Origin of the sequence: Streptomyces sp. ISL-12 (genome assembly GCF_018614415.1) — a bacterium.
GTDB lineage: Bacteria > Actinomycetota > Actinomycetes > Streptomycetales > Streptomycetaceae > Streptomyces.
In genome coordinates this window covers 1-55,223 of record NZ_JAGGOO010000047.1, presented here as the reverse complement: position 1 = coordinate 55,223, position 55,223 = coordinate 1, and the positions used below count along the sequence as shown (strand labels likewise).

Annotated in this window: 57 protein-coding genes and 1 pseudogene; 20 read left to right on the top strand and 38 right to left on the bottom strand. The window is 72.0% G+C overall.

The genetic code is table 11. From position 1 onward, the window contains the following. The first annotated feature begins 14 nt into the window (after window positions 1-14). Window positions 15-452: a MerR family transcriptional regulator gene (locus J7I94_RS13945; RefSeq protein WP_215167391.1), complete on the top strand. Its 438-nt coding sequence runs from the start codon at window positions 15-17 to the stop codon at window positions 450-452. Window positions 453-499: 47 nt separating this feature from the next. Here the strand turns inward: J7I94_RS13945 and J7I94_RS13940 are convergent, their stop codons facing one another. Both J7I94_RS13940 and J7I94_RS13935 read right to left on the bottom strand, forming a co-directional pair. Beyond that, window positions 500-1,567, bottom strand: a complete 1,068-nt coding sequence (locus J7I94_RS13940; RefSeq protein ID WP_215167390.1) for a cell wall metabolism sensor histidine kinase WalK — start codon at window positions 1,565-1,567, stop codon at window positions 500-502. Continuing rightward, entirely contained in the window at window positions 1,564-2,220 is a 657-nt protein-coding gene (locus J7I94_RS13935) for a response regulator transcription factor (RefSeq protein ID WP_215167389.1), read from the bottom strand. The genes J7I94_RS13940 and J7I94_RS13935 overlap by 4 nt, the downstream gene beginning before the upstream one ends. A 118-nt stretch (window positions 2,221-2,338) precedes the next feature. On the opposite strand from J7I94_RS13935, the gene J7I94_RS13930 reads away from it, so the two are divergent. Together J7I94_RS13930 and J7I94_RS39235 are read left to right on the top strand one after the other, a co-directional pair. Beyond that, the gene (locus J7I94_RS13930) at window positions 2,339-3,592 is read left to right on the top strand and encodes a serine hydrolase (protein ID WP_215167388.1); all 1,254 of its coding nucleotides are present in this window, start codon (window positions 2,339-2,341) and stop codon (window positions 3,590-3,592) included. Window positions 3,593-3,863: 271 nt separating this feature from the next. Then, window positions 3,864-4,382, top strand: a complete 519-nt coding sequence (locus tag J7I94_RS39235; protein WP_306522086.1) for a VanZ family protein — start codon at window positions 3,864-3,866, stop codon at window positions 4,380-4,382. On the opposite strand, the gene J7I94_RS13920 is transcribed toward J7I94_RS39235, so the two are convergent. From J7I94_RS13920 to J7I94_RS13910, 3 genes are all read right to left on the bottom strand, one after another. Then, window positions 4,285-5,052, bottom strand: a complete 768-nt coding sequence (locus J7I94_RS13920; protein WP_215167387.1) for an HD domain-containing protein — start codon at window positions 5,050-5,052, stop codon at window positions 4,285-4,287. The genes J7I94_RS39235 and J7I94_RS13920 overlap by 98 nt on opposite strands. 125 nt (window positions 5,053-5,177) lie before the next feature. Next, window positions 5,178-5,378: a ferredoxin gene (locus J7I94_RS13915; RefSeq protein WP_215167398.1), complete on the bottom strand. Its 201-nt coding sequence runs from the start codon at window positions 5,376-5,378 to the stop codon at window positions 5,178-5,180. 49 nt (window positions 5,379-5,427) lie between these two features. Next, window positions 5,428-6,666, bottom strand: coding sequence for a cytochrome P450 (locus tag J7I94_RS13910; RefSeq protein ID WP_215167386.1), 1,239 nt, complete (start codon window positions 6,664-6,666; stop codon window positions 5,428-5,430). Between the two features lie 233 nt (window positions 6,667-6,899). Between J7I94_RS13910 and J7I94_RS13905 the strand changes: the two genes are divergently transcribed. After that, window positions 6,900-7,358 carry a MarR family winged helix-turn-helix transcriptional regulator gene (locus J7I94_RS13905; protein WP_215167385.1) on the top strand — a complete coding sequence of 153 codons (459 nt, stop codon included), beginning with the start codon at window positions 6,900-6,902 and terminating at the stop codon, window positions 7,356-7,358. 27 nt (window positions 7,359-7,385) lie between these two features. On the opposite strand, the gene J7I94_RS38320 is transcribed toward J7I94_RS13905, so the two are convergent. The 7 genes from J7I94_RS38320 to J7I94_RS13875 form a co-directional block, all read right to left on the bottom strand. Continuing rightward, on the bottom strand, window positions 7,386-7,799 hold the full coding sequence (locus J7I94_RS38320; RefSeq protein WP_251075118.1) for an SDR family oxidoreductase: 414 nt from the start codon (window positions 7,797-7,799) through the stop codon (window positions 7,386-7,388). Beyond that, complete coding sequence (locus tag J7I94_RS38315; protein WP_251075117.1) at window positions 7,744-8,331, bottom strand: SDR family NAD(P)-dependent oxidoreductase; 588 nt, start codon at window positions 8,329-8,331, stop codon at window positions 7,744-7,746. Before J7I94_RS38315 ends, J7I94_RS38320 begins: the two co-directional genes overlap by 56 nt. A gap of 111 nt (window positions 8,332-8,442) precedes the next feature. After that, window positions 8,443-9,288 (bottom strand): class I SAM-dependent methyltransferase, encoded by an 846-nt coding sequence (locus J7I94_RS13895; protein WP_215167397.1) that lies wholly within the window; start codon window positions 9,286-9,288, stop codon window positions 8,443-8,445. Window positions 9,289-9,389: 101 nt separating this feature from the next. Further along, window positions 9,390-10,808, bottom strand: a complete 1,419-nt coding sequence (locus J7I94_RS13890; RefSeq protein ID WP_215167384.1) for a HAMP domain-containing sensor histidine kinase — start codon at window positions 10,806-10,808, stop codon at window positions 9,390-9,392. 3 nt (window positions 10,809-10,811) lie between these two features. Beyond that, window positions 10,812-11,510 (bottom strand): response regulator transcription factor, encoded by a 699-nt coding sequence (locus J7I94_RS13885; protein ID WP_215167396.1) that lies wholly within the window; start codon window positions 11,508-11,510, stop codon window positions 10,812-10,814. A gap of 136 nt (window positions 11,511-11,646) precedes the next feature. After that, window positions 11,647-12,252 (bottom strand): CE1759 family FMN reductase, encoded by a 606-nt coding sequence (locus J7I94_RS13880; protein WP_215167383.1) that lies wholly within the window; start codon window positions 12,250-12,252, stop codon window positions 11,647-11,649. Continuing rightward, on the bottom strand, window positions 12,249-13,337 hold the full coding sequence (locus J7I94_RS13875; RefSeq protein WP_215167382.1) for an LLM class flavin-dependent oxidoreductase: 1,089 nt from the start codon (window positions 13,335-13,337) through the stop codon (window positions 12,249-12,251). The genes J7I94_RS13880 and J7I94_RS13875 overlap by 4 nt, the downstream gene beginning before the upstream one ends. Before the next feature lie 96 nt (window positions 13,338-13,433). Between J7I94_RS13875 and J7I94_RS13870 the strand changes: the two genes are divergently transcribed. Together J7I94_RS13870 and J7I94_RS13865 are read left to right on the top strand one after the other, a co-directional pair. Further along, the gene (locus J7I94_RS13870; RefSeq protein ID WP_215167381.1) at window positions 13,434-13,766 is read left to right on the top strand and encodes a YnfA family protein; all 333 of its coding nucleotides are present in this window, start codon (window positions 13,434-13,436) and stop codon (window positions 13,764-13,766) included. Window positions 13,767-13,888: 122 nt separating this feature from the next. Beyond that, entirely contained in the window at window positions 13,889-14,671 is a 783-nt protein-coding gene (locus J7I94_RS13865; protein ID WP_215167380.1) for an SDR family NAD(P)-dependent oxidoreductase, read from the top strand. A gap of 31 nt (window positions 14,672-14,702) precedes the next feature. Here J7I94_RS13865 and J7I94_RS13860 read toward each other — a convergent pair whose 3' ends face one another. Next, window positions 14,703-15,896 carry an RtcB family protein gene (locus J7I94_RS13860; RefSeq protein ID WP_215167379.1) on the bottom strand — a complete coding sequence of 398 codons (1,194 nt, stop codon included), beginning with the start codon at window positions 15,894-15,896 and terminating at the stop codon, window positions 14,703-14,705. 205 nt (window positions 15,897-16,101) lie between these two features. Here J7I94_RS13860 and J7I94_RS13855 point away from each other — a divergent pair, with 205 nt between their 5' ends. From J7I94_RS13855 to J7I94_RS13845, 3 genes are all read left to right on the top strand, one after another. After that, on the top strand, window positions 16,102-16,947 hold the full coding sequence (locus J7I94_RS13855) for a DUF3558 domain-containing protein (protein WP_215167378.1): 846 nt from the start codon (window positions 16,102-16,104) through the stop codon (window positions 16,945-16,947). Between the two features lie 151 nt (window positions 16,948-17,098). Then, window positions 17,099-18,013 (top strand): DUF3558 family protein, encoded by a 915-nt coding sequence (locus tag J7I94_RS13850; protein ID WP_215167377.1) that lies wholly within the window; start codon window positions 17,099-17,101, stop codon window positions 18,011-18,013. Window positions 18,014-18,112: 99 nt separating this feature from the next. After that, window positions 18,113-19,420, top strand: a complete 1,308-nt coding sequence (locus tag J7I94_RS13845; RefSeq protein WP_374198384.1) for a DUF2637 domain-containing protein — start codon at window positions 18,113-18,115, stop codon at window positions 19,418-19,420. 5 nt (window positions 19,421-19,425) lie between these two features. Here the strand turns inward: J7I94_RS13845 and J7I94_RS13840 are convergent, their stop codons facing one another. Together J7I94_RS13840 and lysS are read right to left on the bottom strand one after the other, a co-directional pair. Beyond that, window positions 19,426-20,331, bottom strand: coding sequence for a type II CAAX endopeptidase family protein (locus tag J7I94_RS13840; protein ID WP_308114566.1), 906 nt, complete (start codon window positions 20,329-20,331; stop codon window positions 19,426-19,428). Between the two features lie 224 nt (window positions 20,332-20,555). Further along, window positions 20,556-22,298: a lysine--tRNA ligase gene (gene lysS, locus J7I94_RS13835; RefSeq protein ID WP_215167375.1), complete on the bottom strand. Its 1,743-nt coding sequence runs from the start codon at window positions 22,296-22,298 to the stop codon at window positions 20,556-20,558. Window positions 22,299-22,438: 140 nt separating this feature from the next. On the opposite strand from lysS, the gene argS reads away from it, so the two are divergent. After that, window positions 22,439-24,202, top strand: a complete 1,764-nt coding sequence (argS, locus tag J7I94_RS13830) for an arginine--tRNA ligase (RefSeq protein WP_215167374.1) — start codon at window positions 22,439-22,441, stop codon at window positions 24,200-24,202. A gap of 81 nt (window positions 24,203-24,283) precedes the next feature. Here the strand turns inward: argS and J7I94_RS13825 are convergent, their stop codons facing one another. Further along, window positions 24,284-24,733 (bottom strand): peptidoglycan-binding protein, encoded by a 450-nt coding sequence (locus J7I94_RS13825; protein WP_215167373.1) that lies wholly within the window; start codon window positions 24,731-24,733, stop codon window positions 24,284-24,286. A gap of 310 nt (window positions 24,734-25,043) precedes the next feature. On the opposite strand from J7I94_RS13825, the gene J7I94_RS13820 reads away from it, so the two are divergent. Next, entirely contained in the window at window positions 25,044-25,850 is an 807-nt protein-coding gene (locus J7I94_RS13820) for a peptidoglycan-binding protein (protein WP_215167372.1), read from the top strand. Then, window positions 25,847-26,707, top strand: coding sequence for a DUF2690 domain-containing protein (locus tag J7I94_RS13815; protein ID WP_215167371.1), 861 nt, complete (start codon window positions 25,847-25,849; stop codon window positions 26,705-26,707). The genes J7I94_RS13820 and J7I94_RS13815 overlap by 4 nt, the downstream gene beginning before the upstream one ends. Here the strand turns inward: J7I94_RS13815 and J7I94_RS13810 are convergent. Then, entirely contained in the window at window positions 26,696-27,922 is a 1,227-nt protein-coding gene (locus tag J7I94_RS13810; RefSeq protein WP_215167370.1) for a PLP-dependent aminotransferase family protein, read from the bottom strand. The genes J7I94_RS13815 and J7I94_RS13810 overlap by 12 nt on opposite strands. A gap of 80 nt (window positions 27,923-28,002) precedes the next feature. After that, the gene (locus tag J7I94_RS13805; protein WP_215167369.1) at window positions 28,003-29,457 is read right to left on the bottom strand and encodes a helix-turn-helix transcriptional regulator; all 1,455 of its coding nucleotides are present in this window, start codon (window positions 29,455-29,457) and stop codon (window positions 28,003-28,005) included. A 211-nt stretch (window positions 29,458-29,668) separates the two neighbouring features. Between J7I94_RS13805 and J7I94_RS13800 the strand changes: the two genes are divergently transcribed. Then, on the top strand, window positions 29,669-30,364 hold the full coding sequence (locus tag J7I94_RS13800) for a DUF4232 domain-containing protein (protein ID WP_215167368.1): 696 nt from the start codon (window positions 29,669-29,671) through the stop codon (window positions 30,362-30,364). Here the strand turns inward: J7I94_RS13800 and J7I94_RS13795 are convergent. Further along, complete coding sequence (locus J7I94_RS13795) at window positions 30,358-31,245, bottom strand: LysR family transcriptional regulator (RefSeq protein ID WP_308114565.1); 888 nt, start codon at window positions 31,243-31,245, stop codon at window positions 30,358-30,360. The two genes, J7I94_RS13800 and J7I94_RS13795, sit on opposite strands and share 7 nt — an antisense overlap. Before the next feature lie 123 nt (window positions 31,246-31,368). Between J7I94_RS13795 and J7I94_RS13790 the strand changes: the two genes are divergently transcribed. Then, the gene (locus J7I94_RS13790) at window positions 31,369-32,241 is read left to right on the top strand and encodes an SDR family NAD(P)-dependent oxidoreductase (protein WP_215167367.1); all 873 of its coding nucleotides are present in this window, start codon (window positions 31,369-31,371) and stop codon (window positions 32,239-32,241) included. Here the strand turns inward: J7I94_RS13790 and hemB are convergent. The 5 genes and pseudogenes from hemB to J7I94_RS38305 all read right to left on the bottom strand — a co-directional run bounded on the left by hemB (window position 32,238) and on the right by J7I94_RS38305 (window position 35,705). Then, the gene (gene hemB / locus J7I94_RS13785; RefSeq protein ID WP_215167366.1) at window positions 32,238-33,230 is read right to left on the bottom strand and encodes a porphobilinogen synthase; all 993 of its coding nucleotides are present in this window, start codon (window positions 33,228-33,230) and stop codon (window positions 32,238-32,240) included. The two genes, J7I94_RS13790 and hemB, sit on opposite strands and share 4 nt — an antisense overlap. 56 nt (window positions 33,231-33,286) lie before the next feature. After that, a complete protein-coding gene (locus J7I94_RS13780; protein WP_215167365.1) occupies window positions 33,287-33,697 on the bottom strand; it encodes a VOC family protein in 411 nt (136 codons plus the stop codon). A 56-nt stretch (window positions 33,698-33,753) separates the two neighbouring features. Then, entirely contained in the window at window positions 33,754-34,146 is a 393-nt protein-coding gene (locus tag J7I94_RS13775; protein ID WP_215167364.1) for a helix-turn-helix domain-containing protein, read from the bottom strand. Next, window positions 34,143-34,595 carry a hypothetical protein gene (locus J7I94_RS38310; RefSeq protein ID WP_251075116.1) on the bottom strand — a complete coding sequence of 151 codons (453 nt, stop codon included), beginning with the start codon at window positions 34,593-34,595 and terminating at the stop codon, window positions 34,143-34,145. Before J7I94_RS38310 ends, J7I94_RS13775 begins: the two co-directional genes overlap by 4 nt. 709 nt (window positions 34,596-35,304) lie before the next feature. Further along, a pseudogene (locus tag J7I94_RS38305) lies at window positions 35,305-35,705 on the bottom strand (ATP-binding protein). 116 nt (window positions 35,706-35,821) lie between these two features. Between J7I94_RS38305 and J7I94_RS13765 the strand changes: the two are divergent. Beyond that, window positions 35,822-36,655 carry a helix-turn-helix transcriptional regulator gene (locus J7I94_RS13765; protein ID WP_215167362.1) on the top strand — a complete coding sequence of 278 codons (834 nt, stop codon included), beginning with the start codon at window positions 35,822-35,824 and terminating at the stop codon, window positions 36,653-36,655. Further along, on the top strand, window positions 36,652-36,858 hold the full coding sequence (locus tag J7I94_RS13760) for a DUF397 domain-containing protein (protein WP_215167361.1): 207 nt from the start codon (window positions 36,652-36,654) through the stop codon (window positions 36,856-36,858). Before J7I94_RS13765 ends, J7I94_RS13760 begins: the two co-directional genes overlap by 4 nt. Window positions 36,859-36,914: 56 nt before the next feature. On the opposite strand, the gene J7I94_RS13755 is transcribed toward J7I94_RS13760, so the two are convergent. Next, entirely contained in the window at window positions 36,915-37,139 is a 225-nt protein-coding gene (locus tag J7I94_RS13755) for a hypothetical protein (RefSeq protein ID WP_215167401.1), read from the bottom strand. Window positions 37,140-37,360: 221 nt separating this feature from the next. Between J7I94_RS13755 and J7I94_RS13750 the strand changes: the two genes are divergently transcribed. Then, entirely contained in the window at window positions 37,361-38,233 is an 873-nt protein-coding gene (locus tag J7I94_RS13750) for a hypothetical protein (RefSeq protein ID WP_215167360.1), read from the top strand. Between the two features lie 82 nt (window positions 38,234-38,315). Here J7I94_RS13750 and J7I94_RS13745 read toward each other — a convergent pair whose 3' ends face one another. The 5 genes from J7I94_RS13745 to J7I94_RS13725 all read right to left on the bottom strand — a co-directional run bounded on the left by J7I94_RS13745 (window position 38,316) and on the right by J7I94_RS13725 (window position 44,101). Further along, complete coding sequence (locus tag J7I94_RS13745) at window positions 38,316-40,028, bottom strand: bifunctional uroporphyrinogen-III C-methyltransferase/uroporphyrinogen-III synthase (protein ID WP_215167359.1); 1,713 nt, start codon at window positions 40,026-40,028, stop codon at window positions 38,316-38,318. After that, window positions 40,025-40,984 carry a hydroxymethylbilane synthase gene (gene hemC / locus J7I94_RS13740; protein WP_215167358.1) on the bottom strand — a complete coding sequence of 320 codons (960 nt, stop codon included), beginning with the start codon at window positions 40,982-40,984 and terminating at the stop codon, window positions 40,025-40,027. Before hemC ends, J7I94_RS13745 begins: the two co-directional genes overlap by 4 nt. Next, the gene (locus tag J7I94_RS13735) at window positions 40,981-42,687 is read right to left on the bottom strand and encodes a glutamyl-tRNA reductase (RefSeq protein ID WP_215167357.1); all 1,707 of its coding nucleotides are present in this window, start codon (window positions 42,685-42,687) and stop codon (window positions 40,981-40,983) included. Before J7I94_RS13735 ends, hemC begins: the two co-directional genes overlap by 4 nt. Further along, window positions 42,684-43,502, bottom strand: a complete 819-nt coding sequence (locus tag J7I94_RS13730; RefSeq protein WP_215167356.1) for a redox-sensing transcriptional repressor Rex — start codon at window positions 43,500-43,502, stop codon at window positions 42,684-42,686. The genes J7I94_RS13735 and J7I94_RS13730 overlap by 4 nt, the downstream gene beginning before the upstream one ends. Window positions 43,503-43,804: 302 nt before the next feature. Continuing rightward, window positions 43,805-44,101 carry a glutaredoxin family protein gene (locus J7I94_RS13725; RefSeq protein ID WP_215167355.1) on the bottom strand — a complete coding sequence of 99 codons (297 nt, stop codon included), beginning with the start codon at window positions 44,099-44,101 and terminating at the stop codon, window positions 43,805-43,807. Window positions 44,102-44,263: 162 nt separating this feature from the next. Between J7I94_RS13725 and J7I94_RS13720 the strand changes: the two genes are divergently transcribed. From J7I94_RS13720 to J7I94_RS13710, 3 genes are all read left to right on the top strand, one after another. Further along, on the top strand, window positions 44,264-45,187 hold the full coding sequence (locus J7I94_RS13720; RefSeq protein WP_215167354.1) for an HAD family phosphatase: 924 nt from the start codon (window positions 44,264-44,266) through the stop codon (window positions 45,185-45,187). A 313-nt stretch (window positions 45,188-45,500) separates the two neighbouring features. Next, window positions 45,501-46,301 carry an ECF subfamily RNA polymerase sigma factor, BldN family gene (locus J7I94_RS13715; protein ID WP_215167353.1) on the top strand — a complete coding sequence of 267 codons (801 nt, stop codon included), beginning with the start codon at window positions 45,501-45,503 and terminating at the stop codon, window positions 46,299-46,301. Window positions 46,302-46,519: 218 nt separating this feature from the next. Continuing rightward, the gene (locus tag J7I94_RS13710) at window positions 46,520-47,755 is read left to right on the top strand and encodes a DUF5667 domain-containing protein (RefSeq protein ID WP_215167352.1); all 1,236 of its coding nucleotides are present in this window, start codon (window positions 46,520-46,522) and stop codon (window positions 47,753-47,755) included. Window positions 47,756-47,824: 69 nt separating this feature from the next. On the opposite strand, the gene J7I94_RS13705 is transcribed toward J7I94_RS13710, so the two are convergent. The 8 genes from J7I94_RS13705 to J7I94_RS13670 all read right to left on the bottom strand — a co-directional run bounded on the left by J7I94_RS13705 (window position 47,825) and on the right by J7I94_RS13670 (window position 55,139). Continuing rightward, a complete protein-coding gene (locus tag J7I94_RS13705; RefSeq protein ID WP_215167351.1) occupies window positions 47,825-48,892 on the bottom strand; it encodes a lysophospholipid acyltransferase family protein in 1,068 nt (355 codons plus the stop codon). A gap of 14 nt (window positions 48,893-48,906) precedes the next feature. Beyond that, a complete protein-coding gene (locus J7I94_RS13700) occupies window positions 48,907-49,968 on the bottom strand; it encodes an NAD-dependent epimerase/dehydratase family protein (protein ID WP_215167350.1) in 1,062 nt (353 codons plus the stop codon). A 221-nt stretch (window positions 49,969-50,189) separates the two neighbouring features. Continuing rightward, the gene (locus tag J7I94_RS13695) at window positions 50,190-50,288 is read right to left on the bottom strand and encodes a 30S ribosomal protein bS22 (protein WP_003948845.1); all 99 of its coding nucleotides are present in this window, start codon (window positions 50,286-50,288) and stop codon (window positions 50,190-50,192) included. Window positions 50,289-50,453: 165 nt separating this feature from the next. Beyond that, the gene (locus J7I94_RS13690; protein WP_215167349.1) at window positions 50,454-50,663 is read right to left on the bottom strand and encodes a helix-turn-helix domain-containing protein; all 210 of its coding nucleotides are present in this window, start codon (window positions 50,661-50,663) and stop codon (window positions 50,454-50,456) included. A 129-nt stretch (window positions 50,664-50,792) separates the two neighbouring features. Continuing rightward, complete coding sequence (locus tag J7I94_RS13685) at window positions 50,793-51,608, bottom strand: phosphatase (RefSeq protein ID WP_215167348.1); 816 nt, start codon at window positions 51,606-51,608, stop codon at window positions 50,793-50,795. A gap of 205 nt (window positions 51,609-51,813) precedes the next feature. After that, a complete protein-coding gene (locus J7I94_RS13680; RefSeq protein WP_215167347.1) occupies window positions 51,814-52,989 on the bottom strand; it encodes an acetoin utilization protein AcuC in 1,176 nt (391 codons plus the stop codon). Next, entirely contained in the window at window positions 52,940-54,145 is a 1,206-nt protein-coding gene (locus J7I94_RS13675) for an MFS transporter (RefSeq protein WP_215167346.1), read from the bottom strand. The genes J7I94_RS13680 and J7I94_RS13675 overlap by 50 nt, the downstream gene beginning before the upstream one ends. Before the next feature lie 349 nt (window positions 54,146-54,494). Next, window positions 54,495-55,139, bottom strand: coding sequence for an HAD family phosphatase (locus J7I94_RS13670; RefSeq protein WP_215167345.1), 645 nt, complete (start codon window positions 55,137-55,139; stop codon window positions 54,495-54,497). Between the last annotated feature and the right edge of the window lie 84 nt (window positions 55,140-55,223).

Genomic DNA, 55,223 nt, shown 5'->3' with positions numbered 1-55,223 from the left:
GCCGGGAGGCAGCCATGCGGATCGGGGAACTCGCGGCACGTGCCGGAGTGAGCGTGCGGTCGTTGCGGTACTACGAGCAGCAGGGCCTGCTCACCAGCACCCGCACGCCGAGCGGGCAGCGGCAGTACACGGAGTACGACGTGGACCGCGTCCGCTTCATCCAGGACCTGTACGCGGCCAACCTCTCCAGCGGCACCATCGCCGAACTCATGCCGTGCCGCGACGCCCCGAGCATCCACAACTCCGACGCCACGCTGGAGCGGATGGCCCGCGAACGGGAGCGGATCACGGCACAGATCGACGACCTGCTGCGGGCCCGGAACACCCTCGACAGGCTGGTGTCCCTGGCCCGTGCCCACCGCGCGACCCTGCCGGAGCCGGACGCCGGCCCGGACGAACCGGCGGTGCCGGAGGGTTCCGCGCCGCTGTCGCCGGTGACCGCTTCCGCGTGAGCCGACGCGGCGGCGGGGCCTGCTCCCCGGCCGCCCTCGGCCGACCGTCACCCCGGCGCAGCGGCTCGCGGCAGGTGTACGGCGATGTTCATGCCGCCGGCCGGGCGGGCGGTGCTGGTGATGGCTCCGTCGTGTGCGGTGACGACCGCGCGGACGATGGACAGGCCGAGTCCGGCCCCGCGGGTGCCGTCGGCGGCGCCCCGGACGAACGGTTCGAAGAGTCGCCGTTCCCCCTCCGGCGTGACCGGCGGGCCGGTGTTGACCACCCGCAGGAACGCGTGCCCGTGCGCGGTGCCGGTGGTGACCGTGACGTGGCCACCGGCGTGGTTGTAGCGCAGCGCGTTGTCCAGCAGGTTGGCGGCCATCCGTTCCAGCAGCACCGGCTCGCCGCTGGTCGGGGCCGGCCGCAGGTCGGCCCGCAGGGTGACGGTCCCGCCGGCCGCCGCGCGGTCGCCGGCGTCGGCGACGGTCGCGGCGGCGATCTCGGCCAGGTCCACGGGCATCCGGTGGTGCGGGCCGGCCTGGCTGCGGGCCAGGACCAACAGCCCGTCCAGGGTGCGCCGGCTGGTTTCGACGGCGGTGGCGATGTCGCCGGCCATCGCGAGGAGTTCGGCCCGGTCGGGTTCGCCGTCGAGGGTGACGTCGATGGCGGTGCGCATGGTGGTGAGCGGGGTGCGCAGTTCGTGCGCGGCGTTGGCGACGAACAGGCGCTGGCTGTCCAGGACCCGGTCGCGTTCGGCGATGCCGTGCTGGATGCGGTCCAGCATGCCGTTGACGGTGGCGGCCAGCGTGGCGAGTTCGTCGGCGGGCTGGGCGACGGGTACCCGTTCGGAGAGGTTCTCCGCGGACAGCCGGTTCGCGGTGTCGGAGATGGCGCGGACGGGGCGCAGTATCCGTCCGGCCACCAGCCAGCCGGTCAGCCCGGCCAGCGCGGTCACCACCAGCAGCGCCGGGGCGGCCTGGGTCAGCAGCTTGGACATCGCGGCGTCGACACGCAGGCGCAGATCGCGGAAGAGCAGCAGGTACGTCAGTGCCGTGAGCAGCGACCCGGCGGCCAGCACCAGGCCGGTGTACACGAGGGTGAGACGGCTGCGGGCGGTCAGTCGCCGCATCATGGGGCGATCCGGTATCCCACGCCGGTCACGGTGTCGATCAGGGGCGGATCGCCGAGCTTGCGGCGCAGGGTGCCGATGGTGATCCGCACGGCGTTGGTGAAGGGGTCGGCGTGCTCGTCCCACACCTTGTCCAGCAGCGTCTCCGCGCTCACCACGGCGCCGTCGGCGGCGAGCAGCCGTTCCAGCACCCCGAACTCCTTCGGGGTCAGCGACAGCAGCCGGCCGTCCCGTTCGGCGGTGCGCCGGGACGGATCGAGTACGACACCCCGCGCGCGCAGGACCGGAGGGCGGGCCGGGGTGCTGCGCCGGGCCAGCGCACGCACCCGGGCGACCAGCTCGGAGAACGCGAACGGCTTGCCCAGGTAGTCGTCCGCGCCCAGCTCCAGCCCGTCGACCCGGTCGGACACGGCACCGGACGCGGTGAGCATCAGCACCCGGTCGGCACCGCGCTGCGCCAGCACCCGGCACACGGTGTCGCCGTGCACCACCGGAAGGTCTCGGTCCAGGACCACCACGTCGTACGGGGTGATGTCGCACTTGTCCAGCGCCTGCCGCCCGTCGTGCGCCACGTCCACGGCGCAGCCGTGCTTGTGCAGTCCGGCCGCGATGTACGTGGCCAGCGGTTGTTCGTCCTCGACCAGCAGCACCCGCATCCGGCCAGTATTCCCGGCACCGCATATCGCCGGCGTATGGTCCGGCGACCGGTTGCCCGGGGGGCGGTCGCCGGTAGACCTGGAACGGTCCGTTCGTCGATCGGAAAGGGCCGGGATCATGGACTCGGATGCGGTACGTGGTGTCGAGCGACGGCAGTTGGTCGGTTGGGGCGGGTTGGCGGCCGCCGGCGCGGTGGCGGCCGGTACGGCGCTGGTGGGCGCCCGGCCCGGTCATGCCGCCCCGGCTCCGTCCGGCCCCGGCATCCCGCCGGACACCCGGCCCGGCGGGGCGTACGACCGGTACGTGGCGGAGCTGGCCGCAGAGGACAAGTTCTCCGGCGTGGTGCTGCTGTCGCACCGGGGCCGCACGGTGCTGTCCCGCAGCTACGGCATGGCCGACAGGGAGAAGGGGATCCGCAACCACGAGGACGTCGCGGTCAACCTCGCCTCGGGGATCCAGCCGTTCCTCTCGGTGGCCGTCCTGCGGCTGGCGCAACAAGGGAAGGTGAGCCTGTCGGACACGGTGGGCGCCCACCTGACGGGCTTCGCCGACGACATCGCCGGACAGGTGACCCTCCACCACCTGCTCACCGGGACCTCCGGGCTGAGCGCCCCGGCGCCGGACCCGCGACGCGTCTTCCGCAGCAGGGAGGAGGTGAGTGAGTTCCACCGGCAGTGGACCCGGCAGGCGAAGCTGGAGGCCGCCCCCGGCACCGGCTCCCAGGCCCACACCGACGGCGCCGGCGCCGGCCTCGCCATCGCCGCGCAGATCGTGGAGGCCGTGACCGGGACGACGTACTGGGACTACGTCCACGAGCACGTGTTCGGCCGCGCCGGCATGCACGGCTCGGCGTTCTACACCAGGCCGCAGTGGCTCACCGACGAGCACATCGCGCACTCGTACATGCGGCAGGCCGACGGCAGCCGGGTGGACGCCGTCCGCAACCTGGACAAGGGCAGTACGAGCCCGGACATCCCCGGCAAGAACCCGGGCCGCGCCTTCATCGGGTACGCCGGCGGAGACGGCTTCGCCACCGCCCCGGACCTGGTCCGGTTCGCGCACGCGCTGCGCGACGGCACGGTGCTGGACCGACCCTTCGCCGACCTGCTGACCGGGGCCAAGCTGCCCCAGGCGGCGCGCGGCGACGGCGCCGCGCCCGCGCACCCGTCGTTCATGGCGTACGCGATGCCGGTCAAGATCATCAACGGCCAGTGGGTGATCGGGCGCGGCGGCGCCACCGGCGGCAGCGCCGCCAACTGGAACATCTACCCGGACACCGGCTGGGTCGGCGTCGTCCTCAGCAACTACGACGACGTGCCGCTGCAGGAGATCCTCGACCGGGAGACGCAAGCCGTGACCGGCTCGCGCTGACGCCCGGCCACCACCGGACATCGCTCCGCCCTGCGGGAGGTCCCGCGGGGGGACGGAATGGGGAGACAGTGTGATCATCGAGGGGTGGCACGGCTGGGCCGGCACGTTCACCGGCGTGGCGTGCGTGACGGTGGCCGTCCTGCCGTTGGCCGCGTCGGCGGTGTGGGCACTGGCACGCCGTCGCGGTGCCACCGGCACCCCGCCCGGATGGGCGTGGCGCGCGTCGCCGGCCGACGTCGGCATCGGCTACGGGACAGCGCCGTGGGTATGGATGACCATGCTGCCGGGCGATGGTGCCGGCACCGCCCCCGCCCGGGTGAGCCTGATACCGCTGCGGGACCTGCTCACGATGTCGACGGGCCAGGTCGTCGGCAATCTGCTGGTGTTCGCGGCGCTGGGGTTCCTCGCCCCGCTGCGGTTCGCGGCACTGGCGTCGGTCCCGCGGCTCCTGGCGCTCGCGGCGAGCTGCTCGGCCCTGGTGGAGACCGCGCAATACGTCCTGCGCCCGGACCGGGTGTCCTCCGTGGACGACGTACTGCTCAACACCGCCGGCGCCGGGCTGGCCGCGCTGGCGTCGCGCCCCTGGTGGCGCGCCGCGGCCACGGCGCCGTCGCCCCGTTCTCGAACGGCCCCGGCACCGAGACGCCGAACCGTCCGTCCGCGACACGCCGCCCGCGCCTCGGCCCCGTCTCCTACTCCTCGAAAGGCGCGGCGAGCAGCAGGTCCTCGACGGTCGGGACCGGGAAGTCGGGGATGTGGCGGCGGCCCACCTCGGCGAAGGGGTGCATGAGTACCGACATGGGTTTGGTGCGGCACAGCGAGAGGATGGTGTCGATCGCCTCCTGGGAGAATCCTTCCCGGGGGAAAGCGGTGAGGATGTCCGCGAGGTCGTCGGCCGGAATCTCGTCCAGGCCGTTTCCGGTGAAATCGAGTCCGGAGCCCAGGGAGATCATGGCGATCTCCGGTCTTTTCCTGGCCGCGATGCCGGCGTTGGTGTGCAGGGCGATCGCGTCCCAGACGACCGCCACGCGTCCGGCCGGCATGTCCTGCTCGCGCAGGAACCGCTGGGCGGCGTCGGCGCCGTCCACTTCGAAGCGCTCCGCCGGGCTCCGGTACGCCTCGACCAGGCCCAGGTCGTGCAGGGCCGCCGCGACGAACGCGAGTTCACGGTCGTAGCGGACGCCGCGGCGGTCGAGGAGCAGGGAGCCGAACAGGTAGGTGCGCATGACGTGGTTGAAGAGGGACGGCGTGGAGACGCTCCGCACGAACTCCGTGGTCCTGTGGGCCAGTTCGGTGTCCGGGAAGCGGACTCCGGCGACCGTCGACGGCGCCGCTGCCGCGGGGGGACTGGAAAGGGTCGTGGCGAGGGTGGCCGCCGCGCTGATCGCGGCGACGCCGGCGGCGCGTTGCAGCGCCGTACGCCGGGTGACGCCCTTCACTTCATTGGTTTCGTCGGGCATGGGAACTGCCTTTTTTTCTCGGCGGTTTTCGATGCCTGGAGAATATGAAGTGATTCCCTCGCGCCGACAGGGGCGAAAATGCCAAGGAGGGTTTGATTATTGCCTGGTGGCGTCGTCCGGGGCGTTCAGCCGGACTCGGTCACCTGGATGGCCGCGGTGGGGCAGACGGCCGCCGCCTCCCGTACGGCGTCGTGCCGGTCGGGCGCGGGCTCGGGGTCCAGGAGGGTGACGACGCCGTCCTCGTCGCGCTGGTCGAAGACCTCCGGCGCGGCCAGGACGCAGGCACCGGCGCCGCAGCACCTCTCCTGGTCGACGGTGAGTTTCATGGGGTGTTCCACCTCTCGTTCTCCTTCCGGGCCGCCGGCCGGCCCGGTCTCACCAGCTGACGGGGACCTCGCGCAGTCCGCCGACGAGGAGTCCCTCGGTCTTGCGCAGTGCGGTGGCGGGCACGGCGAGGCGGAGGGTGGGGACGCGGGTGAGCAGGGTTTCGAGGACGACCTGGAGTTCGGTGCGGGCCAGGGACTGGCCCAGGCAGGAGTGCGGCCCCACGCCGAAGGTCAGGTGGGGGTTGGGGGTGCGGGCGAGGTCCATGTCGGCGGCGCCGGCGAAGGTCCGCTCGTCGCGGTTGGCGGCCGGCATGCTGCACACGACGGTGCTGCCCCCGGGCACGAGGTGTCCGCCGATCTCGACGTCCTCGCCGATGTAACGGCGCAGGCCGAAGCCGAGGTTGGTGTCGAAGCGCAGGGACTCCTCCACGGCGGTGCGCACCAGCGCGGGGTTCTCCAGCAGCGTCTCCCAGCGGGTGCGGTCGCCGAGCAGCATGGAGACCATCTTGCCGATCATGTTGGCGGTGGTCTCGTGGCCGGCGACGAGCAGGCCGACGCCGGTGGCCACGAGTTCGTCGTCGCTCAGGCCGCCGTCTCCGTCGCCCTCGCCCTCACTGATGAGGGTGCTGAGGAGGTCGTCGGCCGGTTCGGCGCGCTTGGCGGTGATGTGCCCGGCCATGTAGTCGACGAACTCCCGCTGCGCGGCGCGGATCTCGTCGGCGGTGTAGCGGGTGACGCTCAGGAAGCTGTCGGACCAGTGGGAGAAGCGGTCCCGGTCGTCGGCGGGAACGCCGAGGAGGTCGCAGATGACGTAGACGGGGAACGGGAAGCCCAGGCTCGCCCGCAGGTCGGCGGGGGCGCCCTCGGCGAGCATGGTGTCGACGAGGTCCTCGGCGAGCCGGACCATGCCGGGGCGCAGGGCGGTCATCCGCTTGGCGGTGAAGTACTTGCCGACCCGGCGCCGCCAGCGCTGGTGCGGCTCGCCCCGGTCGGGGATCGCGAAGGTGCTGCTGCCGGTGACGGCGGCCCCGCCGGTGCCCTCGGGGGCCAGCCGGGCGGCGTTGTCCCGTTCGGTGGGGCGGGTGAAGCGGGGGTCGGACAGCAGGGCCCGGACGTCGTCGTAGCGGGTCAGGTAGAGCGCCGTGTCGCCGCTGGGCAGCGTGGCGTGGGCGACGGGGCACCGGGCGCGCAGCTCCTCCCACTCGGTGGGGGGATCGAGCGGGGCGTCGGTGGCCAGGGGGAGGGTCACGGGGAGGTCGGTGGGCTGGTCTACGGCCTGGTCGGTCATCTGCGTCTCCTCGGAGAGGTGGAGGCGGTGGGGGAAGCGCGCGGACGGAACGCGCGCGCCGTGACTGCTGAAGGACCGGTGAAATGCACGGTACAACAAAAGTGCATCATGTACTTCCCGTGCATGATGCTTTAGTCATGAAACACGTATGACGGAATTCGGCCGAAAACAGGGGGCCGCGCACGTGGACATAGGGTAGGCGGCCACAGCTTTCGCACCCCGAGGAGGACGGCGTGGACGCACGGCAGGCAGGTGGCTGCATCGAGCGTGAGCTGCTGATCCTCACCCGGCACATGGAGATGGCCTCCCCGCGCCGCGTCCGCAGCGGCGGCGCCCTCGACCGCAGCGCCTATGTGCTGCTCAGCCGCCTGGAGGCGCAGGGGCCGATGTCCGTGCCGGACCTCGTCGAGGCCTTCGGGCTGGCGCCGTCCACCTTCACCCGTCAGACCACGGCGCTGCTGCGGGAAGGCCTGGTGGAGCGGACGCTGGACCCCAACGGCAGCATCGCCCGCAAGTTCCGCATCACCGACGAGGGCCGCGCGCGCCTGCACGCCGACCGCGACGCCATCGTCGCCGGACTCGCCGACGTCCTCGGCGACTGGCCGGCGGACCGGCTGCGGCGGTTCATCGCCGACCTCGAACAGTTCAACACCGACATCGAACAGCGCACGGGGCGGCCCTGGCCCCGCTGAGGCCCCGCCGCACGGCTGAAGATCCAGCTAGCGCGTGTCCGTCAGGCCGCCCGTCACCGCGACGATCTCGCCGACCGTGAAACTGGAGTCCGCGTCCGAGGCCAGGTAGACGTAGGCGGGCGCCACCTCCTCGGGCTGGGCGACGCGGCCCATCGGGGAGGAACTGCCCAGGTTCGTCAGGCAGTCGTCGGGGAAGCGCTGCCCCGACACGTCGAGCACGGTCCAGGTCGGCCCCGGGGAGACGACGTCGGCGCGGACGCCGCGCTGGGCGAGGTGGGAGGAGACGGACTTGGTGGAGGCGACCACGGCGGCCCTGGACGCCGCGTAGTCCATCATCATCGCGCTGCCCTTGAGCGCCTCCTCGGAGGCGGTGGCGATCACCGCGTCACCGTGGGAGAGGTGCGGCAGGGACGCCATGACCAGGTGGAAGCAGGCGTACATGTTCGTCTTGAAGACGCGGTCGAAGTCCTCGGCGGTCGTCCGCCGGCTCGTTCCGGCTGTTGAGGTACGCCGCGTTGTGCACCAGGACGTTGAGCCCGCCCAGCTCCGCCACGGTCCGCTCGACCGCCTCCGCGCAGAACGCCGGGTCGCACAGGTCCCCGGGGAGCAGCAGGCAGGAGCCGCCCTCCTTCTCCACCGCCGCCCGCGTCTCGTCGGCGTCCCGCTGCTCCTCGGGGAGGTAGCCGATGGCCACGTCGGCCCCCTCACGGGCGTACGGGACGGCCACCGAGCGGCCGATGCCCGAGTCGCCGCCCGTGATCAGCGCGACCTTGCCGGTGAGCTTGCCGGAACCGCGGTAGTGCGGGGCGAGGTAGCGGGGACGCAGCTCCATGTCCGCCTCGATGCCGGGGCGCCGCTGGCGCCGGAAGCGGTACGGCGGCGACAGCGCCGCCTCCTCCTGCGGCATCGCCGGGCGCTCGTGCGGCGCGCGGCCCGTGGCGTTCCCGTTCCCGTTTCCGGTCCCCTCCGGCATGGCTGCCCCCTTCTCCGTACGGCGGCTCCTCCTCCGCGTGTCCGCGCGGCGCCGGGGCGAACCGGCCCCGCCCCGAGGCCGGCGGGGCCGGCGAGGCGGCGGTGCCGTGCCTCAGGACCGGGCGGGCGGGTGCCAGACGGAGACCTCCGTGCTCGGGCCGCGCTCGGAGAACAGCCCCGGCGCGGAGTGCTCCGCCAGCAGCCGGCGCAGCTCCGCCTCGAAGTCGTCACGGCGCGGGCCGAACAGGTGCGGGGCGGAGAAGGACATCGAGAAGACCTCGGCCACGACGTCATCGGACGTACGCTCCAACGCCTGTCCGCCGGGGACGACAAGACGGTCCGGGCCGCTGAAGCCCGCCCGCGCGAACACCTCCGCCTCGCCGCCGGGCGTCCCCCGCGGCAGCGTCCCCCGGCCGGCCCGCCGGACCGGCCCGAGGTAGCGCGTGACCAGGGCCTGGATCTCCGGGCGGGGCACGGCGGGGTGCGGGAGGCCCTCGACGGTACGGGACTCCGTCTTCAGGTCGGAGACGTGCAGCAGCACTCCGCCGGGCCGGAGCATGTCCCGTACGGTCGCCGCCACCCGGGCCTGGTCCATCCAGTGGAAGGACTGGGCGAAGACCACGGCGGTGAACGTCCCGAGCCCCGCGGGCAGTTCCTCGGCCCGCGCCCGCACCCACCGCGCCTTCCCGCCCACCCCCGGCTCGGCGGCCCCGCGCCCGGCCTCCTCGATCATCCCCGGGTCCGGGTCCACGCCGACGACCTCGCCGAACAGCGGCGCCAGCGGCAGCGCGAGCGTACCCGGCCCGCAGCCCACGTCGAGCAGGCGTCCGCGTCCGTCGAGGCCGAGGACCTCGGCGAGTACGGCCGTCAGCCCGGGGGCGTACGGGAGCCTGCCGCGCCGGTAGTGGGGGGCGGCCCCCGCGAACAGCGTCTCGTCCCACTCCCATCCGTCCAGCACCCTGCCCACGCTCCCTTCTCCCTGCCGATTCCCTCGGCCTGTTCTCTCCACCGGTCGCCGCCCGGCCCGGCACCTGGCGCACGCGCCGCACGAGAAGACGGTCAGTTCCCCACAGTGAACCCGATCACCGTCCCGCCCCCCTCCCGCCGGTACGCGAACGGCGCCCCGCCGTGCGCCAGGGCCACCTCCCGCACGATCGACAGGCCGAGGCCGGAGCCGGGGCGGGAGCGGGCGTCGGGGGCGCGGTAGAAGCGGTCGAAGACGCGGGTCAGGTCGTCGTCGGCGATGCCGGGCCCCCGGTCCAGGACCTCGACTCGGATGGTGCCGGGCCGCGCCGGCCCCGCGACGGCGACCTCGATGGGGGCGACGCCGTCCGGGTCGAACTTGGCGGCGTTCTCGACCAGGTTGGACAGCGCCCGCGTCAGCATGGCCGGCCGCCCCTCCGTACGGGTGTCCCCGCAGGTCCGCACGGTGATCTCGCGCCCGAAGCGGCGCCGGGCCAGCGCCGCGGCGTCGTAGGCGATCTCGGCGACGTCGACCCGTTGCGGCGGCTCGGTGTCGGACTGCCCGGCGGCCAGGTCGACCAGCTCGTTGACCAGGTCGGTCAGCTCCCGGGCCTCCTGCCCCAGGTCCGCGACCAGGTCGTCGCGCGCGCCGGGCGGCAGCTCGTCGATCCGCCGCAGCAGCGAGATGTTGGTCCGCAGGGAGGTCAGCGGCGTACGCAGTTCATGGCCCGCGTCCTGCACCAGCCGCCGCTGGTCCTCCTCCGACTGGGCGAGCCGCCCCAGCATCCGGTCGAAGGCGCGGCCCAGGCGCCCCACCTCGTCCAGCCCGCCGACCGGCACCACCTGGGCGCCGAGCCGCCGGGTGCGGGCGACGTCCTCTGCGGCGGAGGTCAGCGCCACCAGCCGCCAGGTGATGCGCCGGGCCAGCCACCAGCCGAACAGTCCCGCCGCGGTCACCACCACCGCCATCAGGATCAGCGACTGCCGTTGCAGCACCCGCAGCAGGTCCTCGGTGTCGCTGAACTCCTGCGCCACCTGCACCGCGCCCCGGCCCCCGCCCAGCGCCACCGTCGCGATCCGGTACACGTCGTCGCCGACGTCGATGTCCTCGTGCTGCACCATCCGCCCGGCCGCCCGCGCCCCCGCCGTCTCCCGGTCCGTGCCGGTCACCGGCAGCCGGGGCCGGGACGCGTCGGTGACCGCGCCGTCCGGCCCCAGCACCTGCACGTCCGTGCGGGCCGGGCGGACGATGTCGTGACCGGGCGCGGAGGAGGAGAAGTCCTCCGGCGTCATCCGCTGCTGCCGGACCTCGTCCCGCAGGTCCTGCACGATCTGCTCGAAGACGGTCTCCTGGTCGACCCGGACCAGCCGGGCGGCGGCGCTGTACGACACCACCCCGACCAGCACCGTGACCACGGCCGTGACCGTCGCGAACGACACCGCGAACGTGGTCCGCAGCGACGTCAGCCGGGGCCGCCGGCCGGACGCCGGCCACGGTCGGTCGTCCTGGGCCACGGGTCAGCCCTCCCGCAGCACGTAACCCACGCCCCGCACCGTCTGGATCAGCTGCGGCGCGTCCGGCTCGTCCAGCTTGCGGCGCAGGTAACCGACGTAGACGGCGAGGTTCTTCGAGCCGGGGCCGAAGTCGTAGCCCCAGATGCGGTCGTAGATGGTGGCGTGGTCGAGGACGACGCCGGCGTTGCGGACCAGCAGTTCGAGCAGCTCGAACTCGGTCCGGGTCAGCTCCAGCTCCCGCTCCCCGCGCCAGGCGCGCCGGGCCTGCGGGTCCATCCGCAGTCCTACGGCCTCCAGGGCGTCGGAAGCGGGCTTCGGCACGTCGCCCACCCCGGCACCGGGGGTGGCACCCGTGCGCCGCAGCAGGGCGCGCAGCCGGGCGAAGACCTCCTCGACGTCGAACGGCTTGACCACGTAGTCGTCGGCCCCCGCGTCGAGTCCCGCGATCCGGTCGGCGGTCTCCACCAGCGCCGTCAGCATCAGGATCGGCGTCGGATCGCCCTCGGCGCGCAGCGTCCGGCAGACCTGGAGGCCGTCGACGCCGGGCATCATCACGTCCAGGACCAGCACGTCGGGCCGCTCGCGGCGGGCCTCGGCCAGCGCCTCGGCGCCGTCGGCGACCGCGACGACCCGGTAGCCCTCCAGGGTGAGGGCGCGCTCCAGGGCGTTGCGGATGGCACGGTCGTCCTCGGCGAGCAGCAGCGTCGGGGCCGCCTGGCTTGGCTGGGTTCTCTGGGACACGCACCCAGTCTGCCAAGCCGACGGGCGGCGCACCGGGGCACGGGCCCCGGTGACCTCGCTTCTCACCGGCCTCTCACCGGCGGCTCACCGGCCGCTCCTACGGGGTCCGCAGCGCGGCGAGGCGTTCCGCGAAGGGGGTGACCTCCTCGAAGGAGTCCCGCCGGGGCTGCGGCACCGCGCGGGACAGTCCGGTCATCAGCTCCGCCAGTTCCCGCCCGGCCCGCGCGATCCGTCCGTCCAGGCCCTCGGCGCCCCAGTCCTCGGAGGCGGCGTAGACGCCGGTGGGGACGACGACCGCCTTCAGGTAGGCGAAGAGCGGGCGCAGGGCGTGGTCGAGGACGAGGGAGTGCCGGGCGGTGCCGCCGGTCGCGGCGGTCAGGACCGGTGTGCCGGTGAGGGCGTCGGGTTCGCTGACGCTCAGCGCGTCGAAGAAGGACTTGAACAGTCCGCTGTACGAGGCGGAGAACACCGGCGTGACCACGATCAGCCCGTCCGCGGCGGCGACCGCCTCGAACGCCCGGGCCAGCTCGCCCTCCGGGAACCCGCTGGTGAAGGTGTGCGCGATCGGGACGGCGAGGTCACGCAGCTCGACCACCTCCACCTCGGCCGGGGCGTGCCCGGCGACGGCGGCGGCCAGCCGGTCCCCCAGCAGCCGGGTGGAGGAGGGGACGCTCAGCCCCGCGGAGACGACGACGAGCTTCATGACGAGGTCACCCTCTCCTCGGTGGCGAGCAGCGAGCTGTGCGTCGGCGCGTCCGGAACGCCGGCGGGCCGGTCCTTGGCGAACTCCTCGCGCAGCACCGGCACGACTTCCTCGCCGAGCAGGTCGAGCTGTTCCAGGACCGTCTTCAGGGGCAGCCCGGCGTGGTCCATCAGGAACAGCTGGCGCTGGTAGTCGCCGGCGTACTCGCGGAAGGCGAGGGTCTTCTCGATGACCTGCTGCGGGGAGCCGACGGTCAGCGGGGTCTGCTCGGTGAACTCCTCCAGCGAGGGCCCGTGCCCGTACACCGGGGCGACGTCGAAGTAGGGGCGGAACTCGCGTACCGCGTCCTGGCTGTTCTTCCGCATGAACACCTGCCCGCCGAGGCCGACGACGGCCTGCTCGGGGGTGCCGTGCCCGTAGTGGGCGTAGCGGGTGCGGTACAGCTCGATCATCCGCCTGGTGTGGTCGGCCGGCCAGAAGATGTTGTTGTGGAAGAAGCCGTCGCCGTAGTACGCGGCCTGCTCGGCGATCTCCGGGGAGCGGATCGAGCCGTGCCAGACGAACGGCGGCACCCCGTCCAGCGGGCGCGGCGTGGACGTGAACTGCTGCAGCGGCGTGCGGAACTTGCCCTGCCAGGTGACGACGTCCTCGCGCCACAGGCGGTGCAGCAGCGCGTAGTTCTCGACGGCGAGGTTGATGCCCTCGCGGATGTCCTTGCCGAACCACGGATACACCGGGCCGGTGTTCCCGCGCCCCATCATCAGGTCCACGCGCCCGTCGGCCAGGTGCTGGAGCATCGCGAAGTCCTCGGCGATCTTCACCGGGTCGTTGGTGGTGATCAGCGTGGTGGACGTGGACAGGACCAGCCGCTCGGTGCGGGCCGCGATGTAGCCGAGCATCGTGGTCGGGGACGAGGGCACGAAGGGCGGGTTGTGGTGCTCACCGGTCGCGAAGACGTCGAGGCCGACCTCTTCGGCCTTCAGCGCGATGGCGACCATGGCCTTGATGCGCTCCCGCTCGGTCGGCGTACGGCCCGTGGTCGGGTCCGGCGTGACGTCGCCGACGGTGAAGATGCCGAACTGCATGGTCGATCGACCTCCAGGTTGTTGACCGTTCAACTATACCTCCGCAACGAGGGGCCGAGTGCCGTTATTCCAGTGCGGTGATGCGAGGCTTCCCCCATGCTGATCGCCCGCTCCGCCGCCCTCTTCGTCGTCGCCGCGCTGTTCGAGATCGGCGGCGCCTGGCTGGTCTGGCAAGGGGTACGGGAACACCGGGGCTGGCTGTGGATGACGGGCGGCGTCCTGGCGCTGGGCGCCTACGGCTTCGTCGCCACGTTCCAGCCCGACGCCCACTTCGGCCGCATCCTCGCCGCGTACGGCGGGATCTTCGTCGCCGGTTCGATCCTGTGGGGCGCGGTGGCGGACGGCTACCGCCCGGACCGCTGGGACATCGCGGGCGCCCTGGTCTGCCTGGCGGGCATGGCGTTGATCATGTACGCGCCGAGGGACTGAGGGGGCACCCCCCGGGGGCGCGGGGAACTGCGCGACCAGCCACAACGCACCCGCAGCCGGCGCACCCGCCCGCACCACCCCGCCTATCCTTGCAACTCCCCGTCGCCGCTAAGGAGCCCCGCATGCCCACCGCCCCCTCCGCAGCCTCCGCAGCCTCCCGGATCGCCGTCGTCACGGGAGCCAGCTCCGGCATCGGCGCCGCCACGGCGCGGCAGCTCGCGGCGGCCGGTCACCGCGTCGTCCTCACCGCCCGCCGCAAGGACCGCATCGAGGCCCTGGCCGAGGAGATCAACGCGGCCGGCCACTCGGCGACCGCCTACCCCCTCGACGTCACCGACCGCGCGGCCGTCGACGAGTTCGCGTCGGCGTTCAGGACCATCGGCGTCCTGGTGAACAACGCGGGCGGCGCGCTCGGCGCCGACCCGGTCGCCACCGGGGACCCGGAGGACTGGCGCCGGATGTACGAGACCAACGTCATCGGCACCCTCCACCTCACCCAGGCCCTCCTGCCCAAGCTGGAGGCGAGCGGTGACGGCACGGTCGTGGTCGTCTCCTCCACCGCCGGCCACGGCACCTACGAGGGCGGCGCGGGCTACGTCGCGGCCAAGCACGGCGCGCACGTCCTCGCCGAGACGCTCCGCCTGGAGATCGTCGGGCGCCCGGTCCGCGTCATCGAGATCGCGCCCGGCATGGTCAAGACCGACGAGTTCGCCCTGACCCGCTTCTCCGGCGACGCCGAGAAGGCCGCCAAGGTCTACGAGGGCGTGGCCGAACCCCTGACCGCCGACGACGTCGCCGACACCATCACCTGGGCGGTCACCCGCCCCTCCCACGTCAACATCGACCTCCTGATCGTCCGCCCCCGCGCCCAGGCGTCGAACACGAAGGTGCACCGGGAACGGTGACGGCCGGCCCCGTGGGCCAGCCCGTCAGCCGTCAGCCCTTCACACACACGACCTGCTTCAGCTTCGCCACGACCTCCACGAGGTCCCGCTGCTGGTCGATGACCTGCTCGATCGGCTTGTAGGCACCCGGGATCTCGTCCACGACACCGGAGTCCTTGCGGCACTCCACGCCCCGCGTCTGCTCCTCCAGGTCCTGGGTCGAGAACCGGCGCTTGGCCGCGTTGCGGCTCATGCGCCGGCCGGCGCCGTGGGAGGCGGAGTTGAAGGACTTCTCGTTCCCGAGGCCCTTGACGATGTACGAGCCCGTCCCCATGGAGCCGGGGATGATCCCGTACTCGCCGGAACCGGCCCTGATCGCGCCCTTGCGGGTGACGAGCAGGTCCATCCCGTCGTAGCGCTCCTCGGCCACGTAGTTGTGATGCGCGCTGATCTCCGGCTCGAAGACCGGCTTCGCCTTCTTGAACTCCTTGCGGACGACGTCCTTCAGGAGCGCCATCATGATCGAGCGGTTGTACTTCGCGTACTCCTGCGCCCAGAACAGATCGTTGCGGTACGCCGCCATCTGCGGTGTGTCCGCCACGAAGACCGCCAGGTCGCGGTCGACCAGGCCCTGGTTGTGCGGCAGCTTCTGGGCCACGCCGATGTGGTGCTCGGCCAGTTCCTTGCCGATGTTCCGGGAACCGGAGTGCAGCATCAGCCAGACGGAACCGGTCGTATCTATGCAGATCTCGACAAAGTGATTCCCCCCGCCGAGCGTCCCCATCTGCTTTCCGGCCCGTTCGTGACGGAATCTGACCGCCTCCGCGACCCCGCCGAACCGCCCCCAGAAGTCGTCCCACCCGGCCGTCGCGAACCCGTGCAGCCGCCCCGGGTCCACGGGATCGTCGTGCATCCCCCGCCCCACCGGGATCACCTGCTCGACCTTCGACCGCAGCCGGGACAGGTCCCCCGGCAGGTCGTTGGCCGTCAGGGACGTCTTCACCGCCGACATCCCGCAGCCGATGTCCACGCCCACCGCCGCCGGACACACCGCGCCCCGCATGGCGATCACCGACCCGACGGTCGCGCCCTTGCCGTAGTGCACGTCCGGCATCACGGCCAGACCCTTGATCCAGGGCAGCGTCGCGACGTTCTGGAGCTGCCGCATCGCGCCGCCCTCGACCGTCGCCGGGTCGGCCCACATCCGGATCGGCACCTTCGCGCCCGGCACTTCCACGTACGACATGACGTCCTCGTTCCCCCAGAACCACAACATAAAGAAGAAAGCGCAAAAACCGTCACCAGTACTGACGAAAGGGATCTCGGACCGGCGTCCGCGGCAGCGCGTGCGATAGACATTGTCCCCAGGACCCACCCCCGTGCGGCAAGCGATTAACCAGCGGGGACACTGAAGGACCCGCCACCGGACCCACCGTCGAGAGGAGCCGACCGTGCAGCGGAAGGCGTACGTATCCGGCGCCGTCGCCCTCCTCGCGGCGCTGCTGGCCGGCTGCACCGGCGGCTCGGACGGCGGCACGACCGACGACTCCAACCCGGGCGGCTCCGGCGCCACCTCGGCCGCCGCCCAGCCCGGCCGGTACCGCACCCTCCCGGAACCGTGCTCGGCGGTCGGCGAGGACTCCCTCGACTCACTGCTGCCCGGCATCCGGCAGATCAGCGACGAGGACCAGCGCGCGAAGGCGTACGAGGGCGAGGCGACGCTCACCTACGACAACGACCGCAAGGTCGGCTGCCGCTGGAAGGTCGACTCGACGGACGCCACGGACCATCTGCTCGTCGACTTCGAGCGCGTGGTGTCCTACGACAACGCGGTCAGCGACGACAGCCAGGCCGAGGAGCTGTTCGCGGCCGAGGAGGAGGACGCGGATCTGCCCGAACCGACCGTGTCCGAGACCCAGTCGGCACCGGAGTCGGAGGAGGCGTCCCCCTCTTCCTCCGCGACACCCACCGCCTCCGCTTCCGCTTCCGCCACCGCCTCGGCCACCTCCGAGTCCGGCTCCCCCTCCAGCGCGTCGGCCGAGGCCACCCCCACCGATCTGCAGCCGCGGCTGCTGGACGGACTGGGGGACGAGGCGTTCCTCGACGACGAGCTGAGCGACTCGGGTTCGACCTCGCAGCGGCGCACGGTGACTGTGGCGTTCCGCACGTCGAACGTCATCGTCACCATCGAGTACACCGAGCAGCCGGCCGTGGTCGGCGTCGTCCCCGACAGCGAGGAAATGCAGGACAAGACCCGGAAACTGGCCTCCCGGCTGGCCGATTCCCTCAGCGGCTGACGCCCGTTCGGCGCCGGCCGCGCGCGTTCGTGAAGCTTCCGAACCGGGACCGCGCGGTTTCCTCACCGCGTACGGTGGCCCACCAGAACCGTTCCGAACGCCTGAACGTCCGAACGCCAAGAACACGAGTGTCATGAGTGTCATGAGTGCCATGAGTGAAGGAACCATGCAGCGACGAGTGCAGCGAGACCAGCACGACCGACAGGTGAAGCGTCTGAGCCGCGTCCTTGTCGGCGCAGCCGCCGTCCCCGTGATGCTGGTCGCCGCCGGCTGCTCCTCCGACTCCGGCTCCGACGAGGGCAAGTCCGCGAGCGGGAAGAGCGCGTCGGCCTCCGCGTCGGCGACCGCGAGCCCGTCCCCGACGGTGCGGGCGGCGGCGTACGGGAAGCTGCCGGAGCCGTGCGACGTGCTGACGAAGAAGACGCTGAAGGACCTCGTGCCGAAGGCGAAGTCCGGCAAGGAGGGCTCGTCCTCCGACACCGCCACGCGCGCCAGTTGCTCCTGGGACAGCCTGGACGACAACGGCGTCAAGGGCTCGCAGTTCCGCTGGCTGAACGTCTCGTTGCTGCGTTTCGAGTCCGACGTCACGCGCGGCGCGGGCGACGACCTGGCGCACGAGTACTACGAGAAGCAGATCAAGGACGCCCAGAACACCGACGGCGCGAAGAGCGTGCGGGGCGACCTGTTCGCCGGGGCGGGCGACGAGGCCTCGATCGTCCAGTACGTGCTGAAGAAGAAGGAAGGCACCTTCAAGCAGCAGACCGCCGTCGCACGCGTCGAGAACGTCGTCGTCACCGTCGACTACAACGGCGCCGGCCTGGCCGGTGACGAGTCCCCGGACGCCAAGGGGATGGTGACGGACGCGAAGCGGGCGGCCAAGGAGGCGGTGGCCGCGGTGTCGGCCGCCAACGGCGCCTCGGCGAGCGCCTCGGCCTCGGCCTCGAAGACGACCGGTACGTCGGGCGGCACGTCGGACGACGACAGCTCCTCGTCGTCGAAGTCGTCGAAGTCGTCGAAGACGTCGAAGACGTCGTTGAAGTCGAAGACGTCGTCGAAGAAGAGCTGACAACCCGACAAACGCCACTTCCCCCACCGGCCACCCGCCCTCCCGCACACATGTGCCACCCTGTAGCGCGCAACAACAGGCACTGGGAGGGGAGTACGGGTGGCCGGGCCACTTCAGCTGACACGGATGCACCGCGTTCTCATCGGGGTCGTCGTCTTCGGTGCCGTCATCATCGCGGGGATCGGTTTCGCCGGCTCGTACGCGGCCGTTCTCGACCTGGCCATGCAGAAGGGCTTCGGGAAGTTCAGCTACGTCTTCCCGATCGGCATCGACGCCGGCATCTGCGTCCTGCTCGCCCTGGACCTGCTGCTGACCTGGATCCGCATCCCGTTCCCGCTGCTGCGCCAGACGGCGTGGCTGCTGACGGCGGCGACGATCGCGTTCAACGGCGCGGCGGCCTGGCCCGACCCGCTGGGCGTCGGCATGCACGCGGTGATCCCGGTGCTGTTCGTGGTGTCCGTCGAGGCCGCCCGGCACGCCATCGGCCGGATCGCGGACATCACCGCCGACAAGCACATGGAGGGCGTCCGCCTCACCCGCTGGCTGCTCTCCCCCCTGCCGACCTTCCTCCTGTGGCGCCGGATGAAGCTGTGGGAGCTGCGCTCCTACGAGCAGGTCATCAAGCTGGAGCAGGAGCGCCTGGTCTACCAGGCCCGGCTCCGCTCCCGCTTCGGCCGCGCCTGGCGCCGCAAGGCCCCGGTCGAGTCGCTGATGCCGCTGCGCCTGGCCCGCTACGGCGTCCCGCTGGCGGAGACGGCCCCCTCGGGCCTGGCGGCGGCCGGCATCGAACCGGCCCTGCTGCCCCCGGCGCCCCCGCAGCAGACCCCGCAGCCCCAGCCCCAGTCCCCGTCCCCGTCCCAGGTACAGACACCGGCGCAGGCACAGCCGCAGGTGGCCCCCGCCCCGGAGCAGCGCCGCGAGCTGGCCTCGGGGCCCGGCCCGGAGCAGCCGCCGGTGGTGGACGAGAGCAGCCCGTGGTTCAAGGCCCCGCGCCAGACCGAGTACCGGGGCGGCTACGACCCGACGTACGACCCGGCCGAGCAGTACGCCCAGTGGTACGAGGAGCAGCAGCAGGCGGAGGAGTACCGGGACCAGTACGAGGAGGAGCCGCCGCCGATCGAGCCCTCCCCCGAGGAGACCGGCAGCTTCCCCATACCGGTGTCGCCCGGCCGGACCCGCGAGCTGGGCGAGGGCGGCGGCACCCCGGTCGAGGAGCCGACGGAGGAGGACTACTACCAGGTCTTCAAGAAGTCGATCCCCGGCGGCGGCTACCCGACCGCGCGTGAGTTCGGCGAGAACGTGGAGGCCGAGTTCGGCACGGCGCTCCCCCCGGAGGAGGCCAAGCGCATGGTCAACCGCTTCACAAACCGCTACAACGCGGAACTGGAAGAGGACCACATCGCCTGACCCCGTCAGCCGGCGGCCGGGACGGGCGCACCGGGCCGGCGCAGCCCCAGCCGCCCCCGGGTCGCCACCAGGATCACCAGCGCCGCCGCCAACGACGCGAGCAGGAACGCGTAGGTCGTGGCCCCGGACTCCGCCGACGGGAACATGTCCGACCACGCCACGGAGAAGAAGTTGTTCACGCTGGTGTGCAGCAGCATCACCAGCGGCATGCTCTCGCGGGAACGGTTGAACACCCAGGTCATCACCACGCTGAAGGCCAGCGTCGTCCCCATGAAGGCGAGTACGTGAGCGGGGTCGGCGTCCGGGCCGCCGCCCCACTCGGTGAGGAACAGCGGCAGGTGCCAGGCGCCCCACAGCACCCCCACGACCAGGGTGGCGACCAGCGGGCCGAAGCGGCTCTGCATGCGCGGCATCGCGAACTCGCGCCACCCCGGCTCCTCGGCCAGCCCCGTGGTGATCAACTGCATGATCAGGCCGGGGACGTACGCGGCGAGCACGGCGGCCGACGGCAGCACCGGGTTCTGCTCGGTCAGCGCGACGGTGGCGATCGTCAGCGCGAGGGGCACCGAGAGCGCCACGACCAGGAACCAGAACCAGCTCACCCTGAGCCTCGTCATCCGGCCCCGCCACACCCGCAGTCCGGCGCGTCCCTCCGTGACGGCGGTGACCAGCAGCGCCGAGCCGATCGGGCCGAGGTAGGCACCGGGCAGGACGCCGAGCAGCTGACTGCCGAGCGCGCCGCCGGGGAAGGTCCAGTGCCACAGGCCGACACCGTTGCCGGAGAGGATGTACGGCGTCCAGGCCAGCCAGCTCAGTCCCATGGCCAGCGTGAAGAACCAGGTGAGCGGCCGGCGGTGGAGGGCGGAGCGGCGTGGTGCCGGGGTCTGCCGGGGGAGGCTGGTGATCGTCACCGGGGTGTCCCTTCGAGGAGGCCGAGCAGCGGCACAGCGGCTGACGGCGGCGGCTGAGCGGCCTTCGAGCACCGCCCTCACGATGCCTCCAGCACACCAGCGCCGGCCTCCCCGATCACTGCCGCGCACGCCCCGATCCCGGGTACAGCAGGCTGTACCGGCCCGGCACAGCGGTGAGGGGGCGCCCGGCACACGCCGGACGCCCCCTCACCGCGCGTACAGCGCTACGCCCCGAGCAGCACCCGCACCCTCTCCTGCCCCACCGCCAGCAGCAGCGTCGGCAGCCGGGGACCGGTGTCGCGGCCGACGAGGAGGCGGTAGAGGAGGGCGAAGAAGGTCCGCTGGGCGGTCTTGATCTCCGGCGGGAGGTCCTTCGGCGTGGCGTCGGCGGGGAAGCCGGCCTGGACCTTGGGCACGCCGTAGACGAGGTGGGTCAGCCCGTCCAGGGACCAGTGGTCGGCGAGCCCGTCGAGCAGCAGCCGCACCGAGCGCGCCGACGCCTCGTCGAGGGAGGCAAGGAGCTCGGTGTCGGGCTTCTCCCTCACGATGGTGCGCTGGTCGGCGGGGACGTGGGTGTTGATCCACGCCTCGGCCTTGTCGTAGCGCGGGCGGGCCTCGTCCAGGGAGCCCAGCGGGTCGGCCGGGTCCAGCTCGCTCAGGATGCGCAGCGCCTGGTCCTCGTGCCCGGCGGTGATGTCCGCGACCGAGGCGAGCGTGCGGTACGGCAGCGGCCTCGGTGTCCTCGGCAGGTCGCCGGCGGCCGTGCGCACGGCACGGGAGTGCGCGGCGATGTCGGCGGGCAGGGCGGAGCCGTCGGCGACCTTGGCGTCCAGCCGGTCCCACTCGTCGTAGAGCCGCTGGATCTCCTGGTCGAAGGCGATCTTGAAGGACTGGTTGGGCTTGCGGCGGGCGTACAGCCAGCGCAGCAGCTGCGGCTCCATGATCTTCAGCGCGTCGGCCGGGGTGGGCACCCCGCCCTTGGACGAGGACATCTTGGCCATGCCGCTGATGCCGACGAAGGCGTACATCGGGCCGATCGGCTGCTTGCCGCCGAAGATCCCGACGATCTGCCCGCCGACCTGGAACGAGGAGCCGGGGGACGAGTGGTCGACGCCGCTGGGCTCGAAGACGACGCCCTCGTACGCCCAGCGCATGGGCCAGTCGACCTTCCAGACCAGCTTGCCGCGGTTGAACTCGCTCAGCCGGACCGTCTCCGAGAAACCGCACGCCGTGCAGGCGTAGGTCAGCTCGGTCGAGTCGTCGTCGTACGCGGTGACCGTCGTCAGGTCCTTCTCGCAGTTGCCGCAGTACGGCTTGTACGGGAAGTACCCGGCGGAGCCGGAGCTGCCGTCGTCCTCGGCGGCGGCCCCGGAGCCCTCCTCGGCCTCCAGCTCGGCCGCGTCCACGGCCTTCTGCTGGGGCTTCTTGGTCTTCGGCTTGGTGCGGTACCGGTCGAGGATCGCGTCGATGTCCGCGCGGTGCCGCATGGCGTGCAGGATCTGGTCGCGGTAGACACCGGAGGTGTACTGCGCGGTCTGGCTGATGCCGTCGAACTCCACGCCCAGCTCGCCGAGCGCCCCGATCATCGCGGCCTTGAAGTGCTCGGCCCAGTTCGGGTACGCCGAGCCCTTCGGGGCGGGGACGGAGGTCAGCGGCTTGCCGATGTGCTCGGCCCAGGAGTCGTCGACGCCGGGGACACCGGCCGGGACCTTGCGGTAGCGGTCGTAGTCGTCCCAGGAGATCAGGTGCCGGACCTCGTGGCCGCGGCGGCGGATCTCGTCGGCGACCAGGTGCGGGGTCATGACCTCGCGGAGGTTGCCCAGGTGGATGGGGCCCGACGGGGAGAGTCCGGACGCGACGACGACCGTTTTGGCGCCCGGGGCACGGCGCTCCGATTCGGCGATGACCTCGTCCGCGAAACGGGAGACCCAGTCGGAGGTCTCTGTGCTCTGAGCCACGATCGGCACGTCCTTCTTTCTGTACAGGGTGTCGGTCCATTCTCACAGACCGGGTCGCGCTCGGGAAAACGGCTTTGCCGCCCGGGACAGACCCCATGAGAGACTGGGCGGGTCTATCGATCCCCACGAGGAGAACGGCACCCCTTCCTATGGCCTCGGTCACGTCCCTCAGCGACTCCGTCCACCAGCACCTCGCGTCCGCCCTGTCGGCCACCCGGCCCCAGGACGCCGGCGCGGACCCGCTGCTGCGACGAAGCGACCGGGCGGACTACCAGGCCAACGGCATCCTGGCGCTGGCCAAGAAGGCGAAGGCCAACCCGCGCGAGCTGGCCGCCGAGGTCGTCTCCCACGTCACCACCGGCGCCCTGATCCAGGACGTCGAGGTCTCCGGCCCCGGCTTCCTGAACATCACCATCGGCGACCGGGCGATCACCGAGAACCTCGCGGCGCGGTACGCGGACGACACCGGCCGCCTCGGCGTGCCGCACGCCGCCGAGCCGGGCACCACGGTCATCGACTACGCCCAGCCGAACGTGGCGAAGGAGATGCACGTCGGCCACCTGCGCTCGGCGGTGATCGGCGACGCGGTCCGGCAGCTCCTGGAGTTCACCGGCGAGACGGTGGTCCGGCGCCACCACATCGGCGACTGGGGCACCCAGTTCGGCATGCTCATCCAGTACCTGGACGAGCACCCGCACGAGCTGGACCACTCCGGTGGCGAGGTCTCCGGCGAGGAGGCGATGTCGAACCTCGACCGCCTCTACAAGGCCGCGCGCAAGCTGTTCGACTCCGACGAGGAGTTCAAGACCCGGGCCCGGCGCCGGGTGGTCGACCTCCAGGCCGGGGACGAGCACACGCTCGCCATGTGGCAGAAGTTCGTGGACGAGTCGAAGATCTACTTCTTCTCCGTCTTCGAGAAGCTGGACATGGAGATCCGCGACCCGGACATCGTCGGCGAGTCCGGGTACAACGACATGCTGGCCGAGACCTGCCGCCTCCTGGAGGAGTCGGGCGTCGCCGTCCGCTCCGAAGGAGCCCTCTGCGTCTTCTTCGACGACATCAAGGGCCCGGACGGCAAGCCGGTCCCGCTGATCGTGCAGAAGTCCGACGGCGGCTACGGCTACGCGGCCACCGACCTCTCCGCGATCCGCAACCGCGTCTTCGACCTGAAGGCCGACACGCTGCTCTACGTGGTCGACGCCCGCCAGTCCCTGCACTTCAAAATGGTCTTCGAGACCGCCCGCAAGGCCGGCTGGCTCGGCGAGGACGTCAAGGCCGTCCAGCTCGCCTTCGGCACGGTCCTGGGCAAGGACGGCAAGCCGTTCAAGACCCGTGCGGGCGAGACGGTCCGCCTCGTCGACCTCCTCGACGAGGCCATCGACCGCGCCTCGGCGGTCGTACGGGAGAAGGCGCAGGACCTGTCCGAGGACGAGATCACCGAGCGCGGCACCCAGGTGGGCATCGGCGCGGTGAAGTACGCGGACCTGTCGACGTCGGCCAACCGGGACTACAAGTTCGACCTGGACCAGATGGTCTCGCTCAACGGCGACACCTCCGTCTACCTCCAGTACGCCTACGCCCGCATCCGCTCCATCCTGCGCAAGGCCGGCGACACCGCCCCGGCGCCCCGCCCGGAGCTGGAGCTGCACGCCGCCGAGCGCGCCCTCGGCCTGCACCTGGACGCGTTCGCGGAGACGGTGGCCGAGGCGGCGGCGGAGTACGCCCCGCACAAGCTGACGGCGTACCTGTACCAGCTCGCCTCGCTCTACACGTCCTTCTACGACAAGTGCCCGGTGCTGAAGGCCGATTCGCCGGAGCAGGTCGAGAACCGCCTGTTCCTGTGCGACATCACGGCCCGCACGCTGCACCGGGGGATGGCGCTGCTGGGGATCAGGACGCCCGAGCGGCTCTGACCCCCCGCCATGACACGGCACGCGGCCCGTCCTCTTCCGGGAAGAGGACGGGCCGCGGCAGGTGTGCGGCCGGGCGGGCGCTCAGCAGCGGTGGGTACCGGCGAAGTCCCAGAACTCGGCCTTGGTCGCCGGCCCGGCGATGCCGTCCACGGCGAGGCTGGCACCGTGGAGGTTCAGGTACCTCTGCAGCCCCTTGATCGTGTTGGGGCCGACGATCCCGTCGATGGCGTCGTCGTAGTAGCCCAGGCTGTCGAAGAACCTCTGCGCCGCCTTCCAGCTGTTGGTGCCCAGCTGCCCGTCGATGGTGCCCGGGGAGTAACCGCGGTCGCGCAGCAGGCACTGCCAGCTCTTCGCGTGGGCGGTGTCCAGCCCCAGGTTGACCACCGCGAGCACGCCGGCCTCGCCGCTCACCGCCTGCTCCTGGACCACCGACGCGGGCGCCGCCATCGCCGTGCCGGCGGTCACCATGCCGCCGGCCGCGATCCCGACGGCGGTGGTGACGCCGACGAGTGCCTTCGTGATACCTCGCATGCTGTTCCCCTCCATGTGACGTGCGGTGAGCGGACCCGGCCGCGCCGGCCGGCTCCACGACGAGACTGCGGGGACGGCACGCCGCACCGCCACAGTTGGCGCAGAAGTGACGTCGTCCCGGGACGTCCCAGGCCCTGAGCTGCTGGGACGCCGTCCGGTCCGGGCGCGTCGGCGGGACGGCTCCGTACGGATTCGGCCGATTACCCGCCGGGTCCGGGCCTTCGCCCCGAAGTCGCCGGGGCCGCTGATGCAGAATGAGACCGGGACACACGGGACCGGACCCGCGGTCCCGGACGCGAGCGGGGGACACATGTCGCGTTGGAAAGAGCTGCCCGGAGAACTCCCACCACACGTCCGTCAGTTGATCGTGCGCCTGCGCACGCTGAAGGACCGCGGGGAACTGAGCACACGTCAACTGGCCGTCAAGACCGGCTACAGCGCGAGATCGTGGCAACGATATCTGAACGGCAGATCGCTGCCGCCCCGGGCCGCCGTGGAGGCGATGGCCCGCGTCGGGGGCGACGATCCGGCCCGGCTGCTGGCGCTGCACGAGATCGCCGCCGAGCGCTGGGCGGAGGGACACCCGGCCCCCGTGGGCGCCCGCGAGGGGACGGCCGACGCCGACGCGTCACCCGGGCCCGCGGAGCGACGGCCGTACGGCCGTCACCCCTGTCCCCGCGCGCTGGTCACGGCGGGAGCGGTCGCGCTGGTGCTGTCCGTCTCCGTGACGCTGCTGCTGGCCGTGCGGCTCGCCGAGACCCGCGAGCGGCTCGCCCGGGTCCGCGCCGACACCGTCGTCGCCGCCCCGGCCACCGTGTCGGAGTCCCTGGTGCCGGTCACCTACACCTGCCGCCCGGAGCAGCGCGACGGCCGCTGGTACGCGGGGCTGAGCCGGACCTCGGACACCATCCTGGCGTACACGCACGTGGGGCCCGAAGTGGCCGAGGCGCAGTGCCTGTTGCGGCGGGCCGGGATCTCGCCGGGGGACATCGACGGCGTCTTCGGCCCGCGGACCCAGCGCGCCGTGCAGCGCGTCCAGAAGCGGCACGACCTGGTCGTGGACGGGGTCATCGGCCCGCACACCTGGCAGGCCCTGCGGGAGGTGGCGCCCCGGTGAGCACCGCACACACCCGGCTGACCGAGGCCCTGCGGGAGCTGAGGGCCCGTACGGGGCTGAGCCTGGCGGCGCTGGCGGAGCGGACGGCGTACAGCAAGTCCTCCTGGGAGCGCTATCTCAACGGCAAGATCCTGCCCCCGCGCCAGGCCGTGCAGGAGCTGTGCCGGATCGCGAACGAACCGCCCAGGCGGCTGCTGGCCCTGTGGGAGATCACCGAGTCGGACCGGAGCGGACGCGGCGCGGTCCTCGCCCCGGCCGCCCCTCCCCCAGGAGAACCACGGCACGGGACAGAGCAGCCACAGCCCGCCGGCGACCGCCCCCGCAGCCCCGGCCGCATCCGTCTCCTGGTGGCGCTGGCGTCGGTGTACACCCTGCTCGCCGGCGGCACGGCCCTGCTGCTGCTCCTCCCGCCGGCCCGGGACCGGGCGGCGGACGCGGCGGGCGAACCGCTGCCGGTCTCCGTCCCGTACTCCCTCTCCCCCCGGTGTCACGGAGCCGCCTGCGAGGGCCGGGACCCGCTGCGCCTGATCTGCGGCATCGACCCCGACACCCTCACCACGTCCCGCACCGCCACCGGCGCCTACGTGGAACTGCGCTACAGCGAGACCTGCGGCGCGAGCTGGGCCCGGACCTGGGGAACGGCGGTCGGCGACCGGCTGGACGTCACGGTGTCCGGACCGACCCACGCCGTGCGGGTCAGGGACGAGGCCGACGCGGACACCTACGTCTACACCGGCATGGCCGCGGCCGGCCCCGGCAGCACGGTCCGCGCCTGTTTCCGGCCCGTGTCGGCCGACGACGCCCCCGAGTGCGTCACCGCCCGGGTCGGCCCGGCCCGGTCGCCGTCACCCGGCTAGCGCGGCTTCCCGCAGCCCCTCCCCGAGCCTCCGCAGCCCCTCCCCGATCGCGTCCGGCGTCTGCGTCACGAAGCACAGCCGCAGCGTCGACCGGTCGGGCTCACCGGCGTAGAAGGGCGCCCCGGGCACGTACGCCACGTCGTGCCGGACCACCCGCGGGAGCAGGGCCGTCGTGTCGTACCCCGCGGGCAGCGTCGCCCACAGGAACATGCCGCCCTCCGGCCGCGTCCACCGCGACCCGGCCGGCAGCGCGTCCGCCAGCCCCGCCAGCATGGCGTCCCGGCGTTCGCCGTACGCCCGCGCGACCCGGCGGACGTGGGCGTCCAGGTCCCGGTCGGCCAGGTACCGGGCGGCGGCGAGCTGGTTGACGGTCGGGGTGTGCAGGTCGGCGGCCTGCTTGGCCACCGCGCAGGCCCGGCGCGGCCCGGCGGGCGCCCGCAGCCAGCCCAGCCGCAGCCCCGGCGCCATCACCTTGGAGAAGGAGCCGAGCAGCACGGTCCGGTCCCGGGCCTCCTCGTACGCGGCGATCCACGGCACCCGCTCGCCCTCGAACCGCAGCTCCCCGTACGGGTCGTCCTCGACGATCCACAGCCCGTACCGCGCGGCGACCGAGGCCACGGCGGCCCGCCGGCCGGCGGACATGGTGCGGCCGGTCGGGTTCTGAAAGGTCGGCACGGTGTAGAACAGCTTGGGCCGCTCCCGCACCACCAGCTCCGCCAGCGCCTCGGGATCCGGCCCCTCGGCGTCCCCGGGCACGGCGATCACACGGGCGCCCGCGAAGCCGAAGGCCTGGAGCGCGGCGAGGTAGCAGGGGTCCTCCACCAGCACCGTGTCGCCCGGTTCGAGCAGGGCGGTGGCCAGCAGGGACAGCGCCTGCTGCGAACCGGTCGTGACGAGGAGGTCGTCGGCGTCCGTGTCCAGGCCGCGCGCCGTGGTGCGCGCGGCGAGCGCGGCCCGCAGCGCCGGCTCGCCCTCGGTCGTGGAGTACTGGAGCGCCCGCCCCGGCGTCTCGGCGAGCACCGCCTGATACGCGGCGGCGATCCCCTCGGTGTCGAACAGCTCCGGCGCCGGCAGCCCGCCCGCGAAGTTGACGACCTCGGGGCGGGCGGTGACGGCGAGGATGTCCCGTACCGGCGAACCACCGATCGACCGGGCCCGCGCGGCGAGCGGCGGGACGGGGGCGAAGGACGCGGAGGGAGGCTGGGTCGCGGTCATGGCCGCAGCCTAGGCATATACATGCCGTCTACAAGCAGGTTTCCGTGATGCGGACACCGGCTCAGGAGCGAGCCGGCCCTTCACTCCTTCGCGTACTGCTCCCACTTGTCGCCGCCGAGCGGATAACCGTAGTAGCTGTCGGTGTCCGAGGCACTCGTGCGGAACGGCTTCCCGTTGTCGTCGATCTTCAGCGTGCCCCGGCGCGACCCGCTGGACCAGTCCAGTTCCAGCTGCCAGCGCACGTCGTGCCCGCTCGTGTGGGCGTTGACGTAGAAGGCCTCGGGGTCGGACTCGGTCACCTTGTACGGGAAGTCCCGCTGCCCGTTGACCGGCGTGGCCAGCGGGTTGCCGAGGTCCAGCGAGACGTCGAACGCCTTGGTGCCGACCCCGCCCCCGCAGCCGACGCCCATGGCGTACTCGTTCCAGGTCAGCGGCGCGTCGCTGCTGAGGACGCGGACGTGCAGGGCGTTCAGGACGACCGTCTCCTCGCCCGTGCCCTGCACGGTGAAGGAGACCTGCTGCCGGCCCGCGGCGACAGCGCCGTAGGAGGCGATCCAGCCGGCCGAGTCCTGCTGGGGAGGCGGCTCCAGCACGTTCTCGGGGCTGCGGTCGACCAAAAAGTTCTGGTCGCACGGCCCGCCCCAGTAGTGCGGGGTGGTCTGCACGGACACCGGAACGGGGCCGTCGGCCTTCGGGGCCCCGGCGGACGCGGTCGCGTTCTCGCCCTTGCTCGCGGCGGCCCGCGGACCGGCACCGGCACTCGCCGTGGCGCCGGCGCTCGCGCTTGCGGACGCGCTCGGGGACGCCGACCGGTCGGCGCTCGGCGACGGGTCCGAGGACCGCGTGGAGTGCCGGGCGGAGACGGTCGCCCCGACGGCGCCGGCGGAGTCCTGCCCGTCTCCCCCCTCCGGGAGCAGCCCGACCACGAGCGCCACGGCGGCGGCCAGCCCGACCCCGGTACCGGCGGCGTACATCACCCGCTTGCGGGACCGCCCACCGCGCACGCCGTCACCGGCCACCTCCCCGACCACGGTGACCTCGGCCGGATCCCCGTCAGGCACCGCGCCGTCCGATACCGCGCCGACCGGCATCGCGCCGTCCGGCTCGCTCCCCGGCCCGTGCGCACCGCCCGGTACGGCGGGCACGTCCCCCTCGCCCGACTCCCCGTCACCCACCGCCGCACCGGCACCCGCACCCGCACCCGCACCCTCAACGGCACCGGAACCGGAACCGGCACCCGCCCCACCGGACTTGGCGGCGGCGTCCCCCTGATCGGCCGCCCCGTCCGCCTTCACCCCCCGCAGCGCGTCCGCGCGGATCCAGCGACGGTGGAGCTCCAGCAGTTCCTCGGGCGTCGCCCGGCACAGCCGGGCCATCCGCTCGACGGAGGCGAACTCCGTCGGTACGACCTCCCCCTTCACGTACCGGTGAAGCGTCGACGCGCTCATGTGCAGCCGCTTGCCCAGCGCCCCGTAGCTGAGGCCCGACCGTTCCTTCAGCTCCCGCAGCAGTCCCGCGAAATCGTCCGCAGCCACCGTGTCTCCCGCTCCCCTTGTCCCCGCACCGCATCCCAGAACAGGGACGTCTCTCCAGGTCAGAGTGGTTCCAACCGTCCCAGCGTCCCGCGTGTGCCGCCATGGCTGGCGACCGGAACGGCCGCTGCCGCAGGCTGTGACCAGTCAAGCAGCCGCCCCGGGCAACGGTCGAGCGGCGCCACTCCCACCCACCTGTGAAGGGGATCACCTCATGTCCGCACGCACCACTCGGGTCCGTCTGTTCGCCGCCGCCACCGTCGCACTCGCCGCGCTCTCCCTGACGGCCTGCGAGGACGGCTCGGCCACCGGCCTGCGCACCACGTCCGCCTCATCGGACACCACCGCGCAGACCGGCACCGACGGCGCCGCCTCCGGCGACACGGCCGCCAAGGACACCGCCTCCGCCGGCACCAACGGCGCGAACGGCGCGGCGGGGACCGGCACGGACACCGCCGGCAAGCAGAACAGCACCACCACCGAGAACAACGCCGACGCCTCCATCCCCGGCGACTGCTCCGCCGACGACGTGGAGATCACCGCCACCGAGGTGTCCAGCCCGATCAACCACCTGCTCCTGACCGCCACCAACACCGGCTCGAAGACCTGCTCCCTGCCCACCTACCCGGCGGCCAGGTTCGGCGAGGCCCAGTCCGTGCCGCCGGTCGTGGAGGCCAGCAAGCCGCAGGCGCTGACCACGCTGGAGCCGGGCGCGTCCGGCTATGCGGGCGTCCTGCTCTCGGCCGGCGACGGCAGCGCCGCGAACGGCCGTACGGAGACGGCGCTGACGATCCCGTTCGACGACGGTTCCGTCGCCACGGTCTCCCTGCCCGCCGCCGGCGTCCACGTCGACGACTCCCTCTCGGTCACCTACTGGCTGACCGACCGCGCCACGGCCCTGACCTACTGAGCCGTGCCCCGTTGAAGACACCGCGCCGCGTACCGCGCGAAGTCCCGAACGTCCGCCGTCCCCCGCTCCCGGGACCACAGCAGCCGCAACGGCAGCCGCGGCCCGTCCCGGAGCGGGCGGCTGACCGTGCCGCCGGGCGGGGTCCGGGTGTTCTCGGACGCGACCGTGACCGCCGCCGCCTGGCCGAGCCCGACCACCGCCAGCATCTGGAGGCCGTCGCTGACGCGCGGCCCCGGACGCCCCGGAGGTCCGGCGGGCCACAGCCCCGGGTCACGCAGCGGGTCCTCGTCGCCGGACCAGTCGACGAGCGGCTCGTCGGCGAGGTCGGCCACCTCCAGCACCGCACGCTCCGCCAGCCGGTGCCCGGCCCCCAGCAGCACCCGGGGGCAGTCGTACCGCAGCACCACCCCCGTCAGCCCCGGGTCCTCCGGCTCCCCCCACCCCAGCGCGAGGTCGGCCCGGCCCGAGCGCAGCCGCCGCACCTGGTCCCCCAGGGTGCCCACCTCGGCCCGCACCGGACGCGCCGGCCCCGTGCCGTTGTACTCCCGCACCAGCCGGTCCAGCAGCGCGGCCTCGCAGCCGGGGCTGGTGACGGTGAGCGGCGCCGACGGCCCGGCCGCCCGCCGCACCCGGGCGAGGGAGTCGTCGAGCCGGTCCAGCAGCGACCTGCCCTCGCTGAGCATGACCTGCCCCGCGGACGTCAGCGTCACCCCCTGGGGAGTACGCGACAACAGCACGGCCCCCACGGTCTTCTCCAACGCCCGCACGGCACGTGACAGCGCCGGCTGCGTCATCGCCAGCCGTTCGGCGGCCCGGGTGAAGTTCAGCTCCTCGGCCACGGCCACGAAGTACTGGATCTGCCGCACTTCCACGTCCCTCACACCGCACATGCTCCCACGTGCCGCTATGCCGCGGCGGCATGGCGGGCTGCCGAACCGGAACTTCCCTGCTCGGCGACGCGGGAGTTGGCTGGAACAGCACCCACACAAGGAGCTGATCCACGCATGACAGCAGTACCGGCCCGTACGGCGGTGGTGACCGGCGGCACCGCGGGCATCGGACTCCAGACCGCGGTGGCCCTGGCCGTCCAGGGCTGGCAGGTCACCGTCATCGGCCGGGACACCGAACGCGGCAAGGCGGCCGTGGCCCGCATCGACCAGGCGGCCGGCACCCCCGCGGCCCGCTTCGTCCCGGCGGACCTCTCGTCCCTCGCCGAGACCCGCGCCCTCGCCGAACGCCTGACCGCCGAGGGCCCGCTCCACCTCCTGGTCAACAACGTGGGCGGCATGTGGACCCACCGCTGGGAGAGCCCCGACGGCATCGAGGCGAGCGTGGCCCTCAACCACCTCTCCCCGTACGTCTTCACCGAGGCGATGCTCCCCGCCCTCACCGCCGGCGCCCCCAGCCGCGTCGTGAACATCACGTCCAGCGCCGTCATGGCCGCACAGCCCGTGTACGAACCCGAGGCTGTCGAGCCGCCAGGCCCGCACTACGGCATGTCGGCGACCGGCCGCGCCAAGCTGGCCCACCTGGTCCACACCCTGGACCTGGCCGACCGCCTCAAGGACACCGGCGTCTCGGTCTTCGCCGCCGACCCCGGCCCCGCCGCCACCGACAACGCCGCGCAGATGACCATCGACATCCTGCCGCCGCCGATGCGCCCGCTGTGGGACCAGATCCTCCAGGGCGTGGCCACCCCGGTCTCCGCGGCCGTCCGCTCCCCGCTCACCGCGGCGACGGACACAGCCCTCGACGGCCGCACCGGCCTGGTCCTCGACCCGACCGGCACCCCGTCCGAAGCACTGCTCGGCTACGCCACCCCAGAGGTGACCACAGCCGTCCGCGCCTGGACGAGGCGACTGCTCGCGACCGCCTAACGGAGCGTGCGCGCGGCCTCCACCGCCCAATAGGTCAGGATGTTCCGCGCGCCGGCCCGCTTGATCCCGGTCAGCGTCTCCAGGATCGCCCGGTCCCGGTCGATCCACCCCTTCTCGGCGGCGGCCTCGATCATCGAGTACTCACCGGAGATCTGGTACGCGGCGACCGGCACGTCCACGGCCTCCGCCACCTTCGCCAGGATGTCGAGGTAGGGCCCGGCCGGCTTGACCATCACCATGTCGGCGCCCTCCTCCAGGTCCAGCGCCAACTCCCGCAGGGACTCCCGCGCGTTGGCGGCATCCTGCTGATAGGTCTTCCGGTCCCCCTGCAACGAGGACCCGACGGCCTCCCGGAACGGCCCGTAGAACGCGGAAGCGTACTTGGCCGTATAGGCGAGGATGGCGACGTCCTCTCGCCCGATCTGATCCAGAGCGTCCCGGACCACCCCGATCTGCCCGTCCATCATCCCGCTCGGCCCGACGACGTGCGCCCCGGCGTCGGCCTGCACCTGAGCCATCTCGGCATACCGCTCAAGCGTCGCGTCATTGTCGACGCGCCCCTGCTCGTCGAGCACCCCACAGTGCCCATGATCGGTGAACTCGTCGAGACACAGATCAGCCATGACGAGCAGTTCGTCCCCGACCTCGCCGCGCACATCCCGCAGCGCGACCTGGAGAATCCCGTCCGGATCGGTCCCGGCGGTCCCGAGCCCGTCCTTCTTCCCCTCCTCCGGCACGCCGAACAGCATGATCCCGGAGATCCCGGCCTCCACCGCCTCCGCGGCGGCCTTCTTCAGCGTGTCCCGCGTGTGCTGCACGACCCCCGGCATCGCGGCGATCGGCACCGGCTCGCTCACGCCCTCGCGCACGAAGGCCGGAAGGATGAAATCGGCGGGATGCAGCCGCGTCTCGGCAACCATCCGACGCATCACGGGGGTGGACCTCAGCCGCCGGGGCCGGCTTCCGGGAAAGCTTCCATACGTCGACATACCACCTACGCTACGCCCGCCCCCGCGATGCCTTTGCCGACGCACAGTCGGCCGTCTCAGCCCTTCGGCTGAGTGAAGCGAAGACGGTTCCCGAAGGGATCACGCAGCCCGCAGTCGATCCCGTACGGCCGCTCGGTCGGCGCCTCCGTGAACTCCACCCCCTTCTCCATCAGCGTCTCGTAGGTCTTGCGGCAGTCGTCCGTGGTGAGGATGAGCCACCCGCCCATCGCCCCCTTGGTCACCAGCTCGCGCACCTGCTCCGCCGTCTCCTCCGACATGGCCGGAGCGCCCGGCTTCTCCAGCAGGATCTCCCGCCCGGGGTGGCCGGGAACGCCGACGGCGAGCCAGCGCATGAACCCCATGTCGATGTCGGCCGTGACCTCCAGCCCCAGCTTGCCGACGTAGAAGTCGAGGGCCTCGTCCTGATCGAGGACGTACATCTGTGAATGCGTGATGGCGTTGAACATGACCGCCACGCTACTGAGCGAAGCACCCGGATACTTATCCAAAACTGCTCAGCCGCTCAGCCGCTCGGCCGCGTCCACGCCATCGTGAAGCAGGTCGGCACGCGCGCGGCCACCGCCGCCTTCCGGTACTCCCGCGGCGACCGCCCGACGATGTCCCGGAACGTACGGCTGAAGGTCCCCGCGCTGCCGAACCCGACCTCGAAGCAGATGTCGGTCACACTCCGCTCGGTCTCCCGCAGCAGGAACATCGCCCGCTCCACCCGCCGCCGTTGCAGATACCGGTGCGGAGTCTCCCCGAACGTCGCCCGGAAGGTCCGCGTGAAGTGCGCCGGCGACACATGCGCGATCCGCGCCAGCGCCGGAACGTCCAACGGCCGCGCGTACTCCCGGTCCATCGCGTCCCGCGCCCGCAGCATACGGCGATTGCTCTCCTCGACAGCCCGGCTCACGGCGCCATTCCACCACGGCCGCCGTCCCTTCTCGCCCGGCAGTCCCGGCACCAGGACCCCTCGGGGGCGCGGAAGGGACGACCGCAGTACCCCGCGCAGTTCGTCATGGGGTACCAGGGTTTCCTCCCGTCCTCCCGACGCGTCGCCAGGACGACCGTTTCCGGCACGGACGGCAGGGGCGGCGGCAGCATCTCTTCCAGCCGGTACGCGAGGAATCCGGCCGGACGTTTCAGGAGAACGGGCACGTCATGGGTCAGGGCATGGTGGACGGCCGCCTTGCTCGCCCCGTTCTCGAACCACGCCACGACGGCGGGCACCAGCCGCCGCACGTCCTTCCGTGACAGCGTGAACCGGTTGTCGCACCGCCGCAGCCCGACGAGCAACGCCTCGGCCTTCTCATGATGCTCACTACGGACCGGCTCGGACTCCTCCGGCACAGCGGCAGGCACAGGCACAGGCACAGGTGCAGGTGCAGGTGCAGGTGCAGGTACAGGCGCGGGGACGGGTGCAGGCACCCCCCGCTCCCCCGGCACGTCATGAGCGAACGTCCGCGTGACGAACCGCCCTCCGTCGACCCGCTCCCGCACCCGCTCGATGTACCCGCAGGCCTCCAGCTCCCGCAGCGCGAACCCGGTCCGGTCCCGCCCTTCGGGAAATCGGGCGGCGAGCGTACGGATGTCGGAGGCGCCGCCGTCCGGCAGCGACAGGATGTACACGGCGAGCCCGATGGCGACCAGCGACAACTGGCGGTGCTGCGCGAGGTGGTTGCCGATGATGGTGTACCGGTCGGGTTGGTACGTCCGTACGTGCGTGACACCCGAGGGGGCGGCGGTACGGGCAACGCCCTGACGCGAACTCGGGGCAGGGATAAGCTGTCGCGCAGCCATAAGGGAAGGTCTCGCTTCCTACGTGGTGAGGCCCTCGCCCTGGGAGTGCAAGTCCCGGCGGGGGCCGCAGTCATATGCGGCGGAGTTGCCTGATCCCGAGAGTGCCCGCCCGCGCGACGCCCGCGCCAGCCCCGCCAGCCCCTTTCACCCACCCGGGTGACGTACACCGGGTTTGGTCGGGTTGGGAGGGTTCTTTCCCCGAGTTCTTTGGTCTTTCACCGCCCGCCGCCCCGGCCTCCGCCCCACCGGCTCCCGTGTTTCCGGGCTCCGGTCAGACGGGATCGATCTCGGCCCACACCGTCTTGCACGGCACGGGCCCGTCGACGACCCCCCACCGATCCGCCAACTCCCCGACCAGCAACAACCCGTATCCCGACTCCCCGTCTGTCGCCACCGCCGGACCGGGCAACAGATCCCCCGCGCGTCCACGACCTCGATCCTCAGCACCCCGCCTTCCCCGAGGAAGAGACCGACCCGGAAACTCCGCCCAGGCACCCGCCCGTGCAGCACGGCGTTGGCGGCGAGTTCGGCGACGACGAGCCGGGCGGGGTCCAACGGCAGACCCCACGCGTGCAGTTGCTCGGCGGCCAGCAGCCGGGCGAGACGCGCACCGCGCCGGGTTGCGGAGAGCGGCACGGTGAAGTGCCGAGTACAGGTGATGTGTCGGTTCACATCACAGAGAGTGTCGAGGCATGCGTAGCCTGTGAAGGGGATCACCCCGTGCGGACGAGAGCTGTCCAGATGGCGGCCGGTTTCCGTCCGGGACGTACGACGGGAGGGCGGTAGGCATGGACGAGTGGGACGTGAGTCCGGAGGACGGCGAGGCAACGGGCGTGATCAGGACGGTCGCCCGGCAACTGAAACTGTGGCGCGAGTCCGCCGGCCTCACCCAGCCGGAGTTCGGAGCGGCCATCGGCTACGGCGAGGAACTGGTCTCGTCCGTCGAACGGATGCGGCGCATTCCGCGTCCCGAGTACCTGGAGGCGGCGGACAAGGCCCTCAAAGCGGGCGGCAAGATCGCCGCGCTGAAGAAGGACCTGGCAGACGTCCGGTACCCGAAGAAGGTACGGGACGTGAAGCGCCTGGAGGCGGAGGCGGTCGAGATCTGCTCGTACAACGCCTCGGTGATCGACGGCTTGTTGCAGACCGAGGCTTACGCGCGCACGGTATTCAGTTCCCGTCGGCCTCCCTTCACAGAGCAGGAGCTGGAGCGCCAGGTATCGGCGCGACTGGCCCGTCAGACCCTCCTCGGGAGCCCAACGGCCAAGCCGCTTTTCAACTTCGTCACGTGCGAGGCGACCTTGCGCCGCCTGATCGGGGGGAAGATGGTGATGCGCGAGCAACTCGAACGATTGTTGGAGGTAGCCCGGTTGCGGAACGTCGACCTCCAGGTTCTGCCCCTGGCGTGCGAGGAGAACTCGGGGATCGACGGCTCGTTCCGGCTGCTCAAGCTCAGGGACGGATCAACCGTGGGACTCGTGGAGGCACCGCTGACGAGCCGCGTGCTCAGCGATCCCAGGGACACCACCGTCCTCGACGTTCGCTACGGAATGATCCGGGCCCAAGCTCTCACCCCACGGGAGTCGCTGGCCCTCATCGAGAAACTGCGGGGAGAGACATGAGCCTCAAGCCTTCCGGCTACGACCACTGCGGCTTCACATGGATAAAGAGCAGCTACAGCTCAGCCGACGGCCCTTCCTGCGTGGAAATGGCCACCGCCCCCGCCCACATCCTCATCCGCGACTCGAAGGACCCCCACCGGGGTCACCTCACCGTCACCCCCACCACCTGGGCGACCTTCTTGCCGTACGCCTCCGACCACTGACGCCCTCCCCACCGGACCCCTCTCCCGAAAACCGTGAACACTTCAGCCCGAAGTGTTCACGGTTTTCGACGACAGGGTCCGGCGTCGGCGGCGAGCACCTCGGGCGCGGGAAGGCTGTCCGCGTCGTCGAGGCTGGGGTCGCGGAGCCAGGTGATGTCGAGGTTGGCCTTGTCGCGGGCGGCCAGTTCCTCGTAGGTGAACGCCAGCCCGGGTGAGCGGGTTCTGCTTGAGGGTGAAGTGCTGGGCCGTACGGAAGTACGCCAACGGCCACCACCGCTCATTCGAGCACCCCGATGACACCCAGGACCGACATGCTCACGCTGTCCCGCAACAGGGTCCCGCTCCACCGCGCACACCGGCCCGGGGCAAGAACGTGCCTGCGTGATCTGCTCACAGCGGGCCCGCGCATGCGGCAATCTGGTCAACCGTGTCTACCTCCAGCCCTTCACCGGACCAGCGGCCTCCCCGGCGTTCACTCCTGCGGTTCCTGCCGGAACGACGCTTGACGCTCGGAGTCGTCTGCACGGCTGCCGTCGCCCCCCTCGGCATCGCGTTCGTCGGATCCCGTCTGACCGGTGAACGGTTCACCGACTACGTGAGCTCATTCCCTGACCACTGGGCCGTCGTGGTGGGCGCAGGCGTCGGCGTGGTCGCCAGCGTGATCTCGTGGCGGGAGACGGCACGTGCCGAGGCACGCCGTAGGGCCGAGGCCCGCGCCTCCCTGCGCGAGGCGGAGAACCGGCTGACCTCCGTGCTGGCCGGGGAGCGGGACGAGATCCCGACGGTGCCCCAGCAGTCGGACGGTCCCGCCGGACCCCGGGACGCGGCCGGACATGCCTCGCCGCACCCCCGGCCGACGGAACGGGCGGAGCAGCGCGACCACCGCGCCCACAAACTCGCCCTCGCGAGCCTGTGGGACGTGACCCACTCCCGCCTGGCCCTCTACCACGACATCGCCACCGGCCAGGCGAAGAGGTCGTTCATCAGCGCGCAGATCGCCATGGCACTCGGCTTCCTGCTCCTCATCGGCTTCGTCGCGGCCGCGGTACAGGCCGAGAAGACGGCGGCGGCAGCGGTCGCCGGCGCGCTCGGCGCCGTGGCGGCCGCCCTGGCCGCGTTCATCAGCCGGACGTTCATCAAGAGCCAGGAAACCGCGGCGGAGCACCTCAAGGCGTACTTCGACCAGCCGCTGGAGTTCTCCCGCTACCTGGCCGCCGAACGCCTCCTCAACGACGCGAAGCTGACCGACGACCAGCGAGCCGAGGTCGTGGGGGAACTGGTCAAACTCATCGCCGCCGGCCCACCGAACCCGCTCGTGGACGCCGGTGCCAACGTCCTGGAGCAACTTCCCAAGATGGTGCAGGGAGAGAAGTAGAGAAGGAACGCCGGGGATACGCGCGACGCCGGAACGGGGCGCCCCCGAAAGGGCGCCCCGCGCTCCTGCTCGTGGAACCGCCTCAGCTGGTCGTGGTCGACCGCCGCCGCCGCGACCCCGGCCGCCGCTCGCTCGGCCGCGTCACCGGATCGCCCGCCTCCAGTGCCGCCGCCCGGCGCCGCATCCCGAACTCGGCCAGGGCCTCGGCCAGCTTCAGTACCGACGGCTCGGGGGCCATGACGTCGACCCGCAGCCCGTGCTCCTCGGCCGTCTTGGCCGTCGCCGGGCCGATACAGGCGATCACCGTCACGTTGTGCGGCTTGCCCGCGATACCGACCAGGTTCCGCACCGTCGACGACGAGGTGAACAGCACCGCGTCGAACCCGCCGCCCTTGATCGCCTCCCGCGTCGTGGCCGGCGGCGGCGACGCCCGTACCGTCCGGTAGGCGGTGACGTCGTCGACCTCCCAGCCCAGCTCGATCAGCCCGGCGACCAGCGTCTCCGTGGCGATGTCGGCGCGCGGCAGGAAGACCCGGTCGATCGGGTCGAAGACCGGGTCGTACGGCGGCCAGTCCTCCAGCAGCCCGGCCGCCGACTGCTCCCCGCTCGGCACCAGGTCCGGCTTCACGCCGAAGGCGATCAGCGCGTTGGCGGTCTGCTCGCCCACCGCCGCGACCTTGATCCCGGCGAAGGCGCGCGCGTCGAGCCCGTACTCCTCGAACTTCTCGCGGACGGCCTTGACCGCGTTGACCGACGTGAACGCGATCCACTCGTAGCGGCCGGTCACCAGCCCCTTCACCGCCCGCTCCATCTGCTGGGGCGTGCGCGGCGGCTCGACGGCGATGGTCGGGACCTCGTGCGGGACGGCCCCGTAGGAGCGCAGCTGGTCGGAGAGCGACGCCGCCTGCTCCTTCGTACGCGGCACGAGCACCTTCCAGCCGAACAGCGGCTTGGACTCGAACCACGACAGCTGGTCACGCTGGGCGGGGGCGGAGCGCTCGCCGACCACGGCTATCACCGGCCGGCCGCCGTCCGGGGACGGCAGCACCTTGGCCTGCTTCAGCGTCTGGGCGATGGTGCCGAGCGTCGCCGTCCAGGTGCGCTGACGGGTCGTCGTACCGGCGACCGTCACCGTCATCGGCGTGTCCGGCTTGCGGCCCGCCGACACCAGCTCGCCCGCGGCGGCCGCCACCGAGTCCAGCGTCGTGGAGACGACCACCGTGCCGTCCGAGGCGCCGACCTCCGTCCAGCACCGGTCGGAGGCCGTGCGGGCGTCCACGAACCGCACGTCCGCGCCCTCGGCGTCCCGCAGCGGGACACCGGCGTACGCGGGCACACCGACGGCGGACGCGATACCGGGAACCACCTCGAAGGGCACCCCGGCGGCGGCGCACGCCAGCATCTCCTCGGCGGCGTACGTGTCGAGCCCGGGGTCCCCGGAGACCGCACGCACCACCCGCCTGCCGCCCCGCGCGGCCTCCATGACAAGATGTGCGGCATCCCGCACGGCGGGGACACCAGCGGTTGTTGACGAGCCGTCAACGACCGCCAGCTGAGGTGTGCCTGTGCCCGGGACCGGACCACCGGACGGGTCCGGGTCGGTGTGCACTTCGGCCACGCCGTGCCGGGCATGCGTACGTACGACGTCGAGCACCTCGTGCTCGGCGACGAGGACGTCCGCGTGCGCCAGCGCCTCCACGGCGCGCAGTGTCAGCAGTCCCGGATCTCCGGGTCCGGCACCGAGGAAGGTGACGTGCCCGTGTTCCGGACCGGCGGGAAGGGCGGTGGGGCTCAATGTTCTCGCTCCCCCATCAGACCGGCCGCGCCCTGGGCGAGCATCTCGGTGGCGAGTTCGCGACCGAGAGCCAGTGCCGCCTCGTGCGTTGCGGGCACGGGACCGGTGGTGGACAACTGCACCAGCGTCGAGCCGTCGGTCGTGCCGACGACGCCGCGCAGGCGCATTTCCTTGACAGTCTGCCCGTCGGCCAGCAGGTCGGCCAGCGCCCCCACGGGTGCGCTGCAACCGGCCTCCAGGGCGGCGAGCAGTGACCGCTCGGCGGTTACGGCGGCCCGCGTGAACGGGTCGTCGAGTTCGCCGAGCGCGGCGATCAGTTCCGCGTCGGACGCGGTGCATTCGATCGCCAGTGCCCCCTGGCCGGGGGCGGGCAGAACCGTGTCGACCGACAGGAAGTCGGTCACCTCGTCGCCGCGGCCGATCCGGTTGAGCCCCGCGGCGGCCAGTACGACGGCGTCGAGGTCGCCCTTGCGGACGTACCCGATGCGGGTGTCGACGTTGCCCCGGATCGGCACCGTCTCGATGTCCAGGCCGTGCGCGCGGGCGTACGCGTTGAGCTGCGCCATGCGCCGGGGGGCGCCGGTGCCGATGCGCGCGCCGCGCGGCAGGTCCGTGAACTTCAGCGCGTCCCGGGCGACGAGCACGTCGCGCGGGTCCTCGCGCTCGGGTACGGCGGCCAGCACCAGGCCGTCGGGCTGCGCGGTCGGCAGGTCCTTCAGCGAATGAACCGCGAAGTCGACCTCACCCCGCAGCAGCGCCTCGCGCAGCGCGGCCACGAACACCCCGGTGCCGCCGATCTGCGCGAGCTGCTCCCGCGACACATCGCCGTACGTGGTGATCTCGACCAGTTCGACGGGCCGTCCGGTCACCTGGCTCACGGCGTCCGCCACCTGCCCGGACTGGGCTATGGCGAGCTTGCTGCGCCTGGTCCCCAGTCTCAGTGCCTTCTCGGTCATGCCGGTCCTCGGTTCTTCTCAGTGCTGTTCCCGGCCCGGGAGACGGAGGCCACCGTCTCGGGGTCGAGGTCGAACAGGGTGCGGAGCGCGTCCGCGTACCCGGCGCCGCCTGGCTCGGCCGCGAGCTGCTTGACCCGCACCGTCGGCGCGTGCAGCAGCTTGTCCACCACGCGCCGGACCGTCTGGGTGATCTCGGCGCGGTGCTTGTCGTCCAGGGCGGGCAGCCGCCCTTCGAGGCGGGCGATCTCGCTCGCCACGACCTCGGCGGCCATGCTGCGCAGCGCCACCACGGTGGGGGTGATGGTCGCGGCCCGCTGGGCGGCGCCGAACGCGGCGACCTCGTCCGCGACGATCCGCCGGACCTGGTCCACGTCGGACGCCATCGGAGCGTCCGCGGACGCCTCCGCCAGCGACTCGATGTCGACCAGCCGTGCCCCGGCCAGCCGGTGCGCGGCGGCGTCGATGTCGCGCGGCATGGCGAGGTCGAGGAGGAAGAGGACGGGCTCCGGGCGCGGGACCTCGTGGACCGGCTCGGGCCGGCGCATCTCGGGCACCCGCCCGGCGGTGGCCGCGGTCGCGGCGAGCGCGGAGATCAGGTCGGCGTCGGCGCTCTCCCGAGGCTGGTCCACCGCGGTACCGCCCGCGGCCCACGCCCCGTGCTGCTCCAGCGCGGCGGCGTCCAGGCCGGCCACCGCCGCCTCCCCCATGACGGAGAAGCCGGACTGCGCGGCGGACAGGTCGAGCGGGCAGCCGTCCTCGGTGCCGACACTGGTCGGCGGCAGCGGCGCCCCGGCGACCGGTGCGACGGGTGCGGCCGCGATCTCGACGGGCTCGCCCGTACGTCCCTCGACCGCCGCGGCGACCGCGTCCACGGTGAGCACCAGGCCGGTCGCGCCGGTGCAGGAGACGGCGACGTCGGCACGTGTCAGCTCGGCCGGCACCGCGTCCATCGGTACCGCGCGGGCCACCACGTCCGTGTCGTCGCCCTCGGTCAGACCGCGCCCGTACTGCTCTTCGAGCAGGTGCGCGAGGCGCTCGGCGCGCTCGAAGGTGCGGTTGGCGACCACGACCTCGGCGACCCCGGCCCGGGCCAGCGTCGCGGCGGCCAGCGAGGACATCGACCCGGCACCGATGACCAGGGCCTTCTTGCCCCGGGCCCAGCCGGAGACCTCCGCGCCCGCGGCGAGCTGTTCCAGGCCGAAGGTGACCAGGGACTGCCCGGCGCGGTCGATGCCGGTCTCGGAGTGGGCGCGCTTGCCGACCCGCAGCGCCTGCTGGAACAGGTCGTTCAGCAGCCGCCCGGCGGTGTGCAGGTCCTGGGCGCGGGCCAGAGAATCCTTTATCTGCCCGAGGATCTGGCCCTCGCCGACGACCATCGAGTCCAGTCCGCAGGCCACCGACAACAGATGGTGGACGGCCCGGTCCTCGTAGTGCACGTAGAGGTGGGGAGTGAGCTCCTCCAGGCCGACCCCGCTGTGCTGGGCGAGCAGCGTGGACAGCTCGGCGACCCCGGCGTGGAACTTGTCCACGTCCGCGTAGAGCTCGATGCGGTTGCAGGTGGCCAGCACCGCGGCCTCGGCGGCCGGCTCGGCGGCGACCGTGTCCTGGAGCAGCTTGTTCTGCGCGTCCGCGTTCAGCGAGGCCCGTTCGAGGACGCTGACGGGGGCGCTGCGGTGGCTGAGTCCGACGACGAGGAGGCTCATGCCGGCATCACGGCGGGGACGTCGTCCCCGTCAGGACCCTGGTCGGCAGAGGCAGAGGCAGAGGCAGAAGCAGAGGCGGCGCCGGGAGCGGCGGCAGCGGCGGCGCGCTTGCGGGCGGCGGCAGCCGGTACGGCACCGTCCGCCGCGGCCTCCTCACCGGCCTTGCGCTGCTCGTGGAAGGCGAGGATCTGGAGTTCGATGGAGAGGTCGACCTTGCGCACGTCGACGCCCTCGGGGACGTTCAGCACGGTCGGCGCGAAGTTCAGGATGGAGGTCACCCCGGCGTCCACCAGCCGGTCGCAGACCTGCTGGGCGGCACCGGCGGGGGTGGCGATCACGCCGATCGAGACGCCGTTGTCCTGGATGATCCGCTCCAGCTCGTCGGTGTGCCGCACCGGGATGCCCGCGACCGGCTTCCCGGCCATCGCGGGGTCGGCGTCGATGAGCGCGGCGACCCGGAAGCCGCGGGAGGCGAACCCGCCGTAGTTGGCGAGCGCGGCGCCGAGGTTGCCGATACCGACGATCACGACCGGCCAGTCCTGGGTCAGGCCCAGCTCACGGGAGATCTGGTAGACGAGGTACTCGACGTCGTAGCCGACGCCCCGGGTCCCGTAGGAACCGAGGTAGGAAAAGTCCTTGCGCAGCTTCGCGGAGTTGACCCCCGCCGCCGCGGCCAGCTCCTCGGAGGAGACCGTGGGCACCGAGCGCTCCGACAGTGCGGTCAGCGCGCGGAGGTACAGCGGAAGCCGGGCGACGGTGGCCTCGGGAATCCCTCGGCTGCGGGTCGCCGGTCGGTGTGTTCGGCCAGTTGCCACGGTGCTCCTGCGGGTAGAGCGGGGCTGTAGGCGGTCATACGTCCCTACATGACCGCCCCGTCGAATGCAGGCTATGTCTTTGTGAACGCGTGCACAAAGATGGTGTCCGATTTGCCCGGCCAACGTGACCGGGGTCACGCGCCCCCGGCGCACGATCGGGGAACCGGCGCGCTCGCGCACTCGTTCCTCTTCTATTGGGGGCAAAGCCGTACACGCTCCTCACGATCCACGCCCCCGAGACCACGTCACCATTGATTTTAAGCGACCATCCGACAGCTCTTGGACTACTCGGACCAGTCGGACTACTCGGTCAGTGCCCTGCGCAGGCGTTCCTCGTTCACACGCCAGAAGGTGTGCTGGCGTCCGTCGACGAGGACCACGGGGATCTGCTCCCAGTACGCGTCGTGGAGGCCGCGGTCCGCGGTGATGTCCTTCGCCTCCCACGGGACGCCGAGGTCGGCGCACACCTTCTCGACGACGAGCTGTGCGTCATCACACAGGTGGCAGCCAGGTTTGCGGATGAGGGTGACGAGATGGTTCTCGGAACGGGGCTGGTGCTCGGGACGCGACGGCGTCTTTCTGCGGAAGACGGGGCTCATGCCGGCCATTCTCGCGCGCGCCGCGCCGTACGGAAGTCCCGTCGCGACGCCGCCGCGACGCGCCGGGCGCACGGCGGCTTCAACGGTTCGGTCGCGCAGAGTTCACAGCCTCCCAACCCCTCGACTCCGGAACGCCCGAACAAACTGGCTATGCTCACGGGCATGGCCGCTCTTGGATGGCTCACTCCCCGAAGGCGCTCCGCCACCGCGCGCAGCGTGCTGGCAGGCGAGGCGTCGGCGGAGGCAGCCCGCAAATCCACCCAGGACCTCCCGGTGCCCGACGCCGCCGGTGAGCCGGATTTCCCGGTGCACGGCGACGACCGGGCCGCCGCCTTCTTCGACCTGGACAACACGGTCATGCAGGGCGCCGCGCTGTTCCACTTCGGACGCGGCCTGTACAAGCGCAAGTTCTTCGAGACCCGCGACCTGGCCCGGTTCGCCTGGCAGCAGGCGTGGTTCCGGCTGGCCGGCTTCGAGGACCCCGAGCACATGCAGGACGCCCGCGACTCGGCGCTCTCCATCGTCAAGGGCCACCGCGTCTCCGAGCTGAAGTCGATCGGCGAGGAGATCTACGACGAGTACATGGCCGAGCGCATCTGGCCCGGCACCCGCGCCCTCGCCCAGGCCCACCTGGACGCGGGCCAGAAGGTCTGGCTGGTCACGGCCGCCCCGGTGGAGATCGCCCAGGTGATCGCCCGCCGCCTCGGCCTGACCGGCGCGCTCGGCACGGTCGCGGAGTCGATCGGCGGCGTCTACACCGGCAAGCTGGTCGGCGAACCCCTGCACGGCCCGGCCAAGGCCGAGGCGGTCCGCGCCCTGGCGGCGGCGGAGGGCCTGGACCTGACCCGCTGCGCGGCCTACAGCGACTCGCACAACGACATCCCGATGCTGTCCCTGGTCGGCCACCCCTACGCGATCAACCCCGACTCGAAACTGCGCCGCCACGCCCGGGAACTGGACTGGCGCCTGCGGGACTACCGCACCGGCCGCAAGGCCGCCAAGGTCGGCATCCCGGCGGCGGCCGGCGTCGGCGCCGTGGCCGGCGGCACGGCGGCCGCCATCGCCCTGCACCGACGCCGCCGCTGACCCGGCCGGCCGCCAACCCGTCTGACGTACCCGCGCGGCCCCCGGCTCACTCACCCGTCTCCCACCCGAGCACAACACGCTCCGTTACGACGCCGAACCCAGGCTCTTTCGATCAGCAACCGATCAATCTCCGGCGCCCGAACGGCCGTCATTCGGTTACGTAAGCGACGTAATCGATGATTTGAGCAACTGGGTGTAGCAGGGCCTGTACGAAGCGTTATTCTCCTCAGACGCAATCCGGTACCCCTCCGTCGCTACGACGGGTGAAAGGTCCCGCACTGCACGTGATGGAAGCTCTGCCTCTGGGAGTCCCGTGTACCCACACGTCGGGGTTGACGCCTCGGGCCTGGCTACGCTGCGCGCAACGGTCAAAACGCTCCAGGACCTGTTCCGCGACTACGTCCCCACCGCGTATGCCGTCCCCACCGCGTACGCCGTCCCCGCATTCGCCGCAGCCACCGCCCCCGTCGGCCCGGCCTACGCGCTCGCCGAGAGCGGCGCCGCCGCCGTCGGCAGACGCGCACGCGCCTCCGGGACGACCGCCCGGCGCCCTGCCGCGGACAGCGACAGCGCCCGGATGATGGACCTGGTGGAGCGCGCCCAGGCGGGCGAAGCCGACGCCTTCGGACGGCTCTACGACCAGTACAGCGACACCGTGTACCGGTACATCTACTACCGCGTGGGAGGCAAGGCCACCGCCGAGGACCTGACCAGCGAGACCTTTCTGCGCGCCCTGCGCCGCATCGGCACCTTCACCTGGCAGGGGCGCGACTTCGGCGCCTGGCTGGTGACGATCGCCCGCAACCTGGTCGCCGACCACTTCAAGTCCAGCCGCTTCCGGCTCGAAGTGACCACCGGCGAGATGCTCGACGCCAACGAGGTCGAGCGCTCCCCCGAGGACTCCGTCCTGGAGTCCCTCTCCAACGCCGCCCTGCTGGACGCCGTACGCCGGCTCAACCCCCAGCAGCAGGAATGCGTGACGCTGCGCTTCCTCCAGGGCCTCTCCGTCGCCGAGACCGCCCGCGTGATGGGCAAGAACGAAGGCGCCATCAAGACCCTCCAGTACCGGGCCGTGCGCACCCTCGCCCGGCTGCTCCCGGACGACGCCCGCTGAGCCTCCCAAGTCACCATCGGTGACGGTTCGTTGACTCACCGGCCCGCTTGCCCGCCGTGCGTAACCCAAGTGCCGCGCCACTCGTTGAGCGGGATGCAGGCTCCCTGTGGTCACTCCCTGGCCGACTTCGATCACACATTCGTGTGGTCCTGGTCAGGGTGTGCAACCCTCAGGACCCCCTGGGGAGTCGACCGTCATGACGAGAGGAGGTGCCGCCAGTGATCGCGAACGTATCGGCGCACCGGCGGGCGAACGCCTTCGCCCAGGCTCTGGAGGAGCAGCCCGACCGCGGCCCGGCGGCCGAGCAGTCCGAAGAACCGGCACCGGCCGCGGCCCCCGCGGACCGGACCGAGCAGGGCCGCATGGTGGCCCTGACAGCCGGTCTCGACGCGCTGCCCAAGCCCGAGCTGGACCCGGAGGTCAAGGTCGTCCAGCGGGCCCAGCTGGTGGCCGCGTTCGAGGCCATGCTCCAGGAAGGCACCGCGGGCGGCGAGGCGGACCCGTCGGTACCCGAGCAGCGCCGCGCCCGCGGCGCCCACCGGGCGACACCGCTCAGGAAATTCCGGCCCCGCTCACGGCTGGCCAAGGGCCTCACCGCCGGCGGACTCAGCGTCGGCGTGGCCGCCGGAGCCTTCGGCGGAGTCGCCGCGGCCAGTTCCGACGCCCTGCCGGGCGACTCGCTCTACGGCCTCAAGCGCGGCATAGAGGACTTCAAGCTCGGCCTCGCCGACGACGACACCGAGCGCGGCCGCGGTTACCTCGACCTGGCCTCCACCCGGCTGAGCGAGGCCCGCCGGCTGGTCGAGCGCGACCGGAGCGGCTCCCTCGACCACGAGGCCCTCGGCGAGATCCGCCGCGCCCTGTCCGGCATGCAGCAGGACGCGTCCGAGGGCCACCGCCTGCTCAGCGCGGTCTACGCCCGCGACCCCGACTCGCTCGACCCGATGCGGGCGCTCTCCGCCTTCTCGCGCTCCCACCGGGACGCCTGGGGGACCCTGCGCGAGCGGCTGCCCGTGCAGCTCGGCGACGTCAGCGAGCAGGTGTCGTCGGTGTTCGACGCCATAGACGAGGACGTGGCCCCGCTGCGGTCCCTGCTCCCCCAGCCGCCGTCCCGGGACGACGACGCGGGCCGGCAGGACGGCGGCTCCGGATCGGTCGGCTCGACACCGTCCGGCTCCGGCAGCTCCGCGCCGCCCAGCACCGGCCGGAGCGACTCCTCCGAGCCCGGCCGCACCGACAGCCGGCACCCCAGCGAGTCCGCCGACTCCGGCAGCGAGAGCGACGGCCTGCTCGGCGGCGGCACCGGCGGCCTGCTCGACCCGCCCGAGGAGACCACCCCCACCTCACCGTCCACCGGCGACAAGACGCCCGCCCCCGAGCCGGACGTCACGCTGCCGCCCCTCCTCCCGGGCCTGCTGCCCGACCTGGGCATCGAGGGCGAGGACACCGACTGAGACGGGCCTGACGCCGTACGGCGGTGGGGACGCCCCACCGCCGTACCGTCATGTCGGACCTCTGAGCGTCTAGAAGAACACCGACCGCCGCTGCACCAGCAGCTTGTACAGCGTGTGCTGGATCTGCTCCCTGACCTGGTCGGTCAGGTTGAACATCAGCATCGGGTCCTCCGCCGCCTCCGCCGGATAGTGGTCCGTGGGGATCGGCTCGCCGAACTGGATCGTCCACTTCGTCGGCAACGGCACCGCCCCCAACGGCCCCAGCCACGGGAACGTCGGCGTCAGCGGGAAGTACGGGAATCCCAGCAGCCGGGCCAGCGTCCTGGCGTTGCCGATCATCGGGTAGATCTCCTCCGCGCCGACGATCGAGCACGGGACGATCGGCGTCCCCGCCCGCAGCGCCGTGGAGACGAACCCGCCCCGGCCGAACCGCTGCAGCTTGTACCGGTCGCCGAACGGCTTGCCCAGCCCCTTGAACCCCTCCGGCATCACCCCGACCAGCTCCCCCTGCCCGAGCAGCCGCGCCGCGTCCTCCGCGCAGGCCAGGGTGTGTCCCAGCTTGCGGGCCAGCTCGTTGACGACCGGCAGCACGAACACCAGGTCCGCCGCGAGCAGCCGCAGATGCCGCCCCGCCGGATGGTTGTCGTGGACCGCGACCTGCATCATCAGGCCGTCCAGCGGCAGCGTCCCGGAGTGGTTGGCGACGATCAGCGCCCCGCCCTCGGCCGGGATGTTCTCGACGCCCTTCACCTCGACCCGGAAGTACTTCTCGTACACCGGACGCAGCACGGACATCAGCACCTGGTCGGTCAGCTCGGCGTCATAGCCGAAGTCGTCGACCTCGTAGTCACCGGTCAGGCGCCGGCGCAGGAACGCCAGCCCGCCCGCGATCCGCCGCTCCAGCCCGTCACCGCCACCGTCCTCCCCCGGGGGCAGCTCCCGGCCCTCCCCTGCCACCGGACCGTCGCCCTCCCCGCCCTGCCGCACGGGCAGCGCCTGGACCTCGCCGACCGGCGCGGCGGACTCCGCCGCACTCGCCCGCCGGCTCCCCGCGCCGCCCCTGCGCCGCGCCGAGCGCTGCCCGGCGCCCCCGCGGGACCGGTCGTCGTCGAACGGAATGACCTTGGCATCAGCCATCGTTGATGCGCTCCTCAGTTGGCGCTCTGCGTCGGGGTGTGGCCGCCGCCCGTACGGGACAGCGCGGCGATCCGGTCCACGGCCCTCGCGACGGCGGCCGGCGGGAGCAGCCCCGGCTCCCGGCTGCGTGCGAAGTCCGCGAACGTCTCGGCGGTGGTGTGTTTCGGCTGGAAACCCAGCGTCTCGCGCATCTGGGTGGTGTCCACGACCCGGCCGTGCGTGAGCAGCCGGATCTGCTCGGGGGAGAAGTCCGTCACCCCCAGCGTACGCACCAGGGACCCCGCCCAGGTGACCACGGGCAGCAGCATCGGCACGGTGGGCCGGCCCAGCCGCCGCGCGCACTGGGAGAGCACCAGGACACCGTCCCCGGCGATGTTGAACGTCCCGCTGTTCAGCGTCCCCCGCTCCGGCTCGTGCGAGGCGATCCGCAGCACCTCGATCGCGTCGTCCTCGTGGACGAACTGCAGCCGCGGGTCGTAGCCGAACACCGTCGGCAGCACCGGCAGCGAGAAGTACGACGCCAGGGGGGTGTCGGTGGCCGGGCCGAGGACGTTGGCGAACCGCAGCACGCACACCGCGACGTCCGGCCGCCGCCGCGCGAAGCCCCGAACGTACCCCTCGACCTCCACGGTGTCCTTGGCGAAGCCACCGCTGGGCAGGGACTTGGCCGACGTCGTCTCGGTGCAGACGGCCGGATCGCGGGGCGCGGACCCGTAGACGTTCGTACTGGACTTCACCACCAGCCGCCGCACGGCCGGCGACTTCTGGCAGGCGCCGAGCAGCTGCATGGTCCCGATGACGTTGGTCTCCTTGACCGACGTCCGGCTGCCGCTGCCCAGCGGGGTGCCGGTGACGTCCATGTGGACGACCGTGTCGGCGCCCGTCTCCGCCAGCACCCGCGCGATGGTGGGCTGCCGGATGTCGGCCTGGACGAAGTCCGCGCCGCCCAGATGGTGCTCGGGCGGAACCGCGTCCACACCGACGACCCGGTCCACCGCCGGGTCCCGCTGGATCCGCCGCACGAAGCGGCCCCCCAACTGCCGGGCCACTCCGGTCACGAGCACGACCTTGCCCACGATCCGCGCCTTTCTCTCGGTCCCCCGCCGGGTTCCCCGCCCGCGGGCCAACCTATCGGCTCGGTGTTGCGCAGTGATGACCGCCGGACGCGTCCCGTGACGGAAAACGGCCGTACGGCCCACCTGCCCGCCCGCCGCGCACGTCCGTCTCCGGAACGTCTGTGGCCCCCCACCGGATCCGGTGGGGGGCCACAGATGACGCTTTCGCGGCGTCGCGTCGCTTACTTCTTGTTGCGACGCTGAACGCGCGTGCGCTTGAGCAGCTTGCGGTGCTTCTTCTTGGCCATCCGCTTGCGCCGCTTCTTGATAACAGAGCCCACGACTACCCTCGCTCACTTCTCATCACTCGGTTGTTTGGGCGCCATGGGCCCACACGACCTACGAGGGGCTAGCCTACCTGCCCGAGCGCTGAGGTCGTAATCGAGGGGACGGGGGAGGTCCGACGGGACTGCCGGGGACCTCCCCCGAGCCCTGACGGGCCCTGATCAGGCCGTGTCCACCCCCACGAAGCTCTCGCGGAGGTACTCGTGAACCGCATTCTCCGGGACGCGGAAGGACCGCCCCACCCGGATCGCGGGCAGATGACCGCTGTGCACCAACCGGTACACGGTCATCTTCGACACTCGCATCACCGAGGCGACCTCCGCCACGGTAAGGAACTGAACCTCGCTCAGAGGCCTCTGGTCATCAGCCATGACACACCTGAACCTTCCGCACTCGACGGCCACCGGCTTCCCCTTCCGGTGACTCTTCGTCGCTGCGTGCTCACTCCCCAATGTAGGTGCGGGTGATGCGAGTGGGGAAGAGGTGCACGCATCGGCGCCCTACTGGGACAGACACGCTCGATTGAGTACGTAGCGGGTAAGCGGGAGGTAGTAATCGGACCGCACGCCGTCATCAAGTGGAACGACGACGGACACGCACCCCTCTGCCTGACCCACGAAGAGCGCGGGGTCGTCCGTATCAGCGAGCCCGATGGCCTCGAACCCCAGCTGACCTGCTCCGCAGACCCATCCGTGGTCTCCGATCACCAGCTCCGGCAGCACCCCGCCGGCCTCCGCCGCACCGGCCAGCGCGGTCCGAACCGGGAGGGGTGAGTGGGTGTGCGCGCCGGGCTCACAACCGGGGCGTTCAGGGCCGGGTTCCCGCACCAACGCGACGCCTCGTACGTAGTCGAGGTTGTACGTGCGTAGACCGAACCGGGTCGTTATGTCGACACAGCGACCCTGCGCCGGGGTGAGAACGGCACATCCCGCCGCCGACAGGGCGTCCGCCAAGGCGGCGTAGAAACCGAGCAGCCGGTGCGGATGCCCGGTGCCGAGCACGACCGGGGCCCCACGCCGGGCGGCCTCCGCGAGCCGGTCCGCGAAGGCGTCCAGGGCGCTCAGCGTCCGGTCCGGATCGATCACGTCCTGCCCCGTGACGCATCGGGGGTCGGCCGATACGCCGCACCGGTCCGCCATCAGCTCGATCACCTCCCGCTGCCGCCAGGCCCCTACGGGATCGATCCCCAGCAGCACCCGGGGATCCCGGGCCGCGAACAGCCGATAACTGCGCAGGCTCGTCTCCCGCGAGGTCGCCACGACCCCGGCCAGCCGGGCATCGAGCAGATGATCACGAAGCTCCCGTGCCGACACCACCCCCCGATACTCCCGAACCCGGCCCCCGCCCGACCCCGTTTCCCCCCGACTCCACCCACTCGGCCGACCACCCCGCCCCCCACCACGAACGCCTCGCCCCACCGCGGGCGCCGCAAGCCGTCAGCCACAACGCCACGCACCCGACAACCGACCCGCCCCGCCCCGCCCCGCACGACCGTCGGCCAACACCGCCGGCCGACACCCGTCAAGCCAACAACCCCCGCAACGGAAACACCGCCCGCCGAGCCGCCACCACCGCCTGATCCACCCGGTCCGCGGGGTCGTACCCCGCCTCCCACCCCGCCCACGACACAGGCCACCGCCCGTCCGTCATCCGCATCGGCCCCAACTGCCGGGTCCGCGCGTACACCTCCGCCCGCCACGACTCCGGGATCACCGCCTCCGGCGCCACCTCCCGCCCCGCCGCGATCCCCACCAGATGCGTCCACGACCGCGGCACCACGTCCACCACCGCGTAACCGCCCCCGCCCAGCGCCACCCACCGGCCCCCGGCGTACTCGTGCGCCAGCTCATGGCACGCCACCTGCACCGCCCGCTGCGCGTCCACCGACACCGCCAGGTGCGCCAACGGATCCTCGAAGTGCGTGTCCGCCCCGTGCTGCGTCACCAGCACCTGCGGCCGAAAAGACGAAACCAGCTCCGGCACCACCGCGTGGAACGCCCGCAGCCACCCCGCGTCCCCGGTCCCCGCCGGCAACGCGACGTTCACCGCCGATCCCTCCGCCGCCCCGTCCGCCCCGGTCTCTTCGGGCCACCCGCTCCCCGGGAACAACATCCGCGGATGCTCGTGCAACGACACCGTCAGCACCCGCGGGTCCTCCCAGAACGCCGCCTGCACCCCGTCCCCGTGATGCACATCGACATCCACGTACACGACCCGCTCGGCACCCAGCTCCAGCAGCCGCGCGATCGCCAGCGCCGCGTCGTTGTACACGCAGAACCCCGACGCCGCCCCCGGCATCGCGTGATGCAGCCCGCCCGCGAAGTTCACCGCGTGCAGCGCGTCCCCCCGCCACACCGCCTCCGCCGCCCCCACCGACTGCCCGGCGATCAGCGCCGACACCTCGTGCATCCCCGCGAACGCCGGATCATCGACCGTCCCCAGCCCGTACGCGCCGTCCGCCGCCCCCGGATCGACGGAAGCCGCCTTCACCGCCGCGATGTAGTCCTCCCGGTGCACCAGCCGCAACGTCGACTCCCCGGCCGCCTTCGCCGCTACGACGTCCAGCTCCCGGTCGAGCCCGAAGGCACCGACCAGCGCGCGCGTCAGGGCGAGCCGCACCGGATCCATCGGATGGTCCGGCCCGAAGTCATAACCCGTTACCGCCTCGTCCCACATCAGCCGCGCGCGCCCGCTCATGCCCGCCACCGTATCGGTCGGCCCCGCCCGCCTCGAACGACCGGGCGTACACGACCGTCACCAGCACCAACACCATCGGCACCAGCATCGCCCCGCGATAACTCCACACACCCCCGAGCGCCCCGACCAAAGGCGAACCCACCAGAAAACCCACGTAATTGAAGACATTCAGCCGCGCGACAGCCGCATCCGAAGCCCCGGGAAACAACCGCCCCGCCGCCGCGAACGTCTGCGGCACCAGCACGCACAGCCCCACCCCCAGCAGCGTGAACCCGGCCATCCCCACCCAGGCCACCGGCGCCCCCGCCACCACCGCGAACCCCACCGCCGCCACCAGCGCCCCACCCCGCACGACCACCAGGGCCCCCAGCCGCCGCACCCCGAAGTCCCCCAGAGCCCGCCCGGCCAACGTGGTCACCATGTACACGCTGTACGGCACGGTCGCCAGCTGCTCCGAACTCCCCAGCACGTCCTGCAGGTACTTGGCACTCCAGTTGGACACCGTCGAGTCCCCGATGTACGCGAAGGCCATCACCAGACACAACGGCAGCAACACCCGAAACTCCAACCCACCCTCACCGGCTCCTCCCTCCTCCCCACCCCGGTCCACATACCACCGGCTCCCCACCAGCGCCGCCGGCACCAGCACCCCGACCACCGGCAGATACGACACCCACAGCGCCAGCCCCCAGTGCGCCCCTGCCCACGCCAGCGAGGCCCCGACGATCCCGCCCAAGCTGTACGCGGCATGGAACCCGAGCATGATGCTCCGCCCGTACGCCCGCTGCAGGCTGACCCCGAGCATGTTCATCGAGGCGTCCAACGCCCCCACCGCCAGCCCGAACGCCCCGAGCGCGACGGCCAACTGGGCCATCCCCTCACCCAGCCCGACCCCGAGCAACGCCAGCAGCACCACCGGCTGGGACCACCGCAGCACCCGACTCGGCCGCACCCGCCGCACCAGCCGCCCGGTCACCACGCTCCCCACACCGGCCAGTACCGGCACGGCCGCCAGAAACACCGGAAGCAGCCCGTCGGAGACCCCGTACCGGTCCTGCACGGCCGGAATGCGCGTCACCAGCAGCGCGAACGCCACGCCCTGGGCGAAGAAGCCGAACGCCAGAGAAACCCTGCCCCGCCGCGGCACATCCGTCATGGCGGCGAGCGTAGGGCCCCGCCCTACCGCTGGGTAGGTCCCGCCGGAGACGAATCGACGTCACCTTCCGCGGCGCACGCCTCCCGCCCGGCCGCCAACGCCCCACTGACCACGAAGGTCACCCCGAGCACCCCGCACATGACCACGGTCCCGAGCCACACCATCACGTCGACGGGCAGCACGTACGCCCTCACGACCCCCACCACACTGGTGGCCACGCTGTCCCGAGCGCCGCGAGCGTACTGATCCTGACCCCGCCCCGTCCTTCATCACGTAGTGCCCCAGCGTCCTGTCGGGAGCCCGTCCGCCGCCAGGGACAACCGTCCGCATCCCCCATGACAGATGTCCGTCAGGACAGCAGACCGGGCAGCTCCCGCATGTCCGCGAACACCTTCCCGGCCCCGCCCAGCTTCTCCGCCGGCGTCATGGCCGTGAACCCCACGACGTCCATCCCGGCCGCCACGGCCGCCGCCACCCCGAGCGGACTGTCCTCGACGACCACACACCGCTCCGGCGCCACGCCCATCCGCTCGGCCGCGTACAGGAACAGATCCGGCGCCGGCTTCCCCCGCCCCACATCCTCCGAACTGAAAATCCGCCCGTCATCGAACCACCGGTCCAGCCCGGTCGTCCGATGCCCCACCCGAATCCGCTCATGACTCCCGGACGACGCCACGCAGTACGCCGCCCCGTCCGCGGCAAGCTGCTCCAGCACCCCGACCACACCGGGCACCGCCGCCAGCTCCCTCTCGAAAGCCGCGAACACCCGCCCATGAAAGACATCGTCAAAATCCTCGGGCAGCCCCCGCCCAGTCCGTTCCCGGATCAGATCATGGACCCGATGCATGGCGGCCCCCATGTAGTCCCGCAAAGAGTCCTCGTACGAGGTCGGATGCCCGAGCTCCGTCAGATAGCCGGCCAGCAGCCGGTTGGAGATCGGCTCACTGTCGACGAGCACGCCGTCGTTGTCGAAGATGACCAGGTCGTAGCGCATACACCGACCCTAAACGCAGAAAACCCCCGCACCAAAAGGTGCGGGGGTTTCCCTTTATCCAAAAATTGTTCGGCGGCGTCCTAC

What these genes read in the sequence shown, in the direction of transcription:
- J7I94_RS13945 (WP_215167391.1), top strand. Translation starts at nt 15, where the DNA reads ATGCGGATCGGGGAACTCGCGGCACGTGCCGGAGTGAGCGTGCGGTCG.
- J7I94_RS13940 (WP_215167390.1), bottom strand. Translation starts at nt 1,567, where the DNA reads ATGATGCGGCGACTGACCGCCCGCAGCCGTCTCACCCTCGTGTACACC.
- J7I94_RS13935 (WP_215167389.1), bottom strand. Translation starts at nt 2,220, where the DNA reads ATGCGGGTGCTGCTGGTCGAGGACGAACAACCGCTGGCCACGTACATC.
- J7I94_RS13930 (WP_215167388.1), top strand. Translation starts at nt 2,339, where the DNA reads ATGGACTCGGATGCGGTACGTGGTGTCGAGCGACGGCAGTTGGTCGGT.
- J7I94_RS39235 (WP_306522086.1), top strand. Translation starts at nt 3,864, where the DNA reads ATGACCATGCTGCCGGGCGATGGTGCCGGCACCGCCCCCGCCCGGGTG.
- J7I94_RS13920 (WP_215167387.1), bottom strand. Translation starts at nt 5,052, where the DNA reads ATGCCCGACGAAACCAATGAAGTGAAGGGCGTCACCCGGCGTACGGCG.
- J7I94_RS13915 (WP_215167398.1), bottom strand. Translation starts at nt 5,378, where the DNA reads ATGAAACTCACCGTCGACCAGGAGAGGTGCTGCGGCGCCGGTGCCTGC.
- J7I94_RS13910 (WP_215167386.1), bottom strand. Translation starts at nt 6,666, where the DNA reads ATGACCGACCAGGCCGTAGACCAGCCCACCGACCTCCCCGTGACCCTC.
- J7I94_RS38320 (WP_251075118.1), bottom strand. Translation starts at nt 7,799, where the DNA reads ATGTACGCCTGCTTCCACCTGGTCATGGCGTCCCTGCCGCACCTCTCC.
- J7I94_RS38315 (WP_251075117.1), bottom strand. Translation starts at nt 8,331, where the DNA reads ATGCCGGAGGGGACCGGAAACGGGAACGGGAACGCCACGGGCCGCGCG.
- J7I94_RS13880 (WP_215167383.1), bottom strand. Translation starts at nt 12,252, where the DNA reads ATGAAGCTCGTCGTCGTCTCCGCGGGGCTGAGCGTCCCCTCCTCCACC.
- J7I94_RS13875 (WP_215167382.1), bottom strand. Translation starts at nt 13,337, where the DNA reads ATGCAGTTCGGCATCTTCACCGTCGGCGACGTCACGCCGGACCCGACC.
- J7I94_RS13870 (WP_215167381.1), top strand. Translation starts at nt 13,434, where the DNA reads ATGCTGATCGCCCGCTCCGCCGCCCTCTTCGTCGTCGCCGCGCTGTTC.
- J7I94_RS13865 (WP_215167380.1), top strand. Translation starts at nt 13,889, where the DNA reads ATGCCCACCGCCCCCTCCGCAGCCTCCGCAGCCTCCCGGATCGCCGTC.
- J7I94_RS13860 (WP_215167379.1), bottom strand. Translation starts at nt 15,896, where the DNA reads ATGTCGTACGTGGAAGTGCCGGGCGCGAAGGTGCCGATCCGGATGTGG.
- J7I94_RS13850 (WP_215167377.1), top strand. Translation starts at nt 17,099, where the DNA reads ATGAGTGAAGGAACCATGCAGCGACGAGTGCAGCGAGACCAGCACGAC.
- argS (WP_215167374.1), top strand. Translation starts at nt 22,439, where the DNA reads ATGGCCTCGGTCACGTCCCTCAGCGACTCCGTCCACCAGCACCTCGCG.
- J7I94_RS13825 (WP_215167373.1), bottom strand. Translation starts at nt 24,733, where the DNA reads ATGCGAGGTATCACGAAGGCACTCGTCGGCGTCACCACCGCCGTCGGG.
- J7I94_RS13820 (WP_215167372.1), top strand. Translation starts at nt 25,044, where the DNA reads ATGTCGCGTTGGAAAGAGCTGCCCGGAGAACTCCCACCACACGTCCGT.
- J7I94_RS13810 (WP_215167370.1), bottom strand. Translation starts at nt 27,922, where the DNA reads ATGACCGCGACCCAGCCTCCCTCCGCGTCCTTCGCCCCCGTCCCGCCG.
- J7I94_RS13800 (WP_215167368.1), top strand. Translation starts at nt 29,669, where the DNA reads ATGTCCGCACGCACCACTCGGGTCCGTCTGTTCGCCGCCGCCACCGTC.
- J7I94_RS13790 (WP_215167367.1), top strand. Translation starts at nt 31,369, where the DNA reads ATGACAGCAGTACCGGCCCGTACGGCGGTGGTGACCGGCGGCACCGCG.
- hemB (WP_215167366.1), bottom strand. Translation starts at nt 33,230, where the DNA reads ATGTCGACGTATGGAAGCTTTCCCGGAAGCCGGCCCCGGCGGCTGAGG.
- J7I94_RS13780 (WP_215167365.1), bottom strand. Translation starts at nt 33,697, where the DNA reads ATGTTCAACGCCATCACGCATTCACAGATGTACGTCCTCGATCAGGAC.
- J7I94_RS13765 (WP_215167362.1), top strand. Translation starts at nt 35,822, where the DNA reads ATGGACGAGTGGGACGTGAGTCCGGAGGACGGCGAGGCAACGGGCGTG.
- J7I94_RS13760 (WP_215167361.1), top strand. Translation starts at nt 36,652, where the DNA reads ATGAGCCTCAAGCCTTCCGGCTACGACCACTGCGGCTTCACATGGATA.
- J7I94_RS13755 (WP_215167401.1), bottom strand. Translation starts at nt 37,139, where the DNA reads ATGAGCGGTGGTGGCCGTTGGCGTACTTCCGTACGGCCCAGCACTTCA.
- hemC (WP_215167358.1), bottom strand. Translation starts at nt 40,984, where the DNA reads ATGACCGAGAAGGCACTGAGACTGGGGACCAGGCGCAGCAAGCTCGCC.
- J7I94_RS13735 (WP_215167357.1), bottom strand. Translation starts at nt 42,687, where the DNA reads ATGAGCCTCCTCGTCGTCGGACTCAGCCACCGCAGCGCCCCCGTCAGC.
- J7I94_RS13725 (WP_215167355.1), bottom strand. Translation starts at nt 44,101, where the DNA reads ATGAGCCCCGTCTTCCGCAGAAAGACGCCGTCGCGTCCCGAGCACCAG.
- J7I94_RS13720 (WP_215167354.1), top strand. Translation starts at nt 44,264, where the DNA reads ATGGCCGCTCTTGGATGGCTCACTCCCCGAAGGCGCTCCGCCACCGCG.
- J7I94_RS13705 (WP_215167351.1), bottom strand. Translation starts at nt 48,892, where the DNA reads ATGGCTGATGCCAAGGTCATTCCGTTCGACGACGACCGGTCCCGCGGG.
- J7I94_RS13690 (WP_215167349.1), bottom strand. Translation starts at nt 50,663, where the DNA reads ATGGCTGATGACCAGAGGCCTCTGAGCGAGGTTCAGTTCCTTACCGTG.
- J7I94_RS13680 (WP_215167347.1), bottom strand. Translation starts at nt 52,989, where the DNA reads ATGAGCGGGCGCGCGCGGCTGATGTGGGACGAGGCGGTAACGGGTTAT.
- J7I94_RS13675 (WP_215167346.1), bottom strand. Translation starts at nt 54,145, where the DNA reads ATGACGGATGTGCCGCGGCGGGGCAGGGTTTCTCTGGCGTTCGGCTTC.
- J7I94_RS13670 (WP_215167345.1), bottom strand. Translation starts at nt 55,139, where the DNA reads ATGCGCTACGACCTGGTCATCTTCGACAACGACGGCGTGCTCGTCGAC.